This window comes from Arthrobacter sp. Soil736 (assembly GCF_001428005.1).
Lineage (GTDB): Bacteria > Actinomycetota > Actinomycetes > Actinomycetales > Micrococcaceae > Arthrobacter.
In genome coordinates this window covers 177999-234597 of sequence record NZ_LMSB01000056.1, presented here as the reverse complement: position 1 = coordinate 234597, position 56599 = coordinate 177999, and the positions used below count along the sequence as shown (strand labels likewise).

Below are 56599 nucleotides of genomic sequence, written 5' to 3'. Positions count from 1 at the left end.
CGGCGAGCCGCCCCGCCACCACGTCTTTCCGACGCGGCTGCTGGTCAGGCAGTCCTGCGGCTGCGGCTGAGGGAGTTTCCGGAACTCCCCATAGCGTCCGACGGCAGCCCGGATGCGCCTCCCCGGGACGGCAGCCTAGACGAGCCGCAGCCGGCTCACCCGGTCGCTGAGGATCCGCTGGGCTTCGCCGGACAGGCCGGCATCGCTGATCACTTCGTCGGCTTCCTCGAGTTCCGCGATGGTGCTGATGCCCTGGGTGCCCCACTTCGTATGGTCAGCCAGGACCACCACCTTGCGGGAGGCGGCCACGAAGGCGCGGTCGGTTTCGGCCTCGAGGAGGTTGGGGGTTGTGTAGCCGGCCTCGGCGTCCATGCCGTGCACGCCGAGGAACAGCAGGTCCAGGTGCAGCTGCCTGAGCGCCGCGGTGGCTATGGGCCCCACCAGGGCGTCCGACGGCGTGCGCTCGCCGCCGATCAGGATCACCGTTGAGCTGTGCCGCGGGCCGCCCGACGTCGCCCCGTGATGGAAGAGGTCGGCGATCCGGATCGAGTTGGTCACCACCGTGATCCGTGGCCCGTTCACGAGCTCCTTGGCCAGTGCCCACGTGGTGGTGCCCGCACTGAGGGCCACCGCCATTCCCTCATGCACCATGGTGGCGGCCTCCACGGCAATGGCGCGCTTCTGGGCGGTCAGCTGGGTGGACTTGAGCTCGAACCCGGGCTCGTGGGTGCTCGCGTCCCCGGGCAGCTTGGCGCCGCCGTGGATCCGCTCCACCTGCCCGCTTTCCTCAAGCATTTCGATGTCCCGGCGCACTGTCATGAGGGAGACACCCAGCTGCTGGGCGAGGTCCGACACACGGACCACGCGCTCGCGCTGGACTGCGTCCACTATGGATTGGTGGCGGGCGGCGGGAAGCATTGGAATCCTCTCAAGCGGTGACGGCGGCGGTGTGGCTGCTCCTGCCATCTTCGCCTACCCCTTGCTGGAACCAAGAGTCAGCCCGGCAACAAACTGCCGCTGCAGGAGCAGGTAGACAATCAGCGTGGGAATCACGGTGATCACGGCTCCTGCCGCCAGCAGGTTGTAGTCGTTCAGGAATTCGCCCTGGAGGTTGTTGATGGCTGTGGTGACGGGAAGCCTGTCGCCGCTCTGGATGAAGATGAGCGGCCAGAAGTAGTCGTTGTAGATGAAGATGACTTCCAGCGTGCCGAGGGCGGCGAAGGCCGGCCGGCACAGCGGCATGATGATCTCCCGGTACTGGCGCCAGATGCCCGCCCCGTCCACCAGTGCGGCCTCGGTCAGGTCGGCGGACAGCGCCTTCATGTAATTGGACAGGACGAAAGTGCAGAAGCCCATCTGGAAGGCCGTGTTCACGGCGATGACCACAATGTAGGTGTTGAGCATGTTGCCGGAATCGCTGAAGGCGTACGGCACCTCGAAGTGCTTGGCCATCTCGAACAGCGGCGCCGCCAGGACCTGGGGCGGCAACAGGTTGCCGGCCGTGAACATGATGAGCAGCGTGACGTTGAACTTCCAGCTCACCCGGCTGACGGCGAACGCCATCATGGATGAAAGAAAGAGCACGAGCAGGACGGCCGGCACGGAGATGATCACCGAGTTCCAGAAGTACTTCGCGATGCCGCCCTGCGTCCAGGCCTGGGCGAAGTTGTCGAAGTTGAAGTCGCCGGCAATGCTGAAGTAGCCGTGTTCATTGGTGGAGGCGATGGGCCGCAGGGCGGTGAACAACGCCCATCCCAGCGGAATGAGCCACATCACGGCCATGGCCGTGAGGAAGATATGCGTTCCGTAATGCCGTTTTGGCCGGCTGCCGGAACGGCGCTCCTCCGCGGTTGGAAGGCCTGCGCGGGTGGCCGTAGTGCTCATGCTTTGTTCTCCTTGCCGAAGGTGCGGCTGAGGTAAAAGACGATCGGGACCAGCGAGATCACCAGCAGAACCACCGCAAGGGCCGAGCCGACGCCGATCACCTGCCCCTCTCCCACCAGGTTCTGGATCACCAGGGCACTGATGAGCTCGAGGCCGTTGGTGCCGCGGTTGATGACGTAGACCACATCGAACGCACGCAGCGACTCAATGATGGTGATCACGACGATCACGATGTTGATGGGGCGCATGGCCGGGAAAACCACCCGGAAAAAGGTCTGCACCGCATTCGCGCCATCGATTGCCGCGGCCTCCTTGAGGCTCGGGTCGACGCCCTTGAGGCCGGCCAGGTACAGCAGCATGACGTAGCCGGCATGCCGCCAGGTGGCGGCGATCAGGGCCGCCCAGATGTTGACCGAGGAATCACCAAACCAGTCAACGGCCTGCGGAGTGCCGGAGGTGCCCAGCAGGAAGTTCAGCAGGCCGTTGTCCCGCTGGTAGAAGAGCTGCCAGATGATGCCGATCAGGGCCAGGGACAGCATCACGGGAGCGAAGAAAATGCTCTGGTAGATCTTGCTGCCGCGGATCTGCTGGTCCAACAGCACGGCCAGCAGAAGTCCCAGCGGCGTGGCCACCAGGGCCAGGAATGCAAGCCACAGCAGGTTGTGCTGCATTGCCGGCCAGAACGGCGGGTAGTCCTGCGAGATGTACTGGTAGTTGCCGAGGCCTGCCGGCCTGACGTCCGTCAGGGCCAGGCCGTTCCAGCGCATGAAGCTCAGGGCGATGGACATCAGCGTGGGCAGCCAGACAAACACCAGCTGGATGAGCGTCGGAATGCCCACCATCAGGGACAGGACGACCTTGTCCCGTCTGGAAAGCCGACGGACTTTCCCGCTCTTGACGCCCTTGGCCGGTGCTCCGGACGGTGCCCTGGATTCCGGCGGGACCAGGTCTCTTGCTGTAGTGCTCATGGGAGTCCCTGACTGCTACTGGGCCGCGTAAAGCGTCTTGGCCTGGGCCTCGAGATTTTTGACGTCCATCTTGCCGTCCTTGAGGAAGGTCTGGAGGGCGGGGATCATGACGTTGTTGGCCATGGCGGGAAGGGCGTCGCGGTCGAAGAACTGGCTGATGAACTTGGCGTTGGCGATTGTGTCGGCGCATTTCTTGTTCAGCTCGCTGAATTTGGACGTGTCCGTGCCCTTGGCAGTGGCGATGTTGGAAGGGTCCACAGCGGCGTAGGCGTCCTGGGCCTCGGGCGTGCCGATGAATTCCATGAACTGGCGCGCCGCCGCGTTCTCGCCGCCCTTCTTGGACAGGAGCAGGCCGTCGATGGGGGCCTCGACGGCGTCGCGGCCTTCGGTGGCGATCTCCGGGAACGGGAAGAAGTCGATGTCCTTCAGCACGGCGGGATCCGTGAACTGCTGGGTGACGAAGGAGCCGAGCAGGTACATGCCGGTCTTCTTGGCCGCCAGCGCCTTGGCCGCGTCCTGCCAGGTCTGGCCCAGCGCGGCCGGGTCCTGGAAGGGGAGCAGCGCGGACCACGTGGTGAACACTTCGGTCACCTTCGGCTGGTCCCAGGATTCCTTGTGTGAGCAGAGGTCCACGTGGAACTGGTAGCCGTTGAGCCGCATGTTGATGTAGTCGAACGTGCCCATGGCGGGCCAGCCGTCCTTGTCGGCAAAGCCGATCGGGATGATGCCGTCGGCCTTCATCTTGGCCGCGAGGGTCTTGAGGGCGTCGAAATTTTCCGGTACTTCGTAGCCCTTCTCCGCCCAGAGGCTCTTCCGGTAGAAGAAACCCCACGGGTAGTTGTAATTCGGCACGAAGTACATCTTGCCGTCGGGTCCGGTGGAGGCTGTCTTCAGGGCATCCGAGAAGTTGCCGCCGATCTTCTCCCAGACGTCGTCCACGGGAGCAAGCAGACCCTTGCCTGCGTAGAACTGCATGCGGTAGCCCGCGAACCAGGTGAAGGTGTCGTCCGGCGAGCCCTGCAGGTACGAGTTGATCTTGTTCTGGAAATCGTTGTGCGGCACGACGTTGGTGCTGACCGTCTTGCCCGTCTTTTTGGTGAAGGCGTCAGTCACTGCCTGGTACGCCTTCTTGGGAACCTCGTCGGAGGACCCTGAACCGAACGTGAGCCCTGAGGATTCCGTGCCTCCGCCGGACGGGCCGGTGCCTCCGGTGCAGGCTGCCAACAGCGGCACGCCGGCCAGCCCGGCAACACCCACGCCCATGGTCTTCAGGATTGTCCGCCGGCCGGGGCCGGCGGTCAGGGACGGTTCTGTGTGTGCTGCCATGATCTCTCCCTTGAAATTCAGCTGGTTGTGAGACACCTCACATAGGAATGACTATAACCTCGCAAAAGAGAACAGGAAAGATCGAAAAGCAACATTTCGGGGTGTGCCGATGGGCGCCCGACGGGCCGGCCAACAGGCAGGGCCCGGCCGCTGGGTGCGGCCGGGCCCTGCTAAGTGCGGTTTTGTGCTTATTTCTTCAGTGATGCCGCGATCTGGGCCATGACGGTGTTGTCCGCGAGGGTGGTGGCGTCCCCGGTGTCGCGGCCTTCCGCGACGTCCTTGAGGAGGCGCCGCATGATTTTGCCGGACCGGGTCTTGGGCAGTTCGGGCACCACCAGGACGATCTTGGGCTTGGCGATGGGGCCGATCTCCTTGCCGACGTGGTTGCGGAGGTCCTGGACGATTTCGTCGCCCGAGTCCACGGCGTCGCCGCGCAGGATGACGAACGCCACCACCGCCTGGCCGGTCGTTTCGTCCGCGGCTCCGACGACGGCGGCTTCCGCCACGGCCGGGTGGGACACCAGGGCGGACTCGATCTCCGTGGTGGAGAGCCGGTGCCCCGAGATGTTCATGACGTCGTCCACGCGGCCCAGGAGCCAGATGTCGCCGTCCTCGTCCTTCTTGGCGCCGTCGCCGGCGAAGTACATGGTCTCGAACCGGGACCAGTAGGTTTCCTTGAACCGCTCGGGGTCGCCCCAGATGCCGCGGAGCATGGCGGGCCAGGGTTCGCGGATCACCAGGAAGCCGCCGTGGCCGTTGGGCACCGAGGCGCCGTTCTCATCCACGACGTCCACGGCGATGCCGGGCAGGGCCACCTGGGCCGAGCCGGGCTTGGTCTCCGTCACGCCGGGCAGCGGGGCGATCATCTGAGCCCCGGTTTCGGTCTGCCACCAGGTGTCCACGATGGGTGCCTTGTTCCCGCCGATGACGTCGCGGTACCACATCCACGCCTCGGGGTTGATGGGTTCGCCCACCGAGCCCAGGACCCGGAGGGAGGAGAGGTCGTACTTGTCCGGGATGTCCCGGCCCCACTTCATGAAGGTCCGGATGGCGGTGGGCGCGGTGTACAGGATGGACACCTTGTACTTCTCCACGATCTCCCACCAGCGGCCCTGGTGCGGGGAGTCGGGGGTGCCCTCGTACATGACCTGGGTGGCGCCGTTGATGAGCGGGGCGTAGGCGACGTAGGAGTGGCCGGTGACCCAGCCGATGTCGGCCGTGCACCAGTAGACGTCCGTTTCCGGGTGCAGGTCGAACACGGCCTTGTGGGTGTAGGCCGTCTGGGTGAGGAACCCGCCGGTGGTGTGCAGGATGCCCTTGGGCTTTCCGGTGGTGCCGGAGGTGTACAGGATGAACAGCGGGTGTTCGGAGTCGTGGCCCACGGCGGTGTGCTCCGGGGAGGCCGCTTCGACGGTGTCGGCCCACCAGTGGTCCCGTCCCTCGTGCCAGTCCACGTCCTGGCCGTTGCGCTTGACCACCACCACGTTCTGCACGCTGTGCCCGTCCGCGGCCAGGGCCTGGTCCACGGCAGACTTCAGGGCGCTGGGCTTGCCGCGCCGGTAGGTGCCGTCGGCGGTGACGACGAGCTTGGCTTGGGCGTCCTCGATCCGGGACAGCAGGGCGTCGGAGGAGAAGCCGCCGAACACCACCGAGTGAACTGCCCCGATCCGGGCGCAGGCCAGCATCGTGATGACGGCTTCCGGAATCATGGGCAGGTACACGGCGACGCGGTCACCTTTGGCCACGCCCAGGGACTCGAACGCGTTGGCGGCCTTTTTCACTTCCTCGGTCAGTTCGGCGTAGGTGTAGGCGCGGGAATCGCCAGGTTCGCCTTCGAAGTAGATGGCCACGCGGTCGCCGAGCCCGTTCTCCACGTGCCGGTCCAGAGCGTTGTAGGCGGCGTTGACCTGGCCCCCGACGAACCACTTCGCGAACGGCGGATTAGACCAGTCAAGCGCCTGCGTAAAGTCCTTGTTCCACGTCAGCAGTTCGCGCGCCTGCTTCGCCCAGAAGGCGGGGCGGTCGGCGTCGGCCTCGGCGTAGACTTCCGCACCAACCACGGCGTTGGCGGCGAAATCCGCGGACGGGGCAAACTTGCGGTCCTCATGCAGCAGGTTTTCAAGAGCATCGCCCTGCTGGCTGGTGGCGGCGGCGGTGGCCGTCGAGCCGGGAGTGTCCTGGGACATGGTGAACCTCATCATTCATCGATCTTTGCTGCGCGGGATGCGCCGTCCCCGGCCTGTGCCCTGCCGCAGTGCGCGGCGTCGGGCAGCGGCCGATCGCGGACATACCGCAAAGAGCTGTTCCAAAAACAGACTAGCGCCTTCGGGTTCAGCCACGTGCGCCGCGTCACATATTGAACAGTGAGCGGTGCGTATTTAGCGACGAATGGTTGCCCCGCTTTCGCGGCATCCGTGCTGACATACGGCCGGAACGGCGGGCCGCGGCGCCCCGCCGCGGCCCGTCAGCTAGTGATCATCCATGCACTTGGCTAGGCTGAGAAGGACTCGTGACAGAGGCCGGAGCCAGCCTGACCGCTTGAGGTCGGGCCCGCCGGCCGTTAGGCGTCGCCGGGTATTGGACAGCCGCTCGGGTGCCGCCACGCTAAGGAGAACAGTATGAATCAGCAAAGCCACGGCCAGTCGGGTCTAGCCCAACCGGGTCCAGGCCAGCGGGACTCCGGTCAGCAGGGTCCGGCCGGACAGGCCGGAGCCGAAAGGGGTTCAACCGGACACCCTGAAGCGCCGCGGGATGATTCGCCGGCGGCCGGCCACGACGCACACTCCGTCAAGCCTCAGAGCGGGATGTCCGCGAATTCCGCAGCTTCTCCCTCCAAAGCTTCCGCCGGCGGCAGGGGTCCCGAAGTGCGGAACGTGGCGGTCCTTGGCCCGTTCACCGTTCGTGACCTGACCGTTTTCGGGGCCACGCTGATTCTCTTCATCGCATCGCTGATTCCGATGTTCGCCGTCCGGTACAACCTGTGGAACCTCGGGAGCCTGTTCTTCCTCGGGCTCGGGATCGTGCTGCCGCTCATCCTTGCGGCGCTGTTTGTAGCGCGCCGGCTGGCCCCGGACACGAAGGTCCGGATTGGCTCGCTGTCCGTCGACCAGTTCGGATCGGTTGTGGCCTCCTTTGCCGTGGCCTTCTTCTTCCTCTCCGTCGCAGGGGCATTCACGCCCAGCCTGCTCGTGGCCCTGATTGGCGCCCTGGTGCTGTTCGCCGCCACGGTACTCGCCAGCTTCATCCCCTTCTTCGCCGGCGACTTCCTGGACCGCGAAGAAGTGCCGGCCCACATCGCCGCCCGTGAGTCCGCCGTGCCGGTCCGGACACCGAAGGCGCCCAAGCCCGCCAAGCCAACTGAGCAGGGCCCGACGGCGGGCGGCCAGAAGGCTGCCGCCCGGATTTTTGGCGGCCAGAAGTTCGGCGGCAAGGCCGCAGCCCAGGCGCCGGGAACCGGCGCCCCGACTGCCGGCGCTGGAACCACGGGTGGCACGGCCACCGGCGCAGGAATTTCCGGCGCCGGAATAGCACCGTCCGCTGCTGCCTGGCCTGCCGCCAACGCAGCCAGCAGCGCCGCAGCGTCCCCCGAAACCGGGCCAGCCGCCGTCGTGCCTTCCGCTGAAGCGCCTGCGGCCGCCCCGCCTGCAGCCGTCCCGCCTGCGGCGGCTGAACCGGCAACGCCGGCCGCCGAAGAAACGCAGCTGGACGGAACTCCGGTCACCGCTGCTGCGGCCGCTGGTGCCGGGACGGAGACGGGGAACCGGCCCGCTTCTGCTGACGCAGCCGCCGCCGTGACCGGTCCGGCGGCGTCGGCCACTCCCGCCACTGCCGTCCATCCGCAGGTGAAGCCGCAGGAGCAGGTGAAATTGCAGGAGCCGATCGGCGCCACGGTTGATCCCGCAAGCCGGCCCGAGGAATCCGAGGAGCAGCCGGTCCACGAGGCGTTCTGGTTCGCGGTGGCGCAGCACCGGACGGCCGTGGATGAGCGCACCGGCGCACCTCTGTTCGGGATCGAGCCCGGCGGCTGGGTGCTGGCGCTTGAGGACCGGGGCGACGAGTTCCTGGTCCAGCACACGGACGGCCGCGTGGGCGTCCTGCGCGATCTCAGCAACATCGAGCGCGGCTAGCCGGCCTCCCGTGGCCACGTCCGCAGGTGCCGGGCCCAGTTCCGGCGAGTCAATGCTGGCGCTGAAGCGGCGGGCCCGGCGAATCAACCGGGCCCTTGCCGAGCAGTACCCGTATGCCCACGCCGAGCTCGACTTCCGGAACCCGTTTGAGCTCCTGGTGGCCACGGTGCTGTCCGCGCAGACCACCGACGTGACGGTCAACCTGATCACGCCGCTGCTTTTCGCCCGCTACCCGGATGCGCGTGCCATGGCGGAGGCCGACTCCGCGGAGCTGGAGGCGATCATCAAACCGACAGGATTCTTCAGGGCAAAGACAAAAAACCTCCTGGCCCTCGGGAACCGGCTCGTGGACAAGTTCGACGGCGTGGTTCCCGGCCGGCTGGAAGATCTGGTGACGCTTCCCGGCGTCGGACGGAAAACCGCCAACGTGGTGCTGGGAAATGCCTTCGGCATTCCCGGCATCACCGTGGACACGCACTTCGGACGCCTGGCGCGGCGCTTCGGCTGGACCGAGTCCGACGATCCCGTTCGCATCGAATCCGATGTGGCCGGGCTCTTCGAGCCCAGGGACTGGACCATGCTGTCCCACCGCGTGGTGTTCCACGGCCGGCGGGTCTGCCATTCCCGGAAGCCTGCCTGCGGCGCGTGCGCCGTGGCCAACTGGTGTCCCAGCTTTGGCCTGGGCGAGACGGACCCGGCCAAGGCCGCGAAGCTTCTTAAGTACGAGCTTGCGCCGGGAAACGAGGAACTCCTCGGCAAGCTCCTGGCCGAGACCCACCGTGCGGCCGAAATCCGGATGGAATCCCAGCGGAGGGTTCCTTGACCGCACGCCAGGACCTGATAGATCTCGTCGAGTCGATTAACGCCGGAACCGGACCGGCCCGGAATCCGTACTGGCGGACGCTCACAGTGGACGCCTCGGTGGCACGGAAGGCTGCCGTGCTGATCCTCTTCGGAGCGCTGGACGACGTCCCGGCGGCCTCGGGAAAGCCGCTGGCCGCCGCTGACCTGGACGTCCTACTCCTTGAGCGCGCGCACACGCTGGATGACCATCCCGGTCAGGTGGCGTTTCCCGGTGGCGGCATCGATCCGGACGAGTCACCGGTCGCGGCCGCGCTGCGCGAGGCCGAGGAGGAAACGGGCGTGGATCCCGAGGGAGTGGAAGTCCTCGGGGTCCTGCCCGAACTGGCGCTGCCCCGCGGCAATTACCTCGTGACGCCCGTCCTCGGATGGTGGGCCTCGCCGTCGCCCGTGCGGGTTGTGGACTACGGCGAGTCCGCCCAGGTTTTCCGCGTTCCGGTCCGGGACCTGCTGGATCCGGAAAACCGGGCGATGGCCACCGTCACGCGGATGAACCAGACATTCCAGAGTCCGGCGTTCACCGTGAACGAAGTGGTGGTCTGGGGCTTTACGGGCATGATCCTGAACGAACTCTTCGACCAGCTGGGGTGGGCCGTTCCGTGGGACCGGACCCGGCTGCACCAGCTCGATCTCTAGCCCTGGGGCTGCGGCCTCCGCAGGTCTACCACATGTCCCGTTGCGGCGTTTTCCCGCATCGCGTTGATGCCATCAACAACCCCGGCAACGGTCTTGAACCGCGGTGACACGGCCACCACGTTGCCGTCCCCGTCCACGAGCCGGTATTTATAGGAATGCTCGTCTTCCTGGTGTATTTCAAACCTGCCCGCCATTGGCGTGGAACCCCCTGATAATGCTTCATTGCACATGCCGGGCCAAAGATTCTGCCACTGCCCGGCCACCTTCGAGCGTAGTGTTCTGCGCCACGCAGGGCGAGCTACCCGCGGGTAGGTTACTCCGTTCAACGGTGCGTGTCCGTGGCGGTCGGATGTGACTTTAATTCCCGCCGTTAAGCGGCTATTCTCACGCCTCAACTGCAACTCATGAACTCGTTACAGGAACCGGGGCGGATCGCGGCGTCCCTACTTCGCGTTGTCGTAGGAGTCCACCACCGCCACGCTCACAGGGAACTCCACCGGAATCGGGCCGAAGAGCAGCTCCTTGGCGGCGTTGGCGGCTTCCTCGATCGCACTGATGCATGCTTCCACGGCGGCATCGGGGGCATGGACCATCACCTCGTCGTGCAGGAAGAAGACAAGTTCCCCGGAAGCGGAACCGCCGGCACGCAAGGTGCGCAGCCGCCGTCGTAATTCCGCCAGCCAGCAGGCGGCCCAGTCCGCCGCAGAGCCCTGCACGACGAAGTTGCGCGTGAACCGCCCCCGCGAGCGGGCGATCGAATCCGCGCGCCGCTGCTCCTCCGCCGACGTGGACCGCTGGCTGAGGAGCCATCGCTCGGACGGGGGCGGGCTGCTGCGGCCCAGGCGGGAGGTGACCGTCTTCCCGGCCTCGCCGTCGCGGGCCGCCCGCTCCACGAAGCCGACGGCGTGCGGGTAGGTGCGCGCCAGCTGCGGCATGAGCCGGCCTGCTTCGCCGGAGGTGGCGCCGTACATGGCGCCCAGCAGGGCCATCTTGGCCTTGCCGCGGTCGCCGCCGAACCCTTTGGCGGCGATGCCCGCATAGAGGTCCTGGTCGCGGGCCGCCTCGGCCATGGTGGAGTCCTGGGCGAGGGCGACAAGCACGCGCGGTTCCAGTTGGGCGGCGTCCGCGACGATCAGTTTGTGGCCGGGGTCGGCATGCACCGCGCCGCGGATCTGGCGCGGGATCTGCAGGGCACCGCCACCGCGTGACGCCCACCGCCCCGACACAACGCCGCCCACCACGTACTCGGGCTGGAACCGGCCGTTCTTCACCCAGGCATCCAGCCATGCCCAGCCGTTCGCGGTGTGCAGCCGCGAGAGTTTCTTGTACGCCAGCAGCGGCTCGATGGCCGGATGGCTGGACTCCTTCAGCTCCCACTGCCTGGTCGACTTCACCTCGATGCCGTTCCGGTGCAGGGCGCGCATGAGCTCCTGCGGCGAATCCGGGTTCAGGCTTGGCGAGTTCAGGAGCCGCCGGAGTTCCGTGTTGAGTGCCTCGAGCTTGGCAGGCCGGTGTCCGAGCGGCGGGCGGGGGCCCAGATACTCGGCGAGAATCTGTTGGTGCAGCTCCTCCCGCCAGGGCACGCCCGAATGCTGCATCTCGGCGGCGATCATGGCCCCGGCCGATTCGGCGGCGAGCAGAAGCTGGAGCCGCTGCCTCCGGTTGCCGTCCGCGCTGGCCGCCGCAAGCGCTTCCTGCTGGGCGGCGTACTCGGCGCGGAGGTCCTCGAGACTATGCCGCGGTTCGGGCCTCAGACCGGGGTCGTCGAAGAGCGCACCCTGATCGGCAGGCGGAGGCGGCGGCTGAAGCGCCCGCGGCGGCTGAAGATCGTCATCCTGCGTCAGCTTCTCGGCGTTTTTCGCATAGGACGTGTGCGCCGTGAACTCCGAATGCGCCAGGATGGCGCCGCACAGTGCGAGATCGTAGCAGCGCTCCAGCTCGACGCCGGCATGCAGCAGTGCCGGGTACCAGTCCTGCGTCCGGTGCCAGATCCAGCGCGGCCGCCGCTTTTCGAGTTCACGCACGACGGCGGCGAGCCCGGTTCCGCTGTCGTGGCCGGTTGCGCTGGCGTCTGCTTGGGCGTGGCCGGCGGGGGTGCCCGGTGCGGAGGATTCTGCGGCGGGGTTTCGCCTGATGATCCGTGGTTCCGGATTGCCGGGATTGGGCAGGCCGGCTGCGGTGAGTTCCTGTATGACTGCGCCGTCGGCGTGGGCGGCGAGCAACAGATACATGCCTCAATTCTGCCCTGCCACGGTTACTCTTCTATGCCGCCTCGCTTTCCGGCGCCTGCGGGGCATGCCGGGGACCCTGATCCGGACTGGATCTGCCGGCCCTGTGGAGGACACGTCGTGCACAGGGCGCGCGCCGCCCGGTTGTCCACATAGGACGATCTGACCCTGACCGGCCGCTCATCATTTAGGCAGAGTGGCTACATGAGCAGGCATCACGCACGGAATCAGGAAAGCGCGTCCGAACCGGATATCGTTCCGGCGGCCCTGGCGGCCGGTCCGGGCATCCCCGCGCAGCGCTCGGCGGGCAGGGAACCAGGTGAAGATGCCGGGCGCCCACCGGTTGAGCGGCGGGCGACTGCTGCCGAGCGGGCGGCGAGGATCCGGCAGGCTGACCGGGGTCCGGAACCGTGGCTTCCCGTTGAGGCGAACGAGGTACTGCTGGTCACCGCCTTCGATTTTCTCCAGGCAGAAGTAGAGCGGATCGTGGCGGCCGCCGGGGGCCGCCTGCGCGTGGCGACCGATATAGCGGAGGCTGCCCCCTATTGGGATTCAGCCGCGGCCGTGCTGCTGGGCAGCGATATTCGCGATCTGCCCCCGCGGCGCCGCGCGCCCGCCGTTCTCGTGGGCCTGAGCGGCGAAGGCGACGCCTTGTGGCACCTCGGAGCGGCCCTTGGCGCGCAGCGCGTGGCTGTCCTCCCCGACGCCGCGGCCTGGCTCGCCGAATACCTCAGCCGCTCACGTGCACCGGAGGCAGGAGGGGTTGTCCTGGGTGTTACCGGCGGTTGCGGAGGTGCAGGTGCCACCACGGCGGCGATCTGGCTTGCCCAGGCGGCGGCGGGACTTGGCGCAAGGGTCCTGCTCGTGGACGCCGACCCCTGGGGCGGCGGGCTCGAACTTGCCTTGGCGGCCGAGGAATCGCCGGGCCTGCGCTGGCCGGACCTGTCGGATGCCAGCGGCAGCATCGACCCCGGGCAGCTCGCGGACGCCCTGCCCTTGGCTGGCGGGTTTTCGTTCCTGTCGTGGCCCGGCACCAGGGAAAGGCCGCCGGCTGTCGACTCGGCCAGCGTCGGCGGGGTGCTCGATGCCGCACGGCGGGGCTACGAGCTGGTCATCGTCGACATCGGCCGGAATGCCGAACCCTTGCGGACATTCGCCTGGGACTGCGACCGCCTGCTGATCGTGGTCCCGGCACAGCTGAAGGCGGCTGTCGCCGCTGCGCGGCTGCTGCAGGAGCTTCCGCCCGTGGAGTCGGCGCTCCTTGTCAGGGGCAAGGCCGGCGTTGCGCTGGACGGAGCCCTGATTGCGGAATCTGTGGGGCTTCCCCTGCACGGCCGGATGCCGGAAGTGCGCGGCACCGCTGCGGCCGCCGAACTCGGTCGCCTCCTCGAACACGGCAAGCGGAAGAGCGTGCGGCGCTTCGCGGCGTCGGTGCTGGACCTGCTCGACGATGAGCTGCTGGCCGGGGACATCCGGTGAGTGCACACTCGGGCGTCCCGGAGCCAGGCTACGGCTTGCGGCCCGGCGCTGCCGCGGGCGCCGGGCTGACGGAGAGCGCCAGCCGGCGGCGGGCGGCGAGGGTCCTCGACGCGGGGCTGCTGGAAACCGTGCGCGAGTCCGTCATGGCCGACGCCGGACCGGTCACACCGTCGCGCGTGGCGGCCGCCGTCCAGGCCACCGGGAAATTGCTCGGTACCGCCGGGTCCCTCGCTGCCGTCGAACGCATCAGCGCTGAACTAAACGGGCTCGGGCCCCTGCAGCCACTGGTCAGGGATCCGTCGGTGACGGACATATTCGTGAACGCGCCCGGTTCCGTGTGGCTTGACCGCGGCAGGGGGATCGAACGGGCACCGGTGGTCTTCGCCGGGGAAGCACAGGTTCGGGCCCTTGCGGCCAGGCTGGTGGCGGCGGGCGGACGGCGCCTGGACGACGGATCGCCCTGCGTGGATGTCCGGCTTGAGGGCGGCTACCGTGTCCACGCAGTCCTGCCTCCCATCTCCGCATCGGGGACGCTCCTGAGCGTCAGGATCCGGCGCGAACAGGTCTTTTCCATGGACGAACTCCGGGAGGGAGGGATGTTCGGTCAGCTGGTGCAGTCTGTGCTGGAGCGCATGGTGGAGCAGCGGCTGAGCTTTCTGGTCAGCGGTGCCACTGGATCAGGGAAAACCACCCTGCTCTCCACGTTGCTGGGACTGTGCCATCCCGGTGAGCGGCTGGTCCTGATCGAGGACGCCTCTGAGCTGAACCCGGTACACCCTCACGTCGTCCAGCTGGAGTCCCGCCACGGCAACCTGGAGGGCGGCGGCGAGGTGGACCTGGGTGAGCTGGTGCGCCAGGCGCTGAGAATGCGGCCGGACCGGCTGGTGGTGGGCGAATGCCGGGGCGCTGAAGTGCGGGAACTCCTGACCGCGATGAACACCGGACATACCGGCGGCGGCGGGACCATCCACGCCAACGCGGCCGGCGCAGTGCCGGCGCGGCTCACTGCGCTTGGGGCCCTGGCCGGACTGGGACAGGACGCCGTCAGGCTGCAGGTTGCCAGCGCCCTGGACGTCGTGGTGCATGTGGCCAGGTCCCGGCACGGACGGTACGTGGCCTGCGTGGGTGTCCTGACGGAGACGTCCGGCGGACTTGGCGTTGCCGTGGCACTGGAGAACTCGGGCGGACAGTTGGCCACCGGGCCGGCGTGGGAAGGCCTGGCCTACCGCCTTGGCATGGACCCCACACTGGCGCCGCAGGTCCAGGCGCAATCGCAGGCACAGTCACATGCGGCGAGTGGCGCTTCAGTGCCGGGGCCGGGGCCGGATCCGCATCCGGACACGGCATGGGCTGCCCTGTGTGCCCAGCCCGCTGGCCGCGAGCAGGGGCCGGAAGAGGGGCTCGGAACAACGGGAGCCGCAGCGTGACCGCCGTTCTCATTGGTGTGATGGCCGTGGCCCTCTGGTTGGTCCTGCGGCCGCCGCGCGGGCTGCGCCGCAGGGTGCGCAAGGCCTTCGCGGGGAGCGCCGCCGGGAGCCGGGCCGCATGGAGCAGGGGAGGAGCGACAGGCTGGGCCAACACCGGGTCCTCCGAGGCCCCGGGATTTCCCCCAAAGGGCAGGCCGTCCCGGCACCATCGTCAGCGGAGCGGCCGCGGGGCCCAGGACATTCAGGACTTTTCAGCGGCTGGTCGTAATCGGCGAGGCCGGGGCCTCGGCCTCGTCCGGGGGCGCAAGGACGCCGCGGTGTCCCTCACAGTACTGGTCCAGCAGCTTGCTGCCCTGCTGAAGGGCGGGCGGACGCCGGCCCGCCTCTGGGACGAATTGTGCCTGGTGTACGGAGGAACCGGCCCCGTCGATGGAGCCGCCAGCGGGCCGCGGCTCAGTCCCGGTTCTGCGGCAGTCCTGGCTGCCGCCCGCGGCGCGGCAATGCGCGGCTCGCCCGTGGCAGAGGCAGTTCGTTTTGCCGCGGCATCAGCCGGTCATTTTGCCGGCAGCCGCGAACCGCGCATTTGGCAGGAGCTGGCCGCCTGCTTTGACATCGCCGAGGCCAGCGGCTGTCCGCTGGCTGACGTGCTGACCCGCTTCGCTGCGCAGCTCGAGGTTGAGGACGACGCCGAAGCAGCCCGCCAGACCGCCCTCGCCGGACCCAGAGCGACAGTCACGCTCCTGACCTGGCTTCCCTTGCTCGGACTCGGGCTGGGGTTCTGCCTGGGCGTGGATCCCCTCGCGATGCTGCTCGGAACACCCATCGGCGTGGCGGCACTCGTGGCAGGCATCGTCCTAACCGTTGCTGGCAGGCTGTGGTCGGCCAGGCTGGTGCGGGCCGCCGCCGGAGCGTCAGTGCCATGAGTGGGCTACCACGTGCCAAGCAAGCGACAGGACTGTGCCAAGTGACAAGACTGGGGCAGGCGGCCAGAGCAGGCCAGCGACGCGTTCCGGCCCGGGCGCCGCGGAGTCCCGACATGACGGGGCAAGAGTGTTCCGGAACATCGACATGACGGGTCCCAGCACATGACCGGGCCGATTCTTTCAGCTGCGCTCGTGGCGATGGTTTTGGCTGCCGCTGCTGCGCTCGCCTTCACCGGCCATACGCGCACACGAAGGCGCCTTCTCGGCAGAAGCGGCCTGATCCCGAACGCCGCGACTCACGGCGGCGCCTCCGGTTCCGCTCCCGCCGGGCACGGGACCGGACTGCGCGACACCGCAATGATGCTGGAGCTGGTCGCAGCCATGCTCGACGCCGGATCAGGGATCGGCCGGTCCCTGGAATTGGTGGCAGCCGCAGCTTCGCCCGAGTACAACAGGTCGCTAAGGCCTGTCGTGGGGGCCATGGCCATCGGAGCTGATTGGGAAACCGCCTGGCGGAGTTCAGAGGCGCGCTCACCCGAGATACTTGCCCTTCGCGACGCCTTGGGATTCGCCGCGCTGACCGGTGCGCCGTCTTCGGCCATTCTCTATGCCCAGGCCGCCAGAATGAGGCGTGAACGGTTCCGCTCCGCCGAAAAGCGCGCAGCGTCCCTCAGCGTCAAACTCGTGATTCCTTTGGGCCTGTGCTCCCTCCCGGCGTTCATCTGCCTGGGGGTCGTCCCGGTGCTGCTTGCACTGGTGCCCTCCGGAGCCTGACCCGTGTGGTTGCCAAGCGGGCACCGTTCCTCCACAAAGCGGCACGCGCCCTGCTTTTCCACTTAGGCGAATTCGTCACTTACCGGCCCGGGCGGCAGACGGAACAGTCGGACTAACCGGCAATCCCGCCGGATACTCAGAAAGGAAGAACCATGTCCCTGAATCAACACGGCATGAGCGAGGCCCAGCCCCTGCATGAGGACAGCCGGGACGGAGCTGTCCGGGAGATCTACCCGGGAGCCAGTTCGGCGCCTCGCATTAAAACGCGCACGCGCCAACGCCTCATGGCATCGGAGGCCGGGATGGCGACAGCCGAGTATGCCATAGCCACCCTGGCTGCGGTCGGATTCGCCGGGCTTCTGGTGTTCATACTGCGCAGTGACGAAGTCCGGGGTTTCCTGCTCAACCTGATCCGTACGGCGCTGGCCTTGCCGTGAGCCCGCTACCGCAGGCCCCGCTGGCGGCGGCACCGCCGTCCGGGACCGGACGCCCCCGGAGCAGGAGGCTGCAGCAGCGATCGGGCCGTGGGGCGGGGAATCCCCGCGGCCGGGGGAGTGTCCGCGAAAGGAACACCAGCGGCGCCGTGACCGCAGAATTCGCAGTCGCACTTCCCGCCGTCCTGCTGCTCCTGGCCATGCTGCTGGCGGGGTCTGCGGCAGGAATTACCCAGCTCCGGCTGGAGGAGGCGGCCCGGGCCGGCGCCCGGGCGCTGGCCCGGGGAGAGGAGCCGCCCGCCGTCGAGGGAATGGTCAGGAAGCTGGCGGGCGCCACGGCATCGTCAGCCGTCGTAGCGGACGGCGAATGGCTGAGCGTTACAGTCTCGGACCGCGTGGCCGGACCGTTCGGCACCGTGGTTCCGTGGACACTGACAGCCAGGGCCGAGGCTCGGGGCGAAACGGCGGAATCGGCATCGTTCCCGCCCAACGCCATTCCGGCCGTGTCCGGCCCATGGCACGATTCCTCCCCGAAGGGGCACGCATGAATTGGGGCAAACGGCTGGGCGGGGATCAGGATTCAGAACGGGGCTCGGGCACTGTGCTGGCTGCGGGCCTCGGCCTGGTGGTTCTTGCGGCCATGGTCATGCTCCTCCTGCTGGCGCAGGCAGCGGTGATGGCCTCCAGGGCAGCCGCGGCGGCCGACCTCGCCGCGCTGGCGGCCGCGGACGCACGGCGGGGTATTTCAGCCGGGGAACCGTGCCCGGTAGCGGCCGCCGTAGCTGCCCGGCACGATGCGAGGCTCGTCAGCTGTGTCGAGGGAGGCGGCCAGTCCGTTGAGGTTCGCACCGAACTGACGGCCGGCGCCATTCTGGGCGTGGCCGCCGGGCATGCCCGGGCCGGACCGCCTCCCTAGGGGACGAAGCCTAAAGGGCGCACTACAGGCCTGTAGACGCGTGGGGAACCGCCGCCTGTTCCTGCGGCGGGGCGGCAGTCTCCGTGGCATCCCGCAGCAGGACGTCGATCAACGTCACGGCGGCGTCCTTATCCAGCGGGTTGTTCTTGTTCCCGCATTTCGGAGACTGAACACACGAGGGGCATCCGGACTCGCACTCGCAGGCCCCGATGGCGTCCCTCGTCGCGGTAAGCCACACCTTGGCTTTCTCGAAGCCCCGCTCCGCAAAGCCCGCGCCGCCGGGGTGCCCGTCGTACACGAATATGGTGGGCACGCCGGTGTCCGCGTGGATCGCGGTGGAAACGCCGCCGATGTCCCAGCGGTCGCTCGACGCAACCAGCGGCAGCAGCCCGATGGCGGCGTGCTCTGCGGCGTGGAGGGCGCCGGGAAACTGTGCCTCGATCAGGCCGGCACCGGTGAGCGACCGGTTGTCCATGACGAACCACACGGCTTTCGTGAACAGCTCCCGTGCCCCGAGCTCCAGGGGCTCCTCGCCCAGGACCTCATTCGAAATCAGGGCCTTCCGTTGAAAGGAGACCACTTGCGTCGTTACTTTCACATCACCGAAATGCACGGCGACGTCCCCCCACTGGACCGACCGCTGGGTTTCGAGCACCTCAATCTGGGTTATGTCCCGGGCGGTGGTGTAGTAGTCGGGGTTGGCGCGGCGCACCACCACGCAGTGGTCGGCCTCATTCAGGTCTTCCACAACGTAGCTGTCGCCCTGATGGACGTAGATGGCGCCGGTGTGCGCCTGGTAGTGGGTCTGCGGCGAATCCATGGTCCCCAGCAGTGATCCCGTGTCCGCGTCCACGATGCTTACCGGCCCTCCGCCGTCGGCCCTCAGGTTCACCATGCCGGCCGCGCTCTGGGGATGCGTCCAGAACCATCCGGCCGGGCGCCGCCGCAGGTAACCCTGCGCTACCAGCTGTCCGAGGAGCTTTTCCGCTGTGGCACCGAAGAGGGGCAGCTCCGCCACGCCCAGCGGAAGCTCGGCAGCGGCGGCGCACAGATGGGGTCCGAGCACGTAGGGATTCGACGGGTCAAACACGGTCGCCTCGACCGACACGTCAAAGATGGCCTCGGGATGGTTCACCAGGTACGTGTCCAGCGGGTCGTCGCTGGCCACGAAGGCGGCGATCGCGTCCTGCCCGGCGCGGCCCGCCCTGCCGATCTGCTGGAAGAGGGATGCCCTGGTCCCGGGCCAGCCGGCGACCAGCACCGCGTCAAGGCCCGAGATGTCGATGCCCAGTTCGAGGGCGGATGTGCTCGAAATACCCAGCAGCTGGCCTGCCCTCAACGCTTTTTCCAGCGCGCGGCGCTCCTCGGGAAGATAGCCGGACCGGTAGGCGGCGACTCTTTGGGGCAGGCTCGGATCGACCTCGTCAAGCAGCCGTTTGGTGATCGACGAGATGGTTTCGGCGCCCCGCCTTGACTTGATGAAGGCAATGGTCCGGATCCTGGACGAGACGAGGTTCGCGAGCAGGTCGGCGGTCTCGGCCACGGCGGTCCGGCGTTCCTTGGCGCCGTTCTCGCCCCTCACTTCGGTCAGCGCGGGCTCCCAAAACGCCACCGTGGTGGAGCCGTGCGGGGAGGAATCCTCAGCGACGCCGCGGACAGGCGCGCCGATGAGCCGGCCAAAGGAAATCTCTGGTTCCGACGCCGTGGCGGATGCCGCAATGAAGACCGGGCCGGGGAAGGACGTGCCCGCTCCGTAGTAGGCGCAGATGCGCCGCAGCCGCCGCATCAGGTTGGCAACGTGGGATCCGAAGACACCCCGGTAGCTGTGCGCCTCGTCGACGATCACGTAGCGGAGCCGCCGGAAGAACCCCGCCCACCAGGCATGGTTGGGCAGGATTCCGAAGTGCAGCATGTCAGGGTTGGCCAGGATGAAGTTCGCGTGGTCCCGGATCCAGCGCCGCGAGGCCTGGTCCGTGTCGCCGTCGTAGGTTTCGGCCCGGACTGTCGGGAGCTTCAACGAACGGATCGCCGCGAGCTGGTCGGCGGCCAGCGCCTTGGTGGGGGAGAGATAGAGGGTCACGGCGCCGTCGTCGTGGATTTTTCCGGGCTCCGAGAGGACGCGGAGCTCGGAACGGTGGATCGCGTCCAGCGCCGGCAGCTGGTACGCCAGCGACTTCCCGGACGCCGTGCCGGTGGCGATCACGACGTGCTCGCCGGCATGGGCGATGTTGGCCGCCCGGACCTGATGACGGTAGGGCTGCTGGATGCCCAGGTTGCCGTAGGCCCTCACAAGGTCGGGATGGGCCCAGTCAGGCCACGGTTCGTGGACCGCCTCGCGGGCCGGGATGGTCCGCACATGCCGGAGCTGCTCCGGATCCGGGCCGCGGCCCAGCAAGGGAATCAGCGAGTCATGGGGGTTCACCCCAACATTGTTTCATCCGGGTAAAAATCGCCGCCGGAGCGCAAGCCGAAGCCCACGGGTAGCCGAACAGAGAGGACGGTCAGCGTACGGAAAGGTCGGCGCCCTCATCGGAGGCGGAGAGCATCAGGACGTGGCACACCGAGGTCCAGCCAAGGTGCGAATAAAGCTTCTGCCCGTCGAGGGACGCCAGCAGCAGGCCGTCCTCCACGGAGTGCTCGAATGCCTGGGCCGCCAGCGCCTTCATGATGAAGCTGCCCAGCCCGCGGCGCTGGAAGGCCGGCTCGGTCACGATCTTGTCGAACACCGCGGTCCCCTTGACCACGAAGACCTGCCCGCTCGCCGCGAGCGTGTCGCCGGAGCGCACCACGGCATGGTGCACGCCGTTGGATTCGGAGGTTTCCAGCGTCAGCTCGTCGTCGGATAGCCACGGATCCTCGGCGTCCTGGGTTTCCATGTCCACCACCATCATGGTCTGGGACGCCGACGTGACGTTGAGCCCGTGCTGCTCTGCCAAGGTCTTATAGCGAAGAACATCATTGGTCAGGATGGTCAGCACCCGGGCCGGAGCCTCGACCGTCTTGGCGGCCAGCGCCACAAACTCAGTGTCCGACGGGTCTGAGGCAAAGTACTCCCAGTCCCCGGTGGTGTCGGCACGCAGGGCGGCGGGGAACCGACCTTCCGTGCCGGTCTCGTAGCCCCTGCAGCCAGCCCAGCCGGCTACCCAGACTTCAAGCAGATGAGTGATGTCTCCTACCATGGCTTCTGGCGTCATGTGATGAGACTATTCCAGCGCTGTCACAAGCAACAGGGCTTTGGCACTTGCTTATGCAATTGTGATGGGCCGGTCATGGCAAGCTCGAGGCCGGGTGTCTGACCCCGCACGGACGCCCTGCAGACGGTGCGCGGTACCCCGTGCCGTCGCCCTCCGCGCCTCCTGATTCCTGAGGTTTCTGGACACCAAGTACCCTTAAATACGTGGCTTTGAACCGAATCGTGCTCTTTTACGGCTTTACCCCTATCGCGGACCCGGACGCCGTCCGGCTCTGGCAGCGAGCCCTCTGCGAGAAGCTCGGACTGACAGGGCGCATCCTCATCTCCAAGGACGGCATCAACGCGACCGTCGGCGGCGACTTGAACGCCGTCAAGCAATACGTGAAGACCACCCGTGAGTACAAGGGCTTCCACGGCATCGACGTGAAGTGGTCCGACGGCGGGGCGGAGGACTTCCCGCGGCTGAGCGTCAAGGTCCGCGACGAGATCGTTTCCTTCGGTGCCCCGGGCGAGCTGAAAGTGAACGAGAACGGCGTCGTGGGCGGCGGGACACACCTTAAGCCCGAGGAGCTCCACGAGCTCGTGGACGCGAAGAAGCAGAGCGGCGAGGAGGTTGTCTTCTTCGACGGACGCAACGCCTTCGAGGCGCAGATCGGCAAGTTCAAGGACGCGATTGTTCCGGATGTCGCCACCACCCACGACTTCATCAAGGAACTCGAGTCCGGCAAGTACGACGCCCTCAAGGACAAGCCGGTGGTCACCTACTGCACGGGCGGCATCCGCTGCGAAGTGCTCTCCAGCCTCATGGTGAACCGCGGCTTCAAAGAGGTTTACCAGCTCGACGGCGGGATTGTCCGCTACGGCGAAACGTTCAAGGACCAGGGCCTCTGGGAAGGCTCCCTCTACGTCTTCGACAAGCGCATGCACCTCGAATTCAGCGAGGACGCCAAGACCATCGGTGAGTGCGTCCGCTGTGCAGCACCGACGAGCAAATTCGAGAACTGTTCGAACCTCAGCTGCCGTACCCTCACGCTGTACTGCGCCGGGTGCGCGTCCAGCCCGGAGACCCTGCGCTGCCCGGACGGTTGCGCCGCCTGAGCCACCGCGGTCCCAGGCCGACGAGCCGCCCGTCGGATCCCGTCAGATCCTCCTGATGCGGTAGGCGAAGTTTGCCTCCGACCTCGCCTCCACCGTCATCCGGAGCACGGAGTCCTTCGAAAGGTGCACAACGTTTACCCGCGACGTGCCGCACCGCAGGCTAAGGTCCACCAGCGCGAATTCGGCGTCGCGCACTGTGAAAGAGACCCTCCGTTCGCTGCGGCAGGCGAGCGTGAGGGAGTACGTTCCGCTGGGCAGCTGGCCCGTGTTCGCGGTCTTCTGGCGCCCCGCGGCAACGGTCCCGTAGTTCGTGTGGAAAACCTGCCCCTCGGCGTCCGGCAGCACCTCCTTGGCCCACGCATCGAGCGCGGCGCCCTTGACTGGCAGGTTTTCGAGGGGATCCCGCGGTAACGCCGCATCGGTCACGACAGGCGCCCCGGGGAGCTCGCCGCGGCCGTCGTCGTAGCTGTATTCACAGCCGGCAAGGGCGGCTGCGGCGGCCAGCACAGTGGAAACCACGACGGCGGCTGCCGGGGTCCGCTGTCGCGGAACCCGCAGATCCCGCCCGACGAGACAATGCACGGAGAACGTCCGCACCGTGGGCATACTCCGACTTTAAGCCTGCCGGCTGTGCGGGGCCATAGGCGGATTGAGCACCTGGCGCCGCGACGGACAGCGAGCTACTGAGTGGGGACCAGCTGGTACGCGTAGAGAAGCGGGGCGTCCACGCTGGACGTGCTGATCTCCACCGGCCCGGGTTCCGGCACCGTGATCTTCGCGGTTTCCCGGCTGCCGTTGCACGCTGCGCCGGCGTCCGCGAGGTCTTTTCCTGCCAGTGTCACGGCGAAAAACGCCTTGCCGCCGCCGTCGCACGTCATGGTCAGTGTGTAGCGGCCTGCTGGCACATTGGCGGCCTCGCGGATGATCCGGTCTCGGTTGAGAATCTTGCCGGCATCCTCGAGCACCGCGCCGCTGACGGACGGCAGCGCAGTGGCCCTCCACGCGGGCACGTCGGCGTTTTCGATCGAGACCACGGGGGAGCAGGCGGGCACCGCCAGCAAAAGGAGGGCAGCCGCCGCGGCCCCGGACAGGACACGGGGCATCGCAGGAGAACGTTCAGCCATGCCTCCTAACTTACCTGCTGCGACGGGCGCAACGATCGCTCCCGCAACTCAAGGACCGGCGGGCGCGCGATGCCCGGCTCAGCGTCCCCCATGCCGCGATCCCACGAAAGAGACAAGTCTGTCTGCCTCCGTCAGCGCCTTCGCCATGCCCGCGGAGGTGGCGAAGACCCGCTCGCCACGGGACTCGAGCTGAACCGGAATGACGTCGGCGCGGGCTGCGGGCGGGGGCTGGGAAGGATGCGTTGACGGCCAAGGCGTGTGGCCCGGCGCTGCGCTCGGTTCGCGATCGGCGCTTGCCTCCGAAAGCGTCAGGGCATCGATCTTGGCGCCGCCGATCTTGTCCAGCATCTGGTAGTCCTCGTCGGTGCAGAGATCGCTGGCGGCCAGGTGCTTGAGCGTGATCAGACCCACGACGGCCCGGCTGAAGTCACGGTCCATGGCAAGGTCGATGGCCCACTGCGTCCGTTGCCACCATTGATCCCGGCGGTCCGCTTCACGCCGTTGGGCGAGGGTCCGCCACGCTATCCATCCGGCGATGATGGCCGCCACAAGAGTGCTGAGGGGTGCGAATGCGGCCACGTACTCCAGCCATCCGGGATCAGCCGCCGCTGCCTGGGTTCCGAGCATGGCCCCACTTTAGCCTCCCGCCCCGACAAAATAGACCCAGCTAACTCGCCCACGCCAACCCGGCCAGGCCAACAGGCGGGACGCGCGGAATCCGACCACCGGGCCTGCGAAATAGACTTGCCCGGTGACTGAATCAACGCACTTCACGGCCGGAAACACGCCCGACGCCCCCCGCAGCGACCTCCCCGATCTCCTGGACGCCCTGGCCGCTGACCTGCGGGACGTCGGCTACACGCTGGACGGTGTCGCTGACCTGCTCGGCGCGTCGGCGAACTCGGCACTGAGCCGGGACCAGCTGATCCCTGCGCCGATCGTCACCGAAACGGCCGCCCACGGTGAGCCGCGCACGGCCGCGCTTGCCGCCGTCGTGCGTTTCTGGCTCCTGGCCGTTCCGCAGGCCGCGGCAGCGCTGGACGCCGCCCTGCCGCGCGTCCGGACGGAAGGGCTGGTGGCGCTGGGGCTGGCCGAAGCCGTGGAGGGCCAGATCGCGGCCGCGGCGGACCTGCGGCCTTACGGCTGGGAAGCTACCGCAGGGGAAGGTGCGTCCGGCAGCGGCGGTGCTGAACTCTGGGTGGCCAGCGACCTCGCCGCGCACCAGCGCCCGGGCGTGCTGCGGCACGACCACGTCCTCGGCATCGGGCAGGCCTCCACCACCTTGGTGCAGACCACCATCAGGCGGCACGCTGCCCGTGCTTTGGACCTGGGCACCGGATGCGGCATCCAGACCTTCCATCTCCTGCATCACAGCGAGCACGTCACGGCGACCGATATTTCGGAGCGCGCCCTCGCCTTCACGCGGTTCAACCTCCTGCTCAATGCCGAGGCGCTCCACGTGGATCGGGCACGGCCGGAGGACCGGGTGAGCCTGCGCCTCGGATCCCTCCTGGAACCCGTGGCCGGCGAGGAATTCGACCTCGTGGTGTCCAACCCGCCGTTCGTCATCACGCCCCGCAGCACCGGGGAAGCGGCCGCGGACCAATTCACGTACCGCGACGGCGGCCTGCCCGGGGACGACATCGTGGCGTCGCTGGTCCGGTCCCTGCCCGAGGTGCTCGCCCCTGGCGGAACAGCCCAGCTTTTGGGCAACTGGGAGATCACGGCGGGCACTTCCTGGGAGGAACGGCCGCAAAGCTGGGCCAGTCCGGACACGGACGTCTGGTTCATCCAGCGCGAGCAGCTGGGTCCTGAGCAGTATGCCGAGACCTGGCTGCAGGACGCCTCCGAAAACCGGGACCGGCGGCATTACCAGGACGCCTACGCCGCGTACCTGGACGATTTTGCCTCGCGGGATGTGGGCGGGGTGGGATTCGGAATGATCTGGCTGCGGCGGCCCGCCGGGGGACAACGGCGGGTTTGCCGGTTCGAGGAGATCACTTATCCGATCGAGCAGCCCGTGGGGCCGCACCTTGGCGCTGGCGTCGACCGCGCGGACTGGCTGGCCGGCAACGACCTGTCTGCGTCCCACCTGCTGGTCGCTGACGACGTCACCGAGGAACGCCACCAGCGCCCCGGCGCCGAACATCCCGGTGTCATCCTGCTGCGGCAGGGAGCCGGACTCCGCCGGACTAATCTCCTCAGCACCGAGCTGGCCGGCTTCGTGTCAGCATGCGACGGCGACCTCTCCGCCGGGCAGATCATCGGCGCCCTCGAGGCCCTGCTGGGCGGGGCGGACGGGTTCGAGGGCGATGCCTTCCGTGCCGGACTGCTGGCCGAAGTCGCGAACCTGGTCCGCGACGGCTTCCTGCTCCCGTCCGGCGGTGCCTCCTCCGGCGGTGCCTAGTGCGGTTCATAGTCCGGCTGCTTCCCTTAGCTTGCTGCCGCTAACCCCCTGGCCGGAGGTTCACTCCGGCGCAGCCGCCGTCGCCCGCGAGAATGTCAAACATTTCTTTCATAACTCATTCATGCTGGGTAGACTGGGAAAGTGAGTACTGAGACGCCCTCCGCGGAGCCGGCAAACACGATGACGCCCGGTGCGAATCCGGGATCGATGCGCAGGCCACGCCAGGAAAAGAAAGTGGAGATCACCGACCCCAAGGCAATCCGGGCGCTGGCCCATGCCGCGCGGCTCGAAGTGATTTCCGAGCTGTACTCCACCCAGACCAGCCGCACGGCCACCGAACTTGCCCAGCAGACCGGGCTGACGCCGAGTGCCATGAGCTACCACCTTCGCGCTCTCCAGAAGTGGGGGATCGTGGTGCCGGCGGAGACCGCCGGTGACGCCCGCGAACGCCGTTGGAAGGCGGCCGGCACGGACTTTGCCATCAACTCCGGCGGGCGGGTGGCCAGCCCCGAGTTCGCGGTGATCGACCTCGAGCTGGATGCCTTCCGCCGCCGCGCCCACGCCTACGCCGCGGTCCGGAACGAGCAGCGCCAGCGCGGCGAGTCTCCGGAGTCGTCGTCGGTGGTGGTCCTGGCCAGCAACCTCCTTTACCTGACGCCGGGGCAGCGCAGCGAACTCACCGGGAGGGTCTTCGAATTGCTGCGTGGATACGAGCTCGAGGACCCGAGCGTCATCCCCCCGGGAGCTGAGCGGACCGCCACCATGTGGTCCATGATTCCGGACGACCGCGCGGTGGCAGGGGCGGCCCGGAACGGTGCATCCGGCCGGAGCTGAGTAAGCCCGCTTGGCAGTGACGGTGGCCACCTCTTTTCCACATGACAGCGCAAGATTCTCCAAAATATGGTGAACTAGGCCAATATGGGCTCATCTGCCCGAGCAACCTTTTTCTGTAGGAGCACTGTGCCAAGCAAGGCCAAAACCGGCAAGAAACTCGTGATCGTGGAGTCTCCGGCCAAGAGCAAGACCATCGCCAAGTACCTGGGCGAGGGCTTCATCGTTGAGGCCTCCATCGGTCACATCCGCGACCTGCCGCAGCCGTCGGAACTCCCCGCGGAACTGAAGAAGACCTCCGTGGGCAAGTTCGCCGTCGACGTCGAAAATGGCTTCAAGCCGTACTACGTGGTGTCCCCGGACAAGAAGAAAAAGGTGGCCGAACTCAAGGCCCAGCTCAAGGACGCCGACGCCCTCTATCTCGCAACCGATGGGGACCGCGAGGGCGAGGCCATCGCGTGGCACCTGCTGGAGGTCCTCAAGCCCAAGGTCCCGGTGTACCGGATGACCTTCGGTGAAATCACCAAGGAAGCCATCCACCGCGCCATGGACAACCTGCGCGATGTCGATGCGGCCCTCGTTGACGCGCAGGAAACCCGGCGCATCCTTGACCGCCTTTACGGATACGAGATTTCCCCGGTGCTGTGGCGCAAGGTGGCGCGAGGCCTGTCCGCCGGCCGCGTGCAGTCCGTGGTGACCCGCATGGTGGTTGACCGTGAACGGGAGCGCATGGCCTTCAAGGCGGCGTCCTACTGGGACCTGACCGGGCAGTTTGGTGCCGATTCCGGCTCGTTCAAAGCGAAGCTCGCCGCGGTTGACGGCGCCAAGGTCGCCACCGGCCGTGACTTTAACGACGACGGCGAACTCACCTCCCGCAATGTGGCCCACCTCAACGAGGAACTCGCCACGTCCCTGGCGGCCGCGCTGCAGGACGCCGATTTCCGCGTCCGCTCCGTCGACACCAAGCCCTACACCCGCCGTCCGGCTGCCCCGTTCACTACGTCCACGCTGCAGCAGGAGGCGGGCCGCAAGCTGCGCTTCTCGTCCAAGAGCACCATGCAGGTGGCCCAGCGGCTGTATGAAAACGGCTACATCACCTATATGCGTACCGATTCGTCGGCGCTGAGCGACGAGGCCGTCACGGCCGCCCGGCGCCAGGCCTCCGAGCTGTACGGTCCCGAGTACGTTCCGCAGTCGCCCCGCGTGTACACCAGCAAAGCCGCGAACGCGCAGGAGGCCCACGAGGCCATCCGTCCCGCCGGTGACTCCTTCCGCACTCCGGCGCAGGTTGCCAAGCAGCTCAGCGGTGACGAATTCCGGCTGTACGAGCTGATCTGGAAGCGGACCGTCGCCTCCCAGATGGGCGATGCCAAGGGATCCACGGCCACCATCCGCCTGGGTGCCGTGGCCTCCGATGGCCGCGACGCAGAGTTCTCGGCCTCCGGCACCGTCATCACCTTCCCCGGCTTCCTCGCCGCCTATGAGGAAGGCAAGGACGAAAGCCGCGGAGACGACGAGTCCGAGGAAGCACGCCGCCTGCCCAACGTGGCCAAGGACGACTCCCTCACTGCATCGGACATCGTGGCCGTGGGCCACGAGACCTCGCCGCCGCCGCGCTTCACCGAAGCGTCGCTGACCGCCGAACTGGAAAAGAAGGGCATCGGACGTCCGTCCACCTATGCCTCCACGATCTCCACCATCCAGGACCGCGGCTACGTCCGGAAACAGGGGTCTGCCCTGGTTCCCAGCTGGATAGCGTTCTCGGTGATCCGGCTGCTCGAGCAGCACTTCCATGACTACGTGGACTACGAGTTCACGGCCGACATGGAAGGCGATCTCGACAAGATCGCCAACGGCCAGGCCGTTGGCTCCGCCTGGCTCAAGCACTTCTACTACGGCGAAGACGCCGATCCGGGCCTGCTGAGCATCGTGAACAACCTGGGCGAGATCGATGCCCGGGAAATCAACTCGGTGCCCATCGCCGAGGGCATCACCCTGCGCGTCGGAAAGTTCGGGCCCTACCTGGAAAGCTCCGTCCCCACGGTCGATCCCAAGACCGGCGAGGTGGTGGAGTCTGCACGCGCCAACGTTCCCGAGGACCTTGCCCCGGATGAACTCACCGCTGCCAAGGCCCTGGAGCTCATGGAAACCGCCGCGCCCGAAGAGCGGGTCCTGGGCGCCGATCCGCACACCGGACACACCGTGGTGGCGAAGAACGGCCGCTACGGCGCCTACGTCACCGAGGTCATTCCGGAGATGACGGAGGAGCAGCTGGCCAACCAGCCTGTTGAGTACTACAAGAACGGCAAGCCGAAGCCGCCGAAGAAGCCGGTGAAGGCCAAGCCGCGCACCGGCTCGCTGTTCAAGTCCATGACGGTTGATTCCATCACGCTGGACGAGGCCCTGCAGCTCATGAGCCTTCCGCGGGCGCTGGGCGAGGACGCCGAGGGCCACGTGATCACGGTCCAGAACGGCCGCTTCGGACCCTACCTGAAGAAGGGCACGGACTCGCGCTCCATCGGCTCGGAAGAGGAAATCTTCACCATCACGCTGGAGCAGGCACTGGAGATCTACTCCCAGCCCAAGCAGCGCGGTGCCCGCGCCGCCGTGCCGCCGCTGGCGGAGTTCGGCCCGGACCCGGTCTCGGAGAAGAACATCGTGGTGAAGGAAGGCCGCTTCGGGCCCTACATCACCGACGGCGTCACCAACATCACCGTGCCCCGGAGCACCTCGCTGGAGGAACTGACGCGGGAGCAGGCTGTCGAACTATTGGCGGAAAAGCGGGCCAAGGGCCCGGCCAAGCGCACCACCACCACCACGCGGAAGGCCCCCGCCAAGAAGGCAGCGGCCAAGAAATAGGGCGTGCCCGGCTCGGGACCCGAGCCATCCTCGGCGTGCTCGCTCGTTCTCCCCACCGTCTCCCTAACCGAGCTTGCGAGGTTAGGGTGCGGGTGGGGGAGCGAAACCTGGGGTCTCGACACGCTCGACCGGCGTTACGTGGCTGGAGCGCGGGCAGGCCGGAATTGCGCCGCTGTGCTCAACGTGGTCGAGTAGATACATGACTGAACAGCCCGGACCCGCAGACGCCACGCCGCTGAACGACCTCGAGGAGAAGCTGTCCCACGGGGACCAGCCGGACGCCAACCCGGTGGACGTCATCCTCTCCTTCCTCAACAACGAGGTCTACATCATCAGCTCCGACGCCCTCGAAGGCGAAGACTCCCAGGTCGAGCCGCTCGTGCTCGGCAACGCGGAGGGCCAGCCCGTCCTGGCCGTGTTCTCGCATCCCAGCCGCGTTGACGGGCAGTACCTTGAAGCCGCCCCGAACGTGCTGGGCACGCAGGGCGCGGCGATCATCGCGAACATCGGTGACGAACTCGGCATGGTCATCAACCCGGGCGCCGCCTACGGCTTTGAGATCAACCCGGAGGGCATCGCCAACATCAAGCGGGACTTCAAGCGCGCCGACGAAGCTGACGCCAACCCCGCCGGCCTGGAAGGCGAGTAGCCCGGCTCCGGGAACCGTGACTCCCGAAATGTGATTGCCCGATTGCAGCTGCTGCGCCTCCGGGGGGAATAATGGCAGGATGCGGCTAGGCGTCCTCGATATCGGGTCCAATACTGTCCACCTCCTGCTCGTGGACGCCCACCCCGGCGCGCGGCCGGTACCTTTTGCTTCACATAAGCGACCGCTATCGCTCGTGCAGTATCTCGACGGCGACGGCAACATCACCGACGCCGGCCAGCATGAGCTGACGGAGTTCGTCCTGGAAGCCTGGGAATTCGCCGCCAGGCACAAGGCGGATGACCTGCTGGCCTTTTGTACGTCCGCCATCCGCGAGGCCACCAACGGCCCCGCCGTGCTGGCACGCGTCAAGCACGAAACCACGGTCACCCTGCAGGAACTGACCGGCAGCGAGGAAGCGTCCATGACGTTCTTCGCCGTCCGCCGCTGGTACGGCTGGGGTGCCGGCCCCATCCTGAACCTGGACATCGGCGGCGGCTCCTTCGAAATGGCCTCCGGGCAGGACGAGCTGCCGGAGCTGGCCACCTCAGTGCCCTTGGGCGCCAGCCGCCTAACGCGGGACTGGCTGCACGAGGACCCTCCCTCGGCGAAGAGCGTGAAGGAACTCCGGCGCTACATCCGTGCAACCCTCAAGCCGGCGGCCCGGCGCTTCGACGCGGTCGGCCGTGCCAATCTGGTGGCCGGGACGTCCAAGACGTTCCGTTCGCTGGCGCGGATCGCAGGAGCGGCGCCCAGCGGGGCCGGTCCGTATGTCAAGCGCGAACTGAATGCCACGGACCTCGGAATCTGGGCGCAGCGGATTTCGGCCATGAAAACGGAGGACAGGCTGCACCTCCCGGGAGTCTCGGAAGCCCGTGCCAACCAGCTCCTCGCGGGGGCTCTCGTGGCTGAGGCGGCCCTCGAGCTCTTCGCATTCAAAAAGATCAGGATCTGCCCGTGGGCCCTCCGCGAAGGTCTCATCCTGCGCCGGCTGGACCAGCTGGTCTTTGACGGCCCGCTGGAACCGGCCCCGCACGTCGGGGCCCAGCAGCCCGCGACGCTGCCCGCCGTCTAAACGATTGACGTCATAAGCATCCAAAGGTGACGTCTTAAACGCGGAAGCGTCGGACGTTAAACGAGGAAGCGCCGGACGGTTTCGCAGAAGGAGCTGGGGGGAACACTCCTGCAACCGACCGGCGCCGCGCCAGTCCCTGGGGACCGGCTCCATCACTCGCACCTTGTGAGGCGTTAACGACACTAACGAGCGAATTTGAGTGTTCAGCGGGTTTTTCCTGAGTGCCCGCTGGGAATCCGGCCGGCCTGCGCCTCCGAACCATAAAACCCGCGCCTCCGGACCTTAAAGAGCCTTAAAAGCGAAGGCACCGACGGCCTGCTGCAGGAAAATGGGTAAAACTGCTGCAGTCCGTCGGTGCCAGGCAAACATCCCCATGCTTGCCTCATCACTCGCACCCTCAATGAGGTAATAACAAAGCTAGGGCCCTAAATTGTGTGAAAGCTGCGGCCAACATGTGAGCTTCCTGTGAATGGCGCCCGCCTGCATCAAGGCTGGTGAACTGCAATGATGGAGCAATGAGCAACCGAATCGCATTCCTTGGCTGTGGATCAATGAACGAGGCCATCATGGGCGGCCTCCTCGAGGGGGGCACAAACCCCATGGACGTCGTGGCAACAGTGCGTCGTGCCGAGCGGGCCGCCGAGCTGGCGCAGCGCCACCACGGCATTACGGCCATCGCCGGAGAGGAAGAACCTGACAACAACAAGCAGGCGGCGAAGGGTTCCGGCGTCGTGATTCTCGGCGTGAAGCCGGTGGGCATCGCCGACCTGGCGCGCGAAATCAGTGGCTCCCTTTCCCCCGATACGATCGTCATCAGCGTCGCCGCCGCCGTTTCCATTGCCCAGCTTGAAGCCGCCCTCCCGCCGGGCCAGCCCGTGATCCGGACAATGCCCAACACTCCGGCGAAGCTGGGCCGGGGAGTGGTTTCCGTGTCCGCGGGCACCAACTGCACGCCTGAGCAGCTCCAGCGGGCGAAAGATATCCTCTCCGCGGTGGGAACCGTCGTCGAAATTCCGGAAGAGCAGGTGGACGCACTGGGCGCAATCAGCGGTTCCGGCCCCGCCTACGCGTTCTACCTTGCGGAGGCAATGGCGGCTGCGGGGGTGGAGCTTGGACTCGACGAGGAACTCTCGCTCCTGCTGGCACGCGAAACCGTTGCCGGAGCAGGGTTCATGCTGGCGGAACCCGGCGCCGTGCCGGCTGCCCTGCGCAAGGCCGTGACCAGCCCGAACGGCACCACCGAACGAGCCATTGCGACGTTCGATGAGCGCGGGATGCCGGCAATCATCGCGGCGGGCGCACGTGCCGCGGCCGACCGCGCCGCCGAGATGACGAAGCAGCTGGGCTAGGCGCCCCAACCACAAACCAGGCGGCACAGACCAACCCGGGCACTGCGGTGCCCGGGTTTGTCTGTGTTGGAGGGCTTGGAGTCGCGGCCGGCTACGGGCGGGCGGCGAAGCGCTCCAGCAGGTCTACGTGCCCCGAGACGATCAGCATGTCGCGGCCGGATACCTTGGTTTCCGGCCGGGCGTAGGTGAAGTCCTCGCCTGGGGTCTTCACCCCCACAATGGTCACGCCGTATTTGGAACGGACCTTGGACTCTTCGAGGGTAAACCCGACAGTTTCCCGGGGCGGGTACATCTTCACGATCGCATAGTCGTCGTCGAACTCGATGAAGTCCAGCATCCGTCCGGACACCAGGTGCGCGGCACGGACGCCGGCGTCGGCCTCGGGGTAGATCACGTGGTTGGCGCCGATCCGGGTGAGGATCTTGCCGTGCGACGGGGTGATGGCCTTGACCCAGAGGTGCTGGATCCCGAGGTCCACGAGGTTGACGGTGATCAGCACCGAGGATTCGATGGACGTGCCGACTCCGACGACGGCGGAGCTGAACTCCTGCGCCCCGAGCTGGCGAAGGGCATCGATGTTGGTGGCGTCAGCCTCCACCACGTGGGTCAGGACGGGCGCCCACTTCTGCACCAGGGTGCGGTCGCGCTCGATGGCCAGCACTTCGCGCCCCTGCTTGACCAGCTGCTCGGCGGTCGAAGAGCCAAAACGGCCCAGCCCGATCACCAGGACGGGGGCATTGTGGGCGGGGCGATTTACGGCGCCTGAGGGATCAGCCAATGATGGGCCTCTCTTCCGGGTAGTGGTAAAGCTGGCTACGCTGGCGGAGGGCCAGGGCAGCGGCTAGGGTTACGGTGCCGACGCGGCCCGCAAACATCAGAACGGACAGGACATACACGCCCGACGGCGGCAGCTCGGCACTGAGGTTGGTGCTGAGCCCCACCGTGGCAAAGGCTGAAATGGTCTCAAACAGCACCCGGTCCAGGGAAGCGCCGCTGATGTGCAGGAGCAGGAACGCCGAGACGGACACCAGGGTCGCGCCGGCGACGATCACCGAGATGGCCACCCGCATGGTTCCCTGCGGGATGGTGCGGCCATAGACCTTTACGTCGGCGTCGCCGCGGGCTTCGGCAACGATTGCCAGGAACATCACGGCGATGGTGGTCACCTTGATGCCGCCGGCCGTGGATGCCGAACCGCCGCCGGCGAACATCAGGGCATCACTCAGGAGCATGGTGGTGGAATCCATATGGTTCTGGTCCACCAGATTGAAGCCCCCGGACCGGGTCATGACGGAGGCAAACAGCGAGTGCGTGATCTTGTCGCCGAGGGCCATCCCTCCGATAGTCCGGACGTTGTCCCATTCCATCAGCCCCCACAGCAGCGTCCCGGCGGCCAGCAGGATGAACGACACCTGGATGGTCAGCTTGGTGTGCAGGTTCCATTTCTTCCAGTTGAGGCCGTTCTGCTGCAGCACCATCACTACCGGGAAGCCCAGGCTGCCGAGGAAAACGCCCAGCATGAGCGGAATGAGGATCCACAGGTCTGTCTCATAGGGGACGATGCCGTCCGAGTGCGGGGTGAAACCGGCGTTGTTGAAGGACGAGATCGAGTAGAAGACGCCGTGCCACACCGACTGGCCGAAGCTTTCGCCGAGCGTCAGGAAGCGGGGGATCAGGGCAAGCGCGAGGACACCCTCAATCACCACGGAAGTGGTGATGACGATCCGCAGCAGGGTGCCCACTTCGCCAAGGCGGCCGGCATTGTTCATGGCTTCCTGGGCGATGAGCTTGCCGCGCACGCCGAGCTTCTTGCTGACCATGAGCGCCAGCAGCGAGGCCAGGGTCAAGGTGCCCAAGCCGCCTACGAAAATACCGATGAGGATGACCAGCTGGCCAAAGAAGGACCAGTGCGCGGCGGTGGACACGACAGTCAGCCCGGTGACGCAGACTGCGGACACCGCTGTGAAGAGGGCCTGGTGCAGGGGAGTGAAGTCGCCGGTGGCGGATGACGCCGGCAGTGAAAGGACCGCGGTGAACACGAGGATCGCAACACCGAACGCAGTCAGCGCCAGCCGCGCGGGTGAGGTGTTGGCGATGTTGTCGATGAAGTCGCGGATGCCGGTGAAGATCCAGAGGCCCTCACGCTCCGGCATGCCGGGGTGCCAGTTAGCCGGGCTCTTGGACCTCGGCTGGCTTTGCGTCATGTGCGGCTTTTCCTCGGTAGAAACGGCTTCCTTCAGTAGTAAACCACTATATTCCGCGCATGACCGGGAATCCCGGGTACCGGGCTCGGGTAGCCTGTCCTTGATGACATTCCTGCCCGGTCTCTCCCTCCCCGCACTGCCAACGACGGTGGTGTGGGACGCTGCCATGACGGCGTACAACTTCGGCCCGGGCCACCCGATGGCGCCGGACAGGATGGACCTCACCGCCCGGCTGGCCAGGAGCCTGGGGCTGCTGGACCTGGACCACGTCACGGTTGCAGCACCTGAGGTGGCCGGCGACGACGAACTGACGGCCGTTCACAGCCCGGCGTTCGTGGCGGCGGTCCGCCGGGTCAGCGAAAATCCGTGGACCACTGACGAGGTCCACGGGCTGGGCACGGAGGATGATCCGGCCTTCTCCGGAATGCACGAGGCCGCCGCGCGGCTGGCCGGCGGCTCGCTGCTCGCGGCGAGCTCGATCCTGGACGGTTCTGCGGTCCGGGCGGTGAACTTCGGCGGCGGGCTGCATCACGCCTCCCGTGACCGCGCCAGCGGTTTCTGCATCTACAACGACGCCGCCCTCGCCGTCAGCAAACTGCTCGACGGCGGTGTGCAGCGCGTGGCATATATCGATGTCGACGCCCACCACGGGGACGGGACGCAGAGCATCTTCTGGAACGATCCGCGGGTCCTGACCATCTCGCTGCACGAGTCCGGCATGACCCTGTTCCCCGGCACCGGCTTCGCCAATGAGATCGGCGGTCCGGACGCCCTGGGCAGCGCCGTCAATGTCGCACTGCCCGCCGGGACCGGGGACGCCGGCTGGCTGCGGGCCTTCCACGCGGTGGTCCCGCAGCTCGTAGGGGCGTTCCAGCCCGAGGTGATCGTGAGCCAGCATGGCTGCGATTCGCACCGGCTGGATCCCCTGACGCACCTCAACGTCAGCGTGGACGGGCAGCGCGAGGCGGCCACCGCCGTCGCGAATCTCGCCGCCCGCCACTGCGACAACCGCTGGATCGCCACGGGCGGCGGCGGATACCACATCACGGGCGTGGTGCCCCGGGCCTGGAGCCACCTGATCGGCATCGCCGCGGGCCGCCCCGTCCCCCTGCGCACACCGGTGCCGGAGGAATGGCGGACTTATGTGAAGGAGCGGTACGGGATTGCCGCGCCCGAACTCATGGGGGATGACGCGGATGTGTGGTGGCGGTCCTGGGAGGTCGGCTTCGACCCCAATGACGATATTGACCGCACCGTGATGGCCACCCGCAAGGAAGTGTTCCCGCTGCACGGGCTGGATCCCTGGTTCGACTGACAGCCTCGGCTGACGTCTTCGTGCGGCGACCGGGCGGCGACCGGCGAAATAGTAGATGCCATCCGGCGTATATGTCGCTAGGGTGGGACACATGGTGACAGACGACGTATTTGCCGTCATTGCTGAGGCAACGCGGCGTGACATTCTCGTATCCCTCCGCGCGGGGGACAAGGCAGTGGGGGAACTGGTCGAGGAGCTCGCCGCCAGCCAGCCCACCATCTCCAAACACCTCAAGGTGCTGCGCCAAGCCGACCTCGTGAGCATGCGCGCGCAGGGCCAGAAACGCTATTACGCACTCAACCCGAAGCCGCTGGCCGGGATCGCCAGCTGGCTGGAGACGTTCGACGTCGGCCCCGCGGCCGCCGCGAAGTCGCCGGAGGCGGACACCCGCCCGGCGGCAACGGAGGAGTCCCAGCCGTCCCGCGCCCGCCCCCAGGCCGCGTCCCGGCAGCCGGCCTCTGCATCCCCCGCCGCGACGGAGGTACCGGAGTCATTCGCGGCGGAAGACTCGGCCGGAGCAGCGGGAGCTGCCGCGGCGGAACAGGCCACGCACGCACCCGGACGTCCCGCGAGCGGGCAGTTGAGTCCCGCCGTCGTGGTTCCGGGCGGCCCGGTCCCGGGAGGCGCCGCGCACGACGACACCGTCCCGCAGCAGATCGGCCGCACCGTGGGCCGCGGTGCCAAGAAGGCGGCGGACCTCCTGGCGAACCTGCCGAAGTTCGGCCGCAAAAAATAGCCCAACTGACTCGCAGTTGTTGTCGTTTTGACGGCTCAAAACGACAACAACTGCGAGTCAGTTGGGCTGGCTTTGGGCTGGCTACCTGCCGAGGATCCGCACGTGGTCCGGCGTGAGTTCGGAGAGCTTGCTGACGCCGAGCAGGGCCATAGTGCGGGCCATGTCCTTTTCGAGGATCTCCAGGGCGCGGTCAACACCGGCGCGTCCGCCGGCCATGAGCCCGTACAGGTAGGCGCGGCCGATCAGGGTGAAGTCCGCACCCAGGGCCAGGGCGGCGATGATGTCCGCCCCGCTCATGATGCCGGTGTCCAGGATGATGGCGGCGTCGCTGTTGTCCGCCTTCAGCGCCTTGGAGACGTCCGGCAGCAGGTGGAACGGGATCGGTGCGCGGTCCAGCTGGCGTCCGCCGTGGTTGGAGAGCACCACGCCGTCGGCGCCGTGGTCCACCACCTTGCGGGCGTCGTCCACCGTCTGGATGCCCTTGACCACGAGCTTGCCCTTCCAGGTTTCGCGGAGCCAGTCGAGGTCCTCGAAGGTCAGGGTGGGATCGAACATCGAGTTGATGAGGTCGGCCACCGTGCCCGTGTAGCGAGACAGTGACGCGAACGTGAGCGGCTCGTGGGTCAGGAAGTTGAACCACCAGGCCGGCCGGTAGGACGCATCCAGGACGGTCTTCAACGTCAGCGCCGGCGGAATGGTCATGCCGTTGCGGACGTCGCGCAGGCGGGCCCCGGCTACCGCGGTGTCCACAGTGACCATGAGCGTGTCGTTGCCGGCCTTCGCGGCGCGTTCGATCAGTTCGAGGGAACGGTCCCGGTCCGTCCACAGGTACAGCTGGAACCAGTTCCGGCCGTTGGGCGCCGCCGCGGCCACGTCCTCGATGGAGGCCGTGCCCATGGTGGACAGCGTGTAGGGGATTCCGGCGGCCTCGGCGGCCTGGGATCCGGCGTATTCGCCCTCGGACTGCATCATGCGGGTGAATCCGGTGGGAGCGATGCCTACCGGGAGTCGTGAGGGCTTGCCCAAAATGTCGGTGTTCAGGTCGATACTGGAAACGTTCCGCAGGATGCCCGGCCGGAATTCGATGTCCAGGAACGCCTCGCGTGCGCGGCGGAGGGTGATCTCGGCTTCCGCCGCGCCGTCGGTGTAGTCGAACGGGGCCTGCGGCGTGCGGCGCTTTGCAATGTCGCGGAGCTCCCAGATGGTGCTGGCGCGCTTGAGCCGTGCAGCCTTGCTGAACTCCGGCTTCTTGAACTGCATGAGCGGGGCGAGGTCCGAGTACTTGGGAATCCGGCGCTTGAGGGCGGCGGGAACCAAGGGAGCGGCTGACAGGCCGCCGGGTGCGGCGTATCCTGCTGCGGCACGGGCATCCGTTGCGTCCGGCGCCGGAGTGGTTTCAGGATTGCTTGGCTGGATGGTGTGGGTCATGGCTTTCCTCCGATGGCGGGCCGGGACGGTAGTCAGCGGGACAGTTTGCGCGCTGTGGTCTAACCACACTGTAGGGCATGTGGTCCAACCACATCAAGTACCATTGGCACATGCGCACGCACCAACTTGTCCTGCACTGGATCGAGGACCAGCTCTCGGGCGGCCAACTGGCGGTGGGCGGGCGCCTCCCCGCCGAACGGAGCCTGGCCGAGCAGCTCGGTGTCTCCCGCACGTCAGTCCGCGAGGCCATCCGGATCCTGGAGGCCATGGGGGTGGTGCGCGCCGGCGTCGGTTCCGGCCCGGACGCCGGGACCGTGGTGATTTCAGACCCGACGGCGGCGCTTGGCTCGGCGCTGCGGCTGCACGTTGCCACCCAGCACCTGCCGGTGGCGGACATCGTGGAAACCCGGGTGCTGCTCGAATCCTGGGCTGCGGCGCGCGCGAAGCCCGGAGCGCCGGAACTCGACCTCGCGGCCAAGTTGCTGGACGACATGGACGCGGACCACGGCGTGGATGATTTCCTGGCACTGGACGTCCGCTTCCACCTGGCCCTGGCCGACGCCGCCGGCAATGCGGTGGTCAGCGCCATGATGGGTTCCCTCCGCGAAGCTATTCAGGGCTATGCGGAGAAGCTGACGGCCAACCTGCCGGACTGGGAGGCCACAGCGGTCCGGCTGCGGACGGAGCACCGGGAAATCCTGGCGGCCATCAGGAACGACGACGGCGGCCGTGCGGCCAAGCTGGTGGCAGCCCACATCGAGGGCTACTACAAAGAGGCCGGGCTGGGGAACGCTTCCGGATGACCGGCTCCGGGCCCCGCGTGGAGGCCTCCCAACTGGCTCGCAGTTGATGTCGTTATGAGCCGTCAAAACGACATCAATTGCGAGCCAGTTGGGTTGAAGGTGCTAGCGGACCTCGATCTCCAGCTCCTGGAAGTCGTCCGCCGCGTGGCGTCCCACCAGTAGCCGGAAGGATCCGCGCTCGACCTGCCACCCGCCGTCGTAATGGCCGAACGCCCTGGCCGGAATCCGGACCTGGACGCTGTCCGTGCCGCCTGCCGCCAGGTGCGTTCCGGCGAAGCCCGCCAGCCAGCGGGCCGGCCGCTCCACCGCGGAGTTCTCACGGGCAATGTAGACCTGCACCACTTCGCGGCCCGTGCGCGTGCCGGTGTTCCGGACGGGAACGTGCACCACGACGTCCTTGCCCGCGGGAACCGACTCCGGCGCATGTGCCCCTTCGAGCTCGAACGTCGTATAGCCCAGGCCGAAACCGAACGGCAGCAACGGGGCGGCGCCCCCGGCGGTCTGCTGCCTGAGCCAGGCTCGGTAGCCCACATGGAGGCCTTCGCTGTAGACGACCTTGCCGTCAACGGGGGTGGTGCTGAGCACGGGCACGTCCTCGAGCGCTGCGGGCCAGGTGGTGGGCAGCCGTCCGCCCGGCTCTTCAGTGCCGAGCAGGATGTCCGCAACGGCCGCCCCGAACTCCTGGCCGCCGAACCAGCCGAGCAGCACGGCGCCGACCCTGTCCAGCCACGGCATCAGCACCGGCGAACCCGAGTTCACCACCACCACGGTGCGCGGATTGACTGCCGCCACGGCCTCGACGAGCTCGTTCTGGTGCCCGGGCAGGTCCAGGTCCTTGCGGTCGAAGCCTTCGGATTCGATGGCGGCGTTGGTGCCCACCACCACGATGGCGACGTCGGCCGTGCGGGCCGCTTCGACGGCCGCCCGGATCTCCGCCTGGGGATCGGCGACGACGGTCTCCTCGCCGAGCAGGATGGCGGTAAGCGGAATCTCCTGCTGCTCCGGCAGCTGGTAGAGGGCCTCGATGGCGACGCGCTTGCCGGCGGCGGTCTCGACGGAGTGGATGGTCTGCGGCGGATCGAAGAGTGCCGCGCCGAGGACGTTGGTGTCGTCCTCCAGTTCGCTGTTGAACACGTCGGTGCCGTCAATCGCCAGCCGGATCTGGCCCACGGTCCCGACGCCGAGGTGGTGGATGCCGGCCCTTTCGGCCGTCCATTCGGTCTGCATCCGGATGGCCGCGGTGCCTTCGGGGATGCCCACGCCAAACCAGATCAGGTGCGAGGCCAACCGGTCCTCGCCGGAGATCTCCTTGCCCTCGGCATCGAGGAAGGTCACGCGCATTCCCGGGACGCCGCTGACGGGGTTGTGCAGCGACTTCCGGGGGAACGGCTGGAGGCCTTCGGCAACCTTGGCCCCGCGCGAAAAGGTGACAGTGACGCCGTCGGGCAGTGCCGTGCGCAGGCCCTCCAGCGGCGAGACGGTGTACTTCGGCATGACAGTGGCGCTGCCGCCGCCCTGCGTGCGGGCCTCCTCCGCGTTGTGGCCGATCACGGCCACGCTGCCCAGCGCCGCGGCGTCGAGCGGGAGGAGGCCGCCTTCGTTGCGGATCAGCACGGCGCCGCGGACGGCCACCTCGCGGGCCACCTGGGCGCCGTCGAGCGCGCCCGGGAAGTCCGTCACCGCGGGCTCGAACCCCTCCAGCGAGCCGACGCGCGCCGCCAGGCGCAGGATGCGCGTGATCTTCTCAAGGATCTCCTCGCCGCTAACGCGGCCGTCCTCGACGGCGGCGAGCAGCTTGGCGCCCCAGTGGCCCACGGGGCCGGGCATCTCCAGGTCCTGGTGCGCGTTGGCCGCCTCCACGGAACGCACGCCGGTCCAGTCGGAAACCACGACGCCGTCGAAGCCCCACTCGCTGGACAGCGGGGTTTCGAGGAGCGTGTTCTCGCTGGCGGTGGTGCCGTTGATGGCGTTGTACGAGCTCATCACCAGCCAGGCGCGGGCCTCGGTGATGGCGTCCTCGAAGGCGGCGAGGTACAGCTCTCGCAGGGGCCGCTCGTCCACCACGGAGTCGGAGGTGAAGCGCTCGGTCTCGGCCTCGTTGGCGAGGTAGTGCTTGGGCGTGGCGCCCACCCCCATGGACTGCACGCCGGAAACATAGCCCGCGGCCAGGGTGGCCGTCAGCCGCGGATCCTCGCTCATGCATTCGAAGTGGCGCCCGCCCAGCGGTGAACGGTGCAGGTTGATGGTGGGTCCCAGCACGGCGTGGACGCCCTTGCGGCGCGCCTCCTGGCCCAGCACCTGGCCGTAGCGGCGGGCGATGTCCACGCTCCACGTGGCGGAAAGGGCGGACGACGACGGCAGGGAGACTGAGTCGTGGCGCTCGTCGAAGTCTTCGCCGCGGATGCCCGCGGGACCGTCGGAGAGCACGATGCGCTTGAGGCCGATTTCCGGAAGGGCGTGCGTGGACCAGACATCCGCACCCGTGAGCAGCTTGATCTGCTGCTCGAGGCTTAGGCTGCGGGCAAGTTCGCGGAGGCGGGCCTCGGCGGCGTCGGGCAACTCTCCGGGCCGGGCCGGGGTTTCCGCGGGTTCGGTGGTCGCAGGCACGGCTGTTTCGGCTTCCGCTGTCTTGGTCTCCGTTGTCTTCTGCGCTGAGAGGGTGGGGTTCATTTACCTGACTCCTTTGATGCGGGCAGTGAGGCGGGAGCCGCCGAATCTTGCGTGATGGTCTTGACGGCCACATTGCCTCCTGACGAAAAGTGACCCTCCGTTGGGCCCTGGGGAAAATCGTAGTGCTAAAAACCTAGCGTGACTAGGTTTTTATGAAATTGACCTTGCGGCGTGAAATAAACTGACGGAATGTCTACTACGAAGCCGCGCGGGCAGTATGCCAAAGGCGCGGAACGCCGCGAGCAGATCGTCCAGACGGCCACCGATGTTTTCGCCACCGAGGGGTTTGAAGGTACGGCGCTGAAGCGCGTGGCCGAGCTGGTGGGTGTCAAGGAAGCCACCCTGTTCCACTACTTCAGCGGCAAGCAGGAGCTGCTGACGGCGGTGCTCGCGGAACGGGACCGGCGCGGCAAGGAGCTCGGCGGGGCGGGTGTCGGACTGGAGGCCCTCGCACCGGTGGCGGAACGGAACCGCCGGGAACCGGGGCTCACCACGCTCTACGCGGTCGCATCAGCAACAGCCAACGACCCCGGGCACGCCTCGCATGGTTACTTTCAGGACAGGTACGCCAAGCTGGTCGAAGAGCTCGCCCAGGATGTGGGGCGGCGCCAGGAGGCCGGTGCAATCCGGACGGACGTCGGGGCCGAGTCCCTGGCACGCCTGGTTATCGCGGCCTTCGACGGCCTCCAGCTCCAGTGGCTGTATGACAAGAATGTGGACATGGCTGCGGGGCTGAGGGAGCTCGTCGACGTCCTCCTCGTACCTCCCGCGCGCTAGGCCATTGCCTCGAAGCTGACTCTGGCGGATGTGAAGTTGGTGGGCTTCATCGACCAGATCAAGGGTGAGCTCGGCGAAGCCCCGGCTCCGCCGCCGAAGGGTGCGGGCGCCGTCCAGGAAATCGTTAAGCGGTACACCTCCGAGGTCCTGTTCGACAGGCTCTCACCGGAGGAAGCCGGCCAGAAGGCCGTGGATGAAATGAAATCCGCCATCAGCAGCTAGCGGTAGCGGCGCCGCCACGCTGACGTCGCGCTCAAGATGTGCCCCAACCGGATCCAATATCCGGTTGGGGCACATCTGCGTTGCTGCGCGCTGATCCGTTCTGCTGGCCCCGCACGGTCGCAGCCCATAGTTGATCGCGGGCGGGTGCTTGCCTCATGTTTGGTGGTGGTTGCGGCGGGGTGTTTGTTGGGGTCGATGTGGGGTGGGGGGATGTACCAGGGGATGCCGGTTTGCATGTGGATGGTCCATTGTTCTTTGTGGATGAGGTGGTGGTGGTGGGTGCAGAGGAGGGTGCCGTTGTCGGTGTTGGTGGGTCCGCCGTGTGACCAGTAGGTGGTGTGGTGGGCTTCGCACCAGGGGGCGGGGATGGTGCAGTTGGGGAAGGTGCAGCCTTGGTCGCGGGCGGTGATGGCTTTGCGCGCATCCGTGGGGCTGTCCCTGATTTTCGGCACCACCGGACTGACGAACTTCGCNGGAAACTGGTGGTTCCCGCGGTGTCGGTGTTGGTGGGTCCGCCGTGTGACCAGTAGGTGGTGTGGTGGGCTTCGCACCAGGGGGCGGGGATGGTGCAGTTGGGGAAGGTGCAGCCTTGGTCGCGGGCGGTGATGGCTTTGCGGATGTGGGGCGGGAAGATGCGGGTGGTGCGGCCGATGTCGAGGATGCGGCCTTTGCTGCCGAGGAGGACGGGGATGATGTCGGCGTCGCAGGCGATTTTGCGGATGGTGGCGGGGGTGACGGGGCCGGTGTAGGTGAAGGTGCCGGTGCCCGGCAGCGGGGTTTGGTCGGGGGTTTCCCGGGCGTAGCGGGGTCCGTTGGCTGCGGCGGTGTCGAGGCGGTTGAGGAGGTCCTGGTAGCTGATGGTGACCATGACCTGGGGGCGGAGGCCGCCGGTGGCCGGCAGGGTTGCGGTGGCGAGGGCGGTTTTGCAGGCGCCGATGAGGCCGTCGAGGAGTTGCTGGGGCCGGGTGCGGCGTTCCAGGTGCGCGGTGTCGGCGGCGGCCTCGGCAGCAGCCCCGAACCCCGGCCCCGTGTGCGCCGCCGTCGAAGTGTTCGTGTCCGTCCCGCTGTTTCCTGCCGCGGTGTCCGCGCCGTTGGCTCCGCTGTCTCCGCCGTTTTCTGTGCCGGTGCCGGGTGTGGATTGGGTGCGGGGGTTGGTTGCGGTGTTCATGACGGTGAGGAGATGTTCGTATTGGTCGGTGGTCGCGAAGATTTCGAGGTGGTGGAGTCCGCGGCGGGGGCGGCGGAGGAAGGCGCCTTGGCGGTGGCGGAGGTCTTCTTGGGTTCGGTGCCGTCCTGGTCGATGGCGTCGGTCCAGCGGTGGGCGATGCGGGTGAGGAAGTCGTGGTCGTTCCCGATCGCGGTGCCGGTGAGGGCGTGTTCCATCCGGGCGAGTTCGGCCGGGGCGGCGATGTGCCGGACGCGGTCCAGGGCGGTGGTGATGGTGGTTCCGGCGCGGGAGGCGATGGTCCCGTTCGCGAGGGCGGCGGCGGTTTCTTCGCAGGCCGGCGGCATGGGCTGTCCGGTGATGCCGGTGCGGGGGAGCACGGCGGAGGCGAGGGCGAGGCGGCGGCGGGCTTCGCAGGCGCTGATCCTTAGCCGCATCCGGAGGAACTCGGCGGTGTTGCGGGATCCGTCATCGGCCGGCGACACGGCCGGGGCCGAGCCGGCCGCGGTGGCGGTGGTGGTGGACGCAATGGAAGTAGCATCAGCGGCGGCTTCGGTGCCATCGTCCGTGCCTGTGCCCCAGCCGGTGGTCCAGCCGGCGGCTTTGCTCCCGGGTCCGGCGGCGTTGATCGCCGCGTTGCGGGTCCGGTCCACCGCCGCCGCGCCCAGCAGCTGCAGGTACTCGACCCCGCGGGAGAGCTCCTCGGCCAGCCCGGCGAAATCCGCAGCCTCCGGGAAACCGGCCAAGGCCAGCTCATCGGGCGCGGAGGCGACGGCAGCCTCCAGCAGCTCGAGGCATCGTTCGAGGCTGTCGGTTGCCCCGGCGTTGAAGGCGCCCCCGCCGGTGCCGAAGCCGGTGGCACCAAAGTCCGCGGTAGCTCCGCCGTCGTGCCCGGCCTGATCGGCGGACTGTGGTGCGATGCGGAGGCCGTTTGCCAGGGCGCTACTCAGCCCGCGGAACGCACCAAAGCCGGCGGCAGCACCGCCGTCGGAAGCCAGGCAATCCATAAGTGAAGCGGAATTAGGAACGCTGCGAAGCCGGCGGCCCCGCAGCAGGGCAGCCGCGCTAAGGCCCGGCGTGACCGCCCGCCCCGCGGTGTGATCCGCTGCCTGTTCCCCAATGGCTTCCATATGGAAACTCTGTCGGAGGGGTCTGACAATAATCGGTCATCGCCCGCTGACATCTGCCAGCCCGAGGAGCCGCCAAACTAGTCCTCGGCGGTCACCGCCACGCCGCTCGCGGGGACAGTAGCGGGCGGAAATCCCTCGCAGGTACGGCCAGCGGTGCATCAGTCTGCACGTGGAGAACCGGGCAGGTGCCGGCCGCAAGAATGGCCGGCACCTGCCCCACTGTCCCTGCCGCTATTTGAGGACGCTTTCGATGAATGCTTTCGTCCGCTCGTGCCGGGGGGCGCTGATGACCTGTGCGGGATCGCCCTGTTCGACGACGACGCCTCCGTCCATGAAAACGACCTGGTCTCCGGCTCCGCGGGCGAAGCCTATTTCATGGGTGACGACGATCATGGTCATGCCCTGGGATGCGAGGGAGCGCATAACGTCGAGGACGTCGCCGACAAGTTCCGGATCCAGCGCGGAAGTGGGCTCATCGAAGAGCATCAGCTTTGGATCCATGGCCAGCGCCCGCGCGATGGCCACCCGTTGTTGCTGGCCACCGGAGAGCTGGGCGGGGTAGTGGCTGGCCCAGTCAGCCAATCCGACCCTGTCCAGAAGCTCCATTGCCCGCTTCGAGGCGTTCCCTTTTGCAAGCCCCTTAACGCCGGTGGGGGCTTCGGTGATGTTTTCGATGGCGGTCTTGTGGGGGAAGAGGTTGAACTTCTGGAAAACCATGCCGATGTTGCGGCGCTGCCTGGCGATTTCCTTTGGGTGCATTTCGTAAATCTTCTCGCCCTGCTGCCGGTAACCGATCAGGTCATCGTCAACGTAGATCCGGCCGCCGTCGATGCTTTCCAGGTGATTGATGCAGCGGAGAAGGGTCGATTTTCCCGAGCCGGAGGGACCCAGGAGACACGTCACTTCGCCCGGGTTGACGTTCAGGGTGATGTCTTTGAGGACTTCGTGTTTGCCGAAGCTCTTGCGTACGTTCTCGATTCGTACGAGCGGCCTGATGGCCTGCAGTGTCGTGGACGGGGCTGATTCTCGTATCAAGGCTTCACCTGCAAGGTCTCGGTGGGGCGGGTCCGGTCCGCCAGCATGGCGCGCAACCGCTGGAGCGGGGTGGGAGGCAGGGTGCGTGATGCGCCCCGGCCGAAGCGGCGTTCCAGGTAGTACTGAGGGACGGACAGCACGCTGGTCATAAACAGGTACCAGATGCTCACCACCGCGAGCAGCTCGACCTGCTTGAGGTTCTGGGAGGAAATAAGGGACGCCTGGGTGTAGAGCTCCAGGACCGCTATGACGGAGAGCAACGAGGTGTTCTTGAGCATGGAGATGAGTTCGTTGCCCATAGGCGGGATGATGACGCGCATCGCCTGCGGGAGGAGAATCCGGCTGAAAGTGTATAGCGGGGACATCCCGAGCGAATAGGCTGCTTCGCGTTGGCCTTCGTCGACGGAGAGCATACCGGCGCGGACGATTTCAGACGAGTAGGCGGCCTCGTTCAGCGTCAGGGCCAGGAATCCGGCCACGAACGCCGTGATGAGTGAATTGGTGTCCACGGACCAGAAGACGACATCGGTTAGGGGAATTCCGACGGACAACCTGCTGTACAGAAGGCCCAGATAACCCCACAGGACAATCTGCACCAACAGCGGCGTGCCGCGGAACAACCAGACGTAGAGCCAGGACAGGGTCGACAGCACAGGGTTGGTCGAGAGCCGCATCGCCGCGATGAGGATTGCAAGCAGAGTCGAGACGACCATGGAGAGCACGGTCAGCACGAGCGTCAGCCACACACCGGCCAGGATGTGGGTGTCGAACAGATAGCGCCCGATGGCCGGGTATTCGATGTTCTTGTTGGTCAGCAGGGACTCAACAAACAAGGCGACGACGGCCAGCAGTACCGCTGCGCTGATCCACCGCCAAGGTCGCCGCAAGGGGATCGCCTTGACTTCTGCCGCCAGGGAGACTGTCGGTGCGGTCCCGGTAGAAATCGGGGAGGTCATCGTGGTTCTACTTTCCTTGGTTGACGGCGGCCGAGGTCACCGCGTAGGACGTCAACGAGTACCTGTCCAGGATCTTTTTGTAGGTTCCGTCGTCAAGCAGGGCCTGAAAGGCTGCTCGCAATGCCTCGGTGAATTCCGGATCCGTGTTGAGGTTGCCCATGCCGCTGAACACCGGCAGGTAGCCGGCCGGGAACTCGGAATCGCGGACCAGCTCGAAAGCCTTGCCGTCGCCGGCGGTTTTGACCACATATTCGGCCACTGGCGCATCCACGACATAGGCCTGGCTCTTGCCAGCGCGCAGGGCTGTCTGTGCGTCAAGATCCGTGGGCAGCTCCAGCACCTGGACGCCTTCCTTGCCCTTTTCCTTGCATTTGGTTTCGAGTCCGCGCAGGAGGTCACCCTGGACCGTGGCTTTCTGCACTGAGACGGTCTTTCCGCACACATCCAGGAGGGCCTTGACGCCGTCCGGGTTGCCGCTCTTGACCAGGATGATGAAGCCGCCGTGCGTGTAGTCAACGAAGTTGAGGGTCTTCTGCCGTTCCGGTGTGTCATTCATGGCACTGAGGATCACATCGAACTTCTTCGACAGCAGGGAGGGGATGATGGTGGAAAACGCCTGCTGGTTAAAGGAGACTGGGATGCCGAGCTTCTGCCCCAGGGCCTGGGACAAGTCATAGTCAAAGCCGGTTGGCTTGCTGTCCGTGTCATACATTGTGTAGGGCGGGTAAGGGATGTTGCCCGCCGCCTTGATCTCGCCTTTGTCCCGGATACTCTTGGGCAGCAATGCCGCCACCTTGTCGTCTTTGGTCGTCTCGATCGGAGGGTTGGGCGCTACGACGCTGGACGCATTCTCAGAAGACTTGGGTGCTTCGGCTGCGGGATTATTAGAGCAGCCCGAAGTGAGCAGCGCGCCCGCAACTGCCGCGAGGGACACTGCGATGGTGAATTTTTTCATGGTGATTCCTTTTTGCTAAATGGGCGCGTTGGAGCCACGCCACGGCTGTGGGGCATGCCTCTTCGGCGAAGTAAGAGTGTGTGTTTTCGTGTCGGGCCGCTTAGTGGGGCCGGGTCACCGTTCTCTGTTGTGACGACGACGCCGCCTTGCCGATCAGATCCAGGGTTGCGTAGGCCACGCCCCAGGACACTGTCACGCCGGAACCGCCATGGCCGTAGCTATGTATGACCGAGCGTTCCTCCTCGTCCCGGAGTTCCAGTCGAATGAGGTGCCGCCCGGGGCGCAGCCCAACCCTGCTGCCCAGAAACGTTCCCTCTGCGAGCCCCGGGAATAACCTCACGGCAGAGTCCATGATTCTGTGTTCGGTTTCCCTGTCCGGAAGCAGACTCGTTGCTCCGATCTCGGCGGTTCCGCCGCAGATAATCTCATTGGCGCGGGGGATGACATAAGTGGAGCCGGCCGGGTTGGCGTCGTCGATGATCCACTGCTCTATCGACGCGTTCCCGATGCGGGCGACTTGCCCGCGTACGGGGTAGAGGCCATCGTCACTGTGCAGGCCATGGCTTTGCAGCCCCGTTGCCAGGACAACGACCGCGTCTTGGTCAGCCGCCTCGGCGAGGGACTGCACCAGGCGCCATGCCCACTTCACTCCCAGCGACGTGCACTGCTGCTGCAGCCACGGGAGGTATATGGACATGGTTGCAATCGGCACGGTGCAGACTGTCCCGCCAGCGGCACCCTCCGGTACCTCGTCCGCACGGGCGGGTCGGTTGCCGGCAACGGTCGCCGCCCACCGGAGCGGCGCGGTTCCCGCACGGTGTACGACGATGCCTTCACGCATCTGCACACCCGCTTCCGGCACAGTAGCCGCGAGCCCGGCAAGTACCTCGAATGTGGTGGCCGCCCACGGTCCGATCCAGGTCGCTGGTTCCGCATGGTAAGGGGCCCAGATCGCGGCCGCTACCGAGGAAACCGTTTCTTCGGGGCGGTTCGCCGCCACGACCGTGACTTTATGGCCCGCCCGGGCTGCCACAAGGGCTGTGGTGAGACCGATGACGCCCGCACCCACTACAACCACCGCAGGACATGGGGTGCTCATCCCTTGGTTTTCAGGGCCGTTGCCTCGATTTCGAACCTGAAGGGTCCGACGAGGCCAGCCACGATGGTTGTTCGAGCCGGTTTGTTTCCCGGAAACCAGTTGATGTATTCGGCATTGAATTCGGCAAGCTGGCTGGCATCGGTTAGTACACAAAATGTCCGGACAACGTCAGCCATGGAGCATTCTCCTGCTCGGAGGACTTCCTGGAGGTTACGACAGGCTTGTCGCACCTCGTCGGTGAAAGACTCCGGCACCGTGCCTTCGACGGGCTCAAGACCGACCTGCCCGGATGTCAGGACGAACTGGTCAGTGGCGACGGCCTGGGACAGCACGGGCAGGCCCGGGGCGTCGGAGGTGTGAACAATACTTGCTTGCGGCAATGAGACTCCTATGTTGGGGCAGGGCGCAGGCCATGACATGGCCTAACAGCGACAACTAAGTTCTGAAACGGCGAAGAGCGGGTCAGGGTGTGAGCGAGACCACACGTCAACGACTTCGTATGATCTTTCCAAGTTGCACGCGGGGCGCCAATGACACGCACGCCAATTGAGCCCGGCAAAATGTTTACGAAAAACCATCTCGGCGGAGTTGGTGGCGGTTCCACCTTCTGCCCTTGGCGAAGCGGGGATCGCCGCTATCTCTGCGGCGAAAACATATCGGAAATCTAGCCGGCGGAAGAGCCCTCGGCCCCGGAGGTGCTTTGCCGCACCACGAGTTCCGGAGTGAAGATGACCGCGCGGTGGTGCGGCTGCGCCGAATCCGTTGTGTCCAGCTCCTCGGCCAGCAGCTGGATGGCCGTCCGTCCCAGGGCTTCCGTGGGCGGCCGGAAGGAGGATAGCGGCACCACTGCAGACACCGCGAAGTCGATGTCGTCATAGCCGATCAGTGCGATGTCCTCGGGAATCCTGAGTTTGTGCATCATGGCCAGGGACTGCATGACGCCGAGGGCCAGCAGGTCATTGGCGCACCGTCCGGCAGCTGGCCTGCGCTGGGGCTTCGACGCCCTGTTCGCCGAGGTCCTCGCGGGCCTCGCGGCGGCCGGACGCGTCGCCGCGGAGCGCGGGGAGCACCTCATGAGCATCGGCATCGACACCTGGGCGGTGGACTACGGCCTGGTCAACGCCGCCGGCGCACTCATGGCGCAGCCGTTCAGCTACCGTGACGAACGCAGCCGCGCGGCCGTGGCCGGAGTGCACCGGCACTTGGACGAGTCCCGGCTTTACGCCACCACGGGGCTGCAGTTCCTGCAGTTCAACACCATCTACCAGCTCGCCGCAGAACGTGAACTGGACGGGCTGCAGGCGCTGCTCATTCCTGACCTGATCGCGTTCCTGCTCACCGGGCAGCGGCCCACCGAGGCCACCAACGCCTCCACCACAGGCCTCTTCGACGCCGTGGCGGGGGAGTGGGCCACCGAGTTTTTCACGGCCCTGGGGCTGCCGAAAAACCTGTTTCCGCCGCTGGTCCAGCCCGGTGAAACCATCGGCACGCTGTTGCCCGGGATCGTCGAGCGGACGGGGCTACCCGCGAATACCAAGGTGGTGGCGGTCGGCTCGCACGACACCGCCTCCGCCGTCGCGGCTGTCCCCGCAGAACAGGGAAACTTCGCGTACATATCCTCGGGCACGTGGTCGCTCGTGGGAGTTGAACTGAACCATCCCGTCCTCACCGAGGCCAGCCGGGCGGCGAACTTCACCAACGAACGCGGCGTGGACGGCACCATCCGGTACCTGCGCAACGTCGGCGGGCTCTGGCTGCTCAGCGAATGCCAGCGAACGTGGGCGCAGGAAGGCTACCGGCCCGCCTTGGAAGAACTGCTGGACGCCGCAGCCGTACTGCCCCCGGGCGGGCCGCGGATCAACGCAGACGACCCCGCGTTCATCGCCCCGGACAACATGCCCGAGCGTATCCGCGCCGCCGTCCGGAACATCGGCAACGTCCTGCCGGACGATCCGGCGCACATCGTCCGCTGCATTCTGGACAGCCTTGCCGCCGGCTACGCCCGGACCATCTCCGAGGCCGGACGGCTCGCGGACGTTGCCGTCGATACCGTGCACATCGTCGGAGGCGGCTCGCAGAACCGGCTCCTGTGCCAGCTCACTGCGGAAGCCACCGGCAAGCGCGTGATCGCCGGACCGGTGGAAGCCACGGCCCTCGGCAACGTACTGGTGCAAGCCCGCGCCGGCGGCGCCCGCGCCGGCGGCGCCCTCGCCGGGGGCATGGCCGAGCTGCGCGCCCTGGTGCGCGCATCACAGTCGCTGGACAGCTTCCAGTCGTCGCTGGTCTGAGAGGCGGGGCACGCGGCACGCAGCCGCACTGAGACACAGTCCTCAACATGGCGTCGTGGCGGCTGGAATCCCGGGTGCCCGCCTGACAGGATCACGGAAACGAACACCACCCCGATCCAGAGAACGGAAAACCCATGCCCCTCTTCGATCTCCCGCTGGAACAGCTGCGCGGTTACACATCCGGCGTCACGGTCCCCGCCGATCTTGACGCCTTCTGGGACCGGACCATCAGCGAATCCCGGGAGTTCCCCCTGGACGCCGTCTTCGAGCCGGTGGACAACTACCTGGCCGTGATCGACACCTTCGATGTCACGTTCGCCGGCTACGGAGGCTCCCCGGTCAAGGGCTGGCTGCACCTCCCGGCGAACAGGGAGGCCGGAACCCGGCTGCCCGCCGTCGTGCAGTACGCCGGCTATTCCGGGGGCCGCGGCCTGGCAAACCAGGACACGAAGTGGGCCCAGGCAGGCTATGCGCACTTCATCATGGACACCCGCGGGCAGGGCTACGGGGGAGCCGTCGGCCAAACCGCCGATCCTCACCCCTCGGCCGGCGACGTGGCCCACGCGGGGCTGATGACGCGCGGTGCCGGCAGCCGCGAGGACTACTACTACCGCCGCGTGTACGTGGACGCCTTCCGGGCCGTCGAGGCCGTGCAGGCGCACCCCGACGTCGATGCCTCGCGGGTTGTGGTCGCGGGGGTGAGCCAGGGCGGCGGCATCGCGGTCGCCGTCGCCGGGCTGACTGCCGGAAGGCTCGACGGCGTCATCGCCGCACTGCCGGACGTCCCGTTCCTGCAGGACTTCCCCCGCGCCATCGACATCACGCCCCGCGGACCCTACACCGAGATCGCCGCGTTCCTGGGCCGGCACCGCGAGCTATACGAGCCGACGCTCGCCGTGCTGAACTATTTCGACGGCGTCAACCTGGGCCGCGCCGCGACGGTCCCGGCGCTGTTCTCGGCGGCGCAGATGGACGATGTCTGCCCGCCCTCCACCGTCTTCGCCGGCTACAACGCCTACGGGACGGACGCCGGCGGAGGGGCATCCAAAGACATCGACGTCTACCGTTTCAACAACCACGAAGGCGGGCAGGAGCATCACTGGATCCGGCAGCTGCAGTTCCTGCGCAAGCTGCTGGGCTAAGACGAAAGTTCCGCGATCCCCACCGCACACCCCAACTAGGTAGCAGCAGGTGTCGTTTTGGCGGCTCAAAACGACACCTGCTGCCACCTAGTTGGGTCAGGGAGGGCGACAAGTGGGATGAGGGGCGTCACGCGGAGTTTTGTGACGCCCCAGTTTGCGGACGGTGCGTTCGGCCGTTATGGTCTTGGCTATGACTAACCGTTGGTATGCGTATTTTTCGTTGGCTCTGGAGGGGCCCGCGTCTAACTGACACGCATCCAACTTTCCTTCAGAGCCAACAGGGCAGAGATCATTCTCTGCCCTTCGCCATTTCTCCGGCGGGTTCTGATTTGGGCCCGCTCCGCACCACCCGGAACAGGACCCGCAAATGAGCACCGCAGCCACCGAAACCCAGCAGCCGACGTCTAAACAGCCGGCATCGAAGCAGCCCGCGTCGCAGCAAACAACGTCGAACCTGAGGGTCAGTGAGTTCACTGCGCTGCCCACTCCGCAGGAGATGATCGCGGAACTGCCCCTGGACGCCCGCGTGGCGGACGTCGTCGAACGCGGCCGGGATGAAGTCCGCGCCATCATGGACGGCGTGGACGACCGCCTGCTGGTGATCGTGGGCCCGTGCTCCATCCACGACCCCAAGGCCGGCCTCGAATACGCCCGCCGCCTTGTCAGCCAGGCCGAGAAGCACAAGGAAGACCTGCTGATCGTGATGCGCGCGTACTTCGAAAAGCCGCGCACCACGGTGGGCTGGAAGGGCCTAATCAACGATCCTCGCCTCGACGGAACGCACGACATCGCCGGCGGCCTGCGCGCCGCCCGGCGTTTCCTGCAGCAGGTCACGGCACTGGGACTGCCGGCCGCCACCGAGTTCCTCGAACCGATCAGCCCCCAGTACATGGCGGACCTGGTGTCCTGGGGAGCCATCGGCGCCCGGACCACGGAAAGCCAGATCCACCGCCAGCTCGCCTCTGGGCTCTCCATGCCCATCGGCTTCAAGAACGGGACCGACGGCGACCTCCAAGTTGCGGTCGACGCCTGCAGCGCCGCTGCGGCCGCTCAGGCTTTCCTGGGGATCGACGGCGACGGCCGGGCCGCGCTCGTGGCCACCGCGGGAAACCCGGATACGCACGTAATTCTTCGCGGCGGGCGCAAGGGTCCCAACTACTTCGCGGCCGACGTCGAGGCGGCGTCAGCCAAGCTCGCTGCCAAGAACCTGAACCCGAGGCTGATTGTGGATGCCAGCCACGCCAACAGCGGCAAGAGCCACCACCGCCAGGCCGAGGTTGCGCTCGAAATCGGCGCCCAGCTCGAGGGTACGGGCGAGGCGGCAGGTGCCATCGCCGGCGTCATGCTGGAAAGCTTCCTGGTTGGCGGGGCCCAGAACCTGGATGTCGCCGAACATGCCGCGGGACGTTCCAGCCTGGTCTACGGCCAGAGCGTGACCGACGCCTGCATGGAGTGGGATGTGACGGCTTCGGTGCTGGAACAGCTTGCTGCTTCGTCGCGGAAACGCCGGGCTTTCACAATGGCCCCGTGAGCCTCTAGAGTAACTAGCACACGGTTGTTCGATGGCTCAGCATCGGCGCACCGAAGACAAATTGGGGTCGCCGCAAGTTGCTGAGAGCAAAGGAATATGGGAAATGTCCGCAGAGTCGAACTTCTCGAACGCCAAGTTCTTGACCGTGGCCGAGGTGGCTGAGCTTATGCGTGTCTCCAAGATGACCGTGTATCGCTTGGTCCACTCCGGGGAAATGCCCGCGGTCCGGTTTGGCCGGTCCTACCGGGTTCCGGAGAGCGCCGTCGAGCAGTACCTCAAAGGCGCTGTTGTCGACGGACACTCGGATACCGCGTAAAAGCCGGCGCTCGGCTGTCCGCACGGTCTTCATGGCCGATGCAGCCGCCTTGGGGGCGGCTGCAGGTCATGGGACGGGGCCGGTCAGTAGGTGCTCCGGATAAGCGGTACCCTGTTAAAGAACGTTTTACGTCATTGTAAGAATCTGTCAGTTGTTTCAGTCTGTTGCTTAGTCCACGGACCTTCTCCATCAGACAGGTACTGCATCTAGTTTGTAAGGAACTTTCGTGGGTTCAGTTATTAAGAAGCGTCGCAAGCGTATGGCCAAGAAGAAGCACCGCAAGTTGCTTCGTAAGACGCGCCACCAGCGCCGCAATAAGAAGTAGAGATACTTTCTACGCGTCAATGCCCGCCCCTTTCGAGGGTGCGGGCATTTTTGCGTTCCGGGGGACGCCTACGGCGTTTCCCGACACGGAACGTGCCTCGTGACGCGCAAATTTCCCGGCGACGCGGGAATTCAGGTGTCCTCAGGGATTTTGCGCGTCGCGGGGAAGGGAGGGCGTCAGATCCGCGGGCCGCGGAAGCGGGAGTAGCCGCGCCAGAGGCCGTAGATGGCTCCGCCCGCTGTGGCTGCCTTGAGGCCCAGCGTGGCGGCGCGGCGGCCGGAGCGGAAATCGTAGACCGGCCAGTTGTGCTCGCGGGCGTGCTTGCGCAGCCGGGCGTCCGGGTTGATGGCCACGGGATGGCCCACGAGGGTGAGCAGCGGGATGTCGTTGTACGAGTCGCTGTAGGCCCAGCACCGTTTGAGCTCCAGGCCTTCGGCGTCGGCGATGCCCTGGACCGCAACGGCCTTGGCAGCCCCGTGCAGGATGTCGCCCACGAGTCGCCCGGTGTAGAAGCCGTTCCTGATCTCACCCACGGTTCCCAGGGCGCCGGTGAGGCCCAACCGCGTGGAGATGACGGTGGCCACTTCGATCGGAGTGGCGGTGACCAGCCAGACCTTGCGCCCCACCCGCAGGTGCTGCTCGGCCAGGGCTTTTGTGCCTGGCCAGATCCGGGAGGCGATCATCTCGTCGAAGACTTCCTCGCCCAGGGCTTTGATGTCCTCCTCCGTGATGCCGGCCGCGAGGGTCAGTGCGGAATCCCGCACCGCGTGGACATCGTCCATGTTCTCGCCGCGGAGCACGAACTTAAACTGCTTCCACGCCATTCCGGCAGCTTGAGGAAGGGTGAATGCACCGCGTTGATGCATTTTCCGGGCCACGTGAAAAAGGCTGGCGCCCTTCATGAGGGTGTTGTCGACGTCGAAGAACGCGGCCTCGCCGCGCTGCTGCGGTGCAACCGGCTGCTGGACCACAGCGACGTACTTCTCCTCGGGCATGCCACTGAGTCTAGTCAATGCAGGGGAAGAGCCCGGCCGACGGGCCGCTGCCGCGATACCGTTGAAGCATGGCAAACCCCGACGTCGTCCTCCTCACCAAAGCTGACTGTCACCTCTGCGCCGCGGCGCGCGACGCCGTCGGGCGGGTTACTGCCGCCCTGGGACTTGAGTGGACGGAGCGGTCGGTGGACAGCGACGACGCCCTGCGGGAGCAATATGCGGAGGAGATCCCGGTGGTGTTCGTGAACGGAATCCAGCGGGATTTCTGGAAGATTGACGAAGCCAGGCTGGACCGGGTCCTGCGTCAGGCGATGGCGGGGCAGTAGCCCGTTCCGCGCAATGGCACCGGCTTTGTTGACATAAGTGATGGGGATCTAGAGTGGACTCACAACGCGACGCAATGGAGCAGACAGTGACTTCGCTCGATTCACCACCCCAGGCCGTGCCCGGGGACACCGGAGCTGCCGGAAAGCAGATTCCGCCTGCGGCCGTGGCCCGGCTGACCATCTACTTGCGCGCCCTGAACACCCTGATGGCTGAGGGCACCGAGCGCGTCTCCTCCGAATCGCTGGCCGAGGCATCGGGCGTCAGCTCGTCCACGCTTCGCAAGGATCTGTCCCACGTGGGGTCGTACGGTACGCGCGGCGTGGGCTATGAGGTCCAGTACCTGAGCCGTCACATTGCCGCCGCGCTGGGACTGACGCACGATTGGAAGGTCGCGATCGTCGGCGCCGGTAACTTGGGCAAGGCGCTCGCCCGGTACGGTGGATTTGAATCCAGGGGCTTCGACGTTGTGGCCATTTTCGATGCCGACCAAATGGTGGTGGGCAATGAGGTTGGCTGGCTCCGCGTCAGCGATGTGGCCGACCTTGAGCCGGTGCTGGAACGGACCGGCGCCAACATGGTGGTTCTGGCCCTGCCCGCCGCCGTGGCTCAGAGCGT

Annotated in this window: 51 protein-coding genes and 4 pseudogenes (2 of these 55 only partly in view); 30 read left to right on the top strand and 25 right to left on the bottom strand. The window is 66.8% G+C overall.

Translation table 11 applies throughout. From position 1 onward, the window contains the following. On the top strand, nucleotides 1–70 hold the 3' end of the coding sequence (locus ASG92_RS24400) for a LacI family DNA-binding transcriptional regulator (protein ID WP_200952078.1). 959 nt of this gene lie to the left of the window's left edge; the window shows 70 of its 1029 coding nt (coding positions 960–1029); its start codon lies off the left edge, out of view; its stop codon occupies nucleotides 68–70. Between the two features lie 65 nt (nucleotides 71–135). Here the strand turns inward: ASG92_RS24400 and ASG92_RS24395 are convergent, their stop codons facing one another. From ASG92_RS24395 to acs, 5 genes are all read right to left on the bottom strand, one after another. Further along, nucleotides 136–918: a DeoR/GlpR family DNA-binding transcription regulator gene (locus ASG92_RS24395; protein ID WP_056634679.1), complete on the bottom strand. Its 783-nt coding sequence runs from the start codon at nucleotides 916–918 to the stop codon at nucleotides 136–138. Nucleotides 919–972: 54 nt separating this feature from the next. Further along, nucleotides 973–1884 carry a carbohydrate ABC transporter permease gene (locus ASG92_RS24390; protein WP_056634674.1) on the bottom strand — a complete coding sequence of 304 codons (912 nt, stop codon included), beginning with the start codon at nucleotides 1882–1884 and terminating at the stop codon, nucleotides 973–975. Further along, entirely contained in the window at nucleotides 1881–2852 is a 972-nt protein-coding gene (locus tag ASG92_RS24385) for a sugar ABC transporter permease (protein ID WP_056634671.1), read from the bottom strand. The genes ASG92_RS24390 and ASG92_RS24385 overlap by 4 nt, the downstream gene beginning before the upstream one ends. A 15-nt stretch (nucleotides 2853–2867) precedes the next feature. Then, nucleotides 2868–4178: an ABC transporter substrate-binding protein gene (locus ASG92_RS24380; RefSeq protein ID WP_056634668.1), complete on the bottom strand. Its 1311-nt coding sequence runs from the start codon at nucleotides 4176–4178 to the stop codon at nucleotides 2868–2870. A 188-nt stretch (nucleotides 4179–4366) separates the two neighbouring features. Continuing rightward, nucleotides 4367–6364, bottom strand: coding sequence for an acetate--CoA ligase (acs, locus tag ASG92_RS24375; RefSeq protein ID WP_056634830.1), 1998 nt, complete (start codon nucleotides 6362–6364; stop codon nucleotides 4367–4369). Between the two features lie 618 nt (nucleotides 6365–6982). On the opposite strand from acs, the gene ASG92_RS24370 reads away from it, so the two are divergent. The 3 genes from ASG92_RS24370 to ASG92_RS24360 are packed head-to-tail and all read left to right on the top strand — an operon-like array spanning nucleotide 6983 to nucleotide 9802. Next, on the top strand, nucleotides 6983–8305 hold the full coding sequence (locus ASG92_RS24370; RefSeq protein ID WP_240987284.1) for a hypothetical protein: 1323 nt from the start codon (nucleotides 6983–6985) through the stop codon (nucleotides 8303–8305). 52 nt (nucleotides 8306–8357) lie between these two features. Continuing rightward, nucleotides 8358–9128: an endonuclease III gene (gene nth / locus ASG92_RS24365; protein ID WP_056634663.1), complete on the top strand. Its 771-nt coding sequence runs from the start codon at nucleotides 8358–8360 to the stop codon at nucleotides 9126–9128. Beyond that, the gene (locus ASG92_RS24360; protein WP_056634660.1) at nucleotides 9125–9802 is read left to right on the top strand and encodes a CoA pyrophosphatase; all 678 of its coding nucleotides are present in this window, start codon (nucleotides 9125–9127) and stop codon (nucleotides 9800–9802) included. The genes nth and ASG92_RS24360 overlap by 4 nt, the downstream gene beginning before the upstream one ends. Here the strand turns inward: ASG92_RS24360 and ASG92_RS24355 are convergent. Then, a complete protein-coding gene (locus tag ASG92_RS24355; protein WP_056634657.1) occupies nucleotides 9799–9996 on the bottom strand; it encodes a YegP family protein in 198 nt (65 codons plus the stop codon). The two genes, ASG92_RS24360 and ASG92_RS24355, sit on opposite strands and share 4 nt — an antisense overlap. A 249-nt stretch (nucleotides 9997–10245) precedes the next feature. Then, on the bottom strand, nucleotides 10246–12033 hold the full coding sequence (locus ASG92_RS24350) for a bifunctional 3'-5' exonuclease/DNA polymerase (protein ID WP_056634654.1): 1788 nt from the start codon (nucleotides 12031–12033) through the stop codon (nucleotides 10246–10248). A 201-nt stretch (nucleotides 12034–12234) separates the two neighbouring features. Here ASG92_RS24350 and ssd point away from each other — a divergent pair, with 201 nt between their 5' ends. The 7 genes from ssd (at nucleotide 12235) to ASG92_RS24315 (ending at nucleotide 17983) form a co-directional block, all read left to right on the top strand. After that, nucleotides 12235–13509: a septum site-determining protein Ssd gene (gene ssd / locus ASG92_RS24345; protein ID WP_240987283.1), complete on the top strand. Its 1275-nt coding sequence runs from the start codon at nucleotides 12235–12237 to the stop codon at nucleotides 13507–13509. A gap of 143 nt (nucleotides 13510–13652) precedes the next feature. Next, nucleotides 13653–14936: a TadA family conjugal transfer-associated ATPase gene (locus ASG92_RS24340; RefSeq protein WP_240987290.1), complete on the top strand. Its 1284-nt coding sequence runs from the start codon at nucleotides 13653–13655 to the stop codon at nucleotides 14934–14936. Further along, nucleotides 14933–15859, top strand: coding sequence for a hypothetical protein (locus ASG92_RS24335; protein ID WP_240987282.1), 927 nt, complete (start codon nucleotides 14933–14935; stop codon nucleotides 15857–15859). The genes ASG92_RS24340 and ASG92_RS24335 overlap by 4 nt, the downstream gene beginning before the upstream one ends. A gap of 162 nt (nucleotides 15860–16021) precedes the next feature. Continuing rightward, complete coding sequence (locus ASG92_RS24330) at nucleotides 16022–16633, top strand: type II secretion system F family protein (RefSeq protein ID WP_056634648.1); 612 nt, start codon at nucleotides 16022–16024, stop codon at nucleotides 16631–16633. Between the two features lie 152 nt (nucleotides 16634–16785). Then, nucleotides 16786–17070, top strand: coding sequence for a DUF4244 domain-containing protein (locus tag ASG92_RS24325; protein WP_056634645.1), 285 nt, complete (start codon nucleotides 16786–16788; stop codon nucleotides 17068–17070). A gap of 146 nt (nucleotides 17071–17216) precedes the next feature. Then, nucleotides 17217–17615, top strand: a complete 399-nt coding sequence (locus tag ASG92_RS24320) for a TadE family type IV pilus minor pilin (RefSeq protein ID WP_240987281.1) — start codon at nucleotides 17217–17219, stop codon at nucleotides 17613–17615. Next, on the top strand, nucleotides 17612–17983 hold the full coding sequence (locus tag ASG92_RS24315) for an Rv3654c family TadE-like protein (RefSeq protein WP_056634642.1): 372 nt from the start codon (nucleotides 17612–17614) through the stop codon (nucleotides 17981–17983). The genes ASG92_RS24320 and ASG92_RS24315 overlap by 4 nt, the downstream gene beginning before the upstream one ends. 22 nt (nucleotides 17984–18005) lie before the next feature. Here the strand turns inward: ASG92_RS24315 and ASG92_RS24310 are convergent, their stop codons facing one another. Together ASG92_RS24310 and ASG92_RS24305 are read right to left on the bottom strand one after the other, a co-directional pair. Then, entirely contained in the window at nucleotides 18006–20405 is a 2400-nt protein-coding gene (locus ASG92_RS24310) for a DEAD/DEAH box helicase (protein WP_056634639.1), read from the bottom strand. Between the two features lie 79 nt (nucleotides 20406–20484). Beyond that, on the bottom strand, nucleotides 20485–21177 hold the full coding sequence (locus tag ASG92_RS24305; protein WP_056634636.1) for a GNAT family N-acetyltransferase: 693 nt from the start codon (nucleotides 21175–21177) through the stop codon (nucleotides 20485–20487). A gap of 203 nt (nucleotides 21178–21380) precedes the next feature. Between ASG92_RS24305 and ASG92_RS24300 the strand changes: the two genes are divergently transcribed. Then, nucleotides 21381–22274 (top strand): rhodanese-related sulfurtransferase, encoded by an 894-nt coding sequence (locus tag ASG92_RS24300; protein ID WP_056634633.1) that lies wholly within the window; start codon nucleotides 21381–21383, stop codon nucleotides 22272–22274. Between the two features lie 42 nt (nucleotides 22275–22316). On the opposite strand, the gene ASG92_RS24295 is transcribed toward ASG92_RS24300, so the two are convergent. The 3 genes from ASG92_RS24295 to ASG92_RS24285 form a co-directional block, all read right to left on the bottom strand. Then, nucleotides 22317–22880: a hypothetical protein gene (locus ASG92_RS24295; RefSeq protein ID WP_056634630.1), complete on the bottom strand. Its 564-nt coding sequence runs from the start codon at nucleotides 22878–22880 to the stop codon at nucleotides 22317–22319. A gap of 74 nt (nucleotides 22881–22954) precedes the next feature. Next, a complete protein-coding gene (locus ASG92_RS24290; protein ID WP_056634627.1) occupies nucleotides 22955–23398 on the bottom strand; it encodes a hypothetical protein in 444 nt (147 codons plus the stop codon). 78 nt (nucleotides 23399–23476) lie between these two features. Then, entirely contained in the window at nucleotides 23477–24025 is a 549-nt protein-coding gene (locus ASG92_RS24285) for a hypothetical protein (protein ID WP_056634624.1), read from the bottom strand. A 124-nt stretch (nucleotides 24026–24149) separates the two neighbouring features. Here ASG92_RS24285 and ASG92_RS24280 point away from each other — a divergent pair, with 124 nt between their 5' ends. The 6 genes from ASG92_RS24280 (at nucleotide 24150) to proC (ending at nucleotide 32565) form a co-directional block, all read left to right on the top strand. Beyond that, nucleotides 24150–25805: a methyltransferase gene (locus tag ASG92_RS24280; protein WP_056634621.1), complete on the top strand. Its 1656-nt coding sequence runs from the start codon at nucleotides 24150–24152 to the stop codon at nucleotides 25803–25805. Between the two features lie 141 nt (nucleotides 25806–25946). After that, nucleotides 25947–26639, top strand: coding sequence for a winged helix-turn-helix domain-containing protein (locus tag ASG92_RS24275; RefSeq protein WP_056634616.1), 693 nt, complete (start codon nucleotides 25947–25949; stop codon nucleotides 26637–26639). A 126-nt stretch (nucleotides 26640–26765) separates the two neighbouring features. After that, entirely contained in the window at nucleotides 26766–29495 is a 2730-nt protein-coding gene (gene topA / locus ASG92_RS24270; RefSeq protein WP_056634613.1) for a type I DNA topoisomerase, read from the top strand. Nucleotides 29496–29694: 199 nt separating this feature from the next. After that, the gene (locus ASG92_RS24265; RefSeq protein WP_056634609.1) at nucleotides 29695–30144 is read left to right on the top strand and encodes an SseB family protein; all 450 of its coding nucleotides are present in this window, start codon (nucleotides 29695–29697) and stop codon (nucleotides 30142–30144) included. A gap of 79 nt (nucleotides 30145–30223) precedes the next feature. Continuing rightward, on the top strand, nucleotides 30224–31216 hold the full coding sequence (locus ASG92_RS24260) for a Ppx/GppA phosphatase family protein (protein ID WP_056634606.1): 993 nt from the start codon (nucleotides 30224–30226) through the stop codon (nucleotides 31214–31216). A gap of 515 nt (nucleotides 31217–31731) precedes the next feature. After that, nucleotides 31732–32565 carry a pyrroline-5-carboxylate reductase gene (proC, locus tag ASG92_RS24255; protein ID WP_056634602.1) on the top strand — a complete coding sequence of 278 codons (834 nt, stop codon included), beginning with the start codon at nucleotides 31732–31734 and terminating at the stop codon, nucleotides 32563–32565. Nucleotides 32566–32656: 91 nt separating this feature from the next. On the opposite strand, the gene ASG92_RS24250 is transcribed toward proC, so the two are convergent. Beyond that, nucleotides 32657–33343 carry a TrkA family potassium uptake protein gene (locus ASG92_RS24250; RefSeq protein WP_056634599.1) on the bottom strand — a complete coding sequence of 229 codons (687 nt, stop codon included), beginning with the start codon at nucleotides 33341–33343 and terminating at the stop codon, nucleotides 32657–32659. Continuing rightward, nucleotides 33336–34769, bottom strand: a complete 1434-nt coding sequence (locus ASG92_RS24245; RefSeq protein WP_056634596.1) for a potassium transporter TrkG — start codon at nucleotides 34767–34769, stop codon at nucleotides 33336–33338. Before ASG92_RS24245 ends, ASG92_RS24250 begins: the two co-directional genes overlap by 8 nt. A 103-nt stretch (nucleotides 34770–34872) precedes the next feature. On the opposite strand from ASG92_RS24245, the gene ASG92_RS24240 reads away from it, so the two are divergent. Both ASG92_RS24240 and ASG92_RS24235 read left to right on the top strand, forming a co-directional pair. Next, nucleotides 34873–36084, top strand: coding sequence for an acetoin utilization protein AcuC (locus ASG92_RS24240; RefSeq protein ID WP_056634593.1), 1212 nt, complete (start codon nucleotides 34873–34875; stop codon nucleotides 36082–36084). A gap of 91 nt (nucleotides 36085–36175) precedes the next feature. After that, nucleotides 36176–36820, top strand: a complete 645-nt coding sequence (locus tag ASG92_RS24235; protein WP_056634590.1) for a metalloregulator ArsR/SmtB family transcription factor — start codon at nucleotides 36176–36178, stop codon at nucleotides 36818–36820. A gap of 81 nt (nucleotides 36821–36901) precedes the next feature. On the opposite strand, the gene ASG92_RS24230 is transcribed toward ASG92_RS24235, so the two are convergent. Beyond that, a complete protein-coding gene (locus tag ASG92_RS24230; RefSeq protein WP_056634587.1) occupies nucleotides 36902–38248 on the bottom strand; it encodes an alpha-hydroxy acid oxidase in 1347 nt (448 codons plus the stop codon). 110 nt (nucleotides 38249–38358) lie between these two features. On the opposite strand from ASG92_RS24230, the gene ASG92_RS24225 reads away from it, so the two are divergent. Continuing rightward, on the top strand, nucleotides 38359–39051 hold the full coding sequence (locus ASG92_RS24225; protein WP_056634823.1) for an FCD domain-containing protein: 693 nt from the start codon (nucleotides 38359–38361) through the stop codon (nucleotides 39049–39051). 102 nt (nucleotides 39052–39153) lie between these two features. Here ASG92_RS24225 and ASG92_RS24220 read toward each other — a convergent pair whose 3' ends face one another. After that, entirely contained in the window at nucleotides 39154–41721 is a 2568-nt protein-coding gene (locus ASG92_RS24220; protein WP_082579708.1) for a glycoside hydrolase family 3 C-terminal domain-containing protein, read from the bottom strand. Nucleotides 41722–41910: 189 nt separating this feature from the next. On the opposite strand from ASG92_RS24220, the gene ASG92_RS24215 reads away from it, so the two are divergent. Together ASG92_RS24215 and ASG92_RS24210 are read left to right on the top strand one after the other, a co-directional pair. Next, the gene (locus ASG92_RS24215) at nucleotides 41911–42498 is read left to right on the top strand and encodes a TetR/AcrR family transcriptional regulator (protein ID WP_056634584.1); all 588 of its coding nucleotides are present in this window, start codon (nucleotides 41911–41913) and stop codon (nucleotides 42496–42498) included. Continuing rightward, nucleotides 42499–42720 (top strand): annotated as a pseudogene (locus ASG92_RS24210) (ABC transporter substrate-binding protein); the annotation flags it as partial. Between the two features lie 176 nt (nucleotides 42721–42896). Here the strand turns inward: ASG92_RS24210 and ASG92_RS30145 are convergent. The 8 genes and pseudogenes from ASG92_RS30145 to ASG92_RS24170 form a co-directional block, all read right to left on the bottom strand. Then, nucleotides 42897–43193, bottom strand: a pseudogene (locus tag ASG92_RS30145) (HNH endonuclease signature motif containing protein); the annotation flags it as partial. Between the two features lies 1 nt (nucleotide 43194). Continuing rightward, nucleotides 43195–45015: pseudogene (locus ASG92_RS27850) on the bottom strand (DUF222 domain-containing protein); the annotation flags it as partial. Between the two features lie 231 nt (nucleotides 45016–45246). Next, nucleotides 45247–46050, bottom strand: coding sequence for an amino acid ABC transporter ATP-binding protein (locus ASG92_RS24195; protein ID WP_277310586.1), 804 nt, complete (start codon nucleotides 46048–46050; stop codon nucleotides 45247–45249). After that, a complete protein-coding gene (locus ASG92_RS24190) occupies nucleotides 46047–47006 on the bottom strand; it encodes an amino acid ABC transporter permease (RefSeq protein ID WP_056634572.1) in 960 nt (319 codons plus the stop codon). The genes ASG92_RS24195 and ASG92_RS24190 overlap by 4 nt, the downstream gene beginning before the upstream one ends. Nucleotides 47007–47013: 7 nt before the next feature. Continuing rightward, on the bottom strand, nucleotides 47014–47961 hold the full coding sequence (locus ASG92_RS24185) for an ABC transporter substrate-binding protein (protein ID WP_056634569.1): 948 nt from the start codon (nucleotides 47959–47961) through the stop codon (nucleotides 47014–47016). Nucleotides 47962–48061: 100 nt separating this feature from the next. Further along, nucleotides 48062–49060 (bottom strand): FAD-dependent oxidoreductase, encoded by a 999-nt coding sequence (locus ASG92_RS24180; protein WP_082579707.1) that lies wholly within the window; start codon nucleotides 49058–49060, stop codon nucleotides 48062–48064. Next, on the bottom strand, nucleotides 49057–49440 hold the full coding sequence (locus tag ASG92_RS24175; protein WP_056634562.1) for a RidA family protein: 384 nt from the start codon (nucleotides 49438–49440) through the stop codon (nucleotides 49057–49059). Before ASG92_RS24175 ends, ASG92_RS24180 begins: the two co-directional genes overlap by 4 nt. Before the next feature lie 284 nt (nucleotides 49441–49724). Next, nucleotides 49725–50027 (bottom strand): annotated as a pseudogene (locus ASG92_RS24170) (substrate-binding domain-containing protein); the annotation flags it as partial. Here ASG92_RS24170 and ASG92_RS24165 point away from each other — a divergent pair. The 5 genes from ASG92_RS24165 (at nucleotide 49942) to ASG92_RS27845 (ending at nucleotide 54662) form a co-directional block, all read left to right on the top strand. Then, nucleotides 49942–51348: a rhamnulokinase family protein gene (locus tag ASG92_RS24165; protein ID WP_240987288.1), complete on the top strand. Its 1407-nt coding sequence runs from the start codon at nucleotides 49942–49944 to the stop codon at nucleotides 51346–51348. The pseudogene ASG92_RS24170 and the gene ASG92_RS24165 overlap by 86 nt on opposite strands. A 134-nt stretch (nucleotides 51349–51482) precedes the next feature. Beyond that, nucleotides 51483–52490, top strand: a complete 1008-nt coding sequence (locus tag ASG92_RS24160) for an acetylxylan esterase (RefSeq protein WP_056634555.1) — start codon at nucleotides 51483–51485, stop codon at nucleotides 52488–52490. Nucleotides 52491–52857: 367 nt separating this feature from the next. Continuing rightward, nucleotides 52858–54021: a 3-deoxy-7-phosphoheptulonate synthase gene (locus ASG92_RS24155; protein WP_056634550.1), complete on the top strand. Its 1164-nt coding sequence runs from the start codon at nucleotides 52858–52860 to the stop codon at nucleotides 54019–54021. A gap of 103 nt (nucleotides 54022–54124) precedes the next feature. Next, nucleotides 54125–54337 carry a helix-turn-helix domain-containing protein gene (locus tag ASG92_RS24150; protein WP_056634547.1) on the top strand — a complete coding sequence of 71 codons (213 nt, stop codon included), beginning with the start codon at nucleotides 54125–54127 and terminating at the stop codon, nucleotides 54335–54337. Nucleotides 54338–54563: 226 nt separating this feature from the next. Beyond that, nucleotides 54564–54662: an AURKAIP1/COX24 domain-containing protein gene (locus ASG92_RS27845; protein WP_003792170.1), complete on the top strand. Its 99-nt coding sequence runs from the start codon at nucleotides 54564–54566 to the stop codon at nucleotides 54660–54662. A gap of 176 nt (nucleotides 54663–54838) precedes the next feature. On the opposite strand, the gene ASG92_RS24145 is transcribed toward ASG92_RS27845, so the two are convergent. Further along, on the bottom strand, nucleotides 54839–55657 hold the full coding sequence (locus ASG92_RS24145) for an HAD-IB family hydrolase (RefSeq protein ID WP_056634544.1): 819 nt from the start codon (nucleotides 55655–55657) through the stop codon (nucleotides 54839–54841). 68 nt (nucleotides 55658–55725) lie between these two features. On the opposite strand from ASG92_RS24145, the gene ASG92_RS24140 reads away from it, so the two are divergent. Together ASG92_RS24140 and ASG92_RS24135 are read left to right on the top strand one after the other, a co-directional pair. After that, nucleotides 55726–55983 (top strand): glutaredoxin family protein, encoded by a 258-nt coding sequence (locus ASG92_RS24140; protein ID WP_056634541.1) that lies wholly within the window; start codon nucleotides 55726–55728, stop codon nucleotides 55981–55983. An 86-nt stretch (nucleotides 55984–56069) separates the two neighbouring features. Further along, nucleotides 56070–56599: the 5' portion of a redox-sensing transcriptional repressor Rex gene (locus ASG92_RS24135; RefSeq protein ID WP_056634538.1), read on the top strand. 166 nt of this gene lie beyond the right edge of the window; 530 of the gene's 696 nt are visible here — the first part of the coding sequence; it begins with the start codon at nucleotides 56070–56072; its stop codon lies off the right edge, out of view.

Excerpts from the sequence above, each read along its gene's own strand:
- ASG92_RS24395 (WP_056634679.1), bottom strand. The coding sequence starts at position 918 with ATGCTTCCCGCCGCCCGCCACCAATCCATAGTGGACGCAGTCCAGCGC.
- ASG92_RS24390 (WP_056634674.1), bottom strand. The coding sequence starts at position 1,884 with ATGAGCACTACGGCCACCCGCGCAGGCCTTCCAACCGCGGAGGAGCGC.
- ASG92_RS24385 (WP_056634671.1), bottom strand. The coding sequence starts at position 2,852 with ATGAGCACTACAGCAAGAGACCTGGTCCCGCCGGAATCCAGGGCACCG.
- ASG92_RS24380 (WP_056634668.1), bottom strand. The coding sequence starts at position 4,178 with ATGGCAGCACACACAGAACCGTCCCTGACCGCCGGCCCCGGCCGGCGG.
- acs (WP_056634830.1), bottom strand. The coding sequence starts at position 6,364 with ATGTCCCAGGACACTCCCGGCTCGACGGCCACCGCCGCCGCCACCAGC.
- ASG92_RS24370 (WP_240987284.1), top strand. The coding sequence starts at position 6,983 with ATGTCCGCGAATTCCGCAGCTTCTCCCTCCAAAGCTTCCGCCGGCGGC.
- nth (WP_056634663.1), top strand. The coding sequence starts at position 8,358 with ATGCTGGCGCTGAAGCGGCGGGCCCGGCGAATCAACCGGGCCCTTGCC.
- ASG92_RS24355 (WP_056634657.1), bottom strand. The coding sequence starts at position 9,996 with ATGGCGGGCAGGTTTGAAATACACCAGGAAGACGAGCATTCCTATAAA.
- ASG92_RS24350 (WP_056634654.1), bottom strand. The coding sequence starts at position 12,033 with ATGTATCTGTTGCTCGCCGCCCACGCCGACGGCGCAGTCATACAGGAA.
- ssd (WP_240987283.1), top strand. The coding sequence starts at position 12,235 with ATGAGCAGGCATCACGCACGGAATCAGGAAAGCGCGTCCGAACCGGAT.
- ASG92_RS24340 (WP_240987290.1), top strand. The coding sequence starts at position 13,653 with ATGGCCGACGCCGGACCGGTCACACCGTCGCGCGTGGCGGCCGCCGTC.
- ASG92_RS24330 (WP_056634648.1), top strand. The coding sequence starts at position 16,022 with ATGACCGGGCCGATTCTTTCAGCTGCGCTCGTGGCGATGGTTTTGGCT.
- ASG92_RS24325 (WP_056634645.1), top strand. The coding sequence starts at position 16,786 with ATGTCCCTGAATCAACACGGCATGAGCGAGGCCCAGCCCCTGCATGAG.
- ASG92_RS24315 (WP_056634642.1), top strand. The coding sequence starts at position 17,612 with ATGAATTGGGGCAAACGGCTGGGCGGGGATCAGGATTCAGAACGGGGC.
- ASG92_RS24305 (WP_056634636.1), bottom strand. The coding sequence starts at position 21,177 with ATGACGCCAGAAGCCATGGTAGGAGACATCACTCATCTGCTTGAAGTC.
- ASG92_RS24295 (WP_056634630.1), bottom strand. The coding sequence starts at position 22,880 with ATGCCCACGGTGCGGACGTTCTCCGTGCATTGTCTCGTCGGGCGGGAT.
- ASG92_RS24290 (WP_056634627.1), bottom strand. The coding sequence starts at position 23,398 with ATGGCTGAACGTTCTCCTGCGATGCCCCGTGTCCTGTCCGGGGCCGCG.
- ASG92_RS24285 (WP_056634624.1), bottom strand. The coding sequence starts at position 24,025 with ATGCTCGGAACCCAGGCAGCGGCGGCTGATCCCGGATGGCTGGAGTAC.
- ASG92_RS24265 (WP_056634609.1), top strand. The coding sequence starts at position 29,695 with ATGACTGAACAGCCCGGACCCGCAGACGCCACGCCGCTGAACGACCTC.
- ASG92_RS24260 (WP_056634606.1), top strand. The coding sequence starts at position 30,224 with ATGCGGCTAGGCGTCCTCGATATCGGGTCCAATACTGTCCACCTCCTG.
- proC (WP_056634602.1), top strand. The coding sequence starts at position 31,732 with ATGAGCAACCGAATCGCATTCCTTGGCTGTGGATCAATGAACGAGGCC.
- ASG92_RS24245 (WP_056634596.1), bottom strand. The coding sequence starts at position 34,769 with ATGACGCAAAGCCAGCCGAGGTCCAAGAGCCCGGCTAACTGGCACCCC.
- ASG92_RS24240 (WP_056634593.1), top strand. The coding sequence starts at position 34,873 with ATGACATTCCTGCCCGGTCTCTCCCTCCCCGCACTGCCAACGACGGTG.
- ASG92_RS24235 (WP_056634590.1), top strand. The coding sequence starts at position 36,176 with ATGGTGACAGACGACGTATTTGCCGTCATTGCTGAGGCAACGCGGCGT.
- ASG92_RS24230 (WP_056634587.1), bottom strand. The coding sequence starts at position 38,248 with ATGACCCACACCATCCAGCCAAGCAATCCTGAAACCACTCCGGCGCCG.
- ASG92_RS24225 (WP_056634823.1), top strand. The coding sequence starts at position 38,359 with ATGCGCACGCACCAACTTGTCCTGCACTGGATCGAGGACCAGCTCTCG.
- ASG92_RS24220 (WP_082579708.1), bottom strand. The coding sequence starts at position 41,721 with ATGAACCCCACCCTCTCAGCGCAGAAGACAACGGAGACCAAGACAGCG.
- ASG92_RS24215 (WP_056634584.1), top strand. The coding sequence starts at position 41,911 with ATGTCTACTACGAAGCCGCGCGGGCAGTATGCCAAAGGCGCGGAACGC.
- ASG92_RS24190 (WP_056634572.1), bottom strand. The coding sequence starts at position 47,006 with ATGACCTCCCCGATTTCTACCGGGACCGCACCGACAGTCTCCCTGGCG.
- ASG92_RS24185 (WP_056634569.1), bottom strand. The coding sequence starts at position 47,961 with ATGAAAAAATTCACCATCGCAGTGTCCCTCGCGGCAGTTGCGGGCGCG.
- ASG92_RS24180 (WP_082579707.1), bottom strand. The coding sequence starts at position 49,060 with ATGAGCACCCCATGTCCTGCGGTGGTTGTAGTGGGTGCGGGCGTCATC.
- ASG92_RS24160 (WP_056634555.1), top strand. The coding sequence starts at position 51,483 with ATGCCCCTCTTCGATCTCCCGCTGGAACAGCTGCGCGGTTACACATCC.
- ASG92_RS24155 (WP_056634550.1), top strand. The coding sequence starts at position 52,858 with ATGAGCACCGCAGCCACCGAAACCCAGCAGCCGACGTCTAAACAGCCG.
- ASG92_RS24150 (WP_056634547.1), top strand. The coding sequence starts at position 54,125 with ATGTCCGCAGAGTCGAACTTCTCGAACGCCAAGTTCTTGACCGTGGCC.
- ASG92_RS24145 (WP_056634544.1), bottom strand. The coding sequence starts at position 55,657 with ATGCCCGAGGAGAAGTACGTCGCTGTGGTCCAGCAGCCGGTTGCACCG.
- ASG92_RS24140 (WP_056634541.1), top strand. The coding sequence starts at position 55,726 with ATGGCAAACCCCGACGTCGTCCTCCTCACCAAAGCTGACTGTCACCTC.